Genomic DNA, 57,671 nt, shown 5'->3' on the forward strand with positions numbered 1-57,671 from the left:
TCGACCAGGACCTGATCCTCTACCTCTTCGGCACCCCGGGTCAGGACCGCTTCTGGTTCATGTGGGACGACCTGGTCCGCGGTGCCATCGGCGCGATCGTGCTCGTGGACACCCGGCGCCTGGCCGACTGCTTCCCCGCGGTCGACTACTTCGAGAACTCCGGACTGCCGTTCGTCATCGCCCTCAACGGCTTCGACGGCAACCAGCCCTACGCACCGGACGAGGTGCGCGAGGCACTGCAGATCGGCCCCGACACCCCGATCATCACCACCGACGCCCGCCACCGCGCGGACGCCAAGTCCGCACTGATCACGCTGGTGGAACACGCCCTGATGGCCCGGCTTCGGTAGAGATCCCGCCGGCGACGTCCGCCAGGCAACGCAAACGGCCTCCGCCTCCCTCTTGGGGAGGGGCGGGGGCCGTTGTCGTATCCCGGTGGCATCCGGGAGAGCACCCGAGAAGAACGACCGGGAGAACCCCCACGGCTCCAGGAAGAGAAGGAAGGCTGAGCGGTGTCTCAGGGCGAGGACGAGGTCACATGGAGCGGGTTGAGCCGCAGGGAACGGGTGCTGGTGGCGGTGGGCCTCTCAGGTGTGGGGCTGGTGGCCGCCGGGGCGGTCGGCGTGTTGCTGCTGCTCGCCGTCCTCGGCACGGTGGCCGTGTTCCCGGGTGTCATCGAGATCGACGGGCCGGCGGCCGTCTTCTGGGCCGTGCTCCTGGTCCTCCCCTGCGAGCTGCTCGCCACCGTGGTCGTGTTTCCGATGCGGTACGCGCTGCGCAACGCGGTCGCCGGGAGCCCTGCCGCCGACCGGGTGACCCGACACGGGCTGGGCTGGTTCAGGACCTTCCTCACCGCCGGCCTGGTCCTTGCCTGCACCCCGGGTCTGCACTGCCACTCGCTGTGGCCGGCGCTCTGCGTGGCGACCTTCGACGCGCTGGTGGCGGCGCTGCTGCACCGACGGGCCTGACGACGCGGTCGGCCCCGCCTCCTGCAGGAGACGGGGCCGTGAACCGGTGGCCGGGCCGGCGTGGCTCAGCCGTGCCAGCTGTGCGGAGCGCGGAAGCCGTTCTCGCGTTCCAGGCGGCGCCAGCCGGCCTTGATGCGGCCGCGGTGGGCCGGGGTCGTGTCGGCGGGACGGGCCGCCGCGCGGGCCAGGAGGATGGCCGTGATGGCGGCGACTTCCTCGGGCTCGGCGTGGCCCTTCTCGACGCGGATGTCAGGGATGTCCATGGGTGTCAGTCTCCGGGAGAGAGAGATCCGCGGGATTGCCGCGGTGCGTCCGCTCGGTTACTGCGGGGGGTTGCCGTGCTTGCGGGAGGGCAGGTCGGCGTGCTTGGTGTGCAGCATCGCCAGGGACTTGATCAGCACCTCGCGGGTCTCGGCCGGGTCGATCACGTCGTCGACCAGGCCGCGCTCCGCCGCGTAGTACGGGTGCATCAGCTCGGCCTTGTACTCCTTGACCATCTTCTGCCGCATGGCCTCGGGGTCCTCGGCGTCCGCGATCTGCCGGCGGAAGATGACGTTGGCCGCGCCCTCCGCTCCCATCACGGCGATCTCGTTGGTCGGCCAGGCATAGGTGAGGTCGGCGCCGATGGACTGGCTGTCCATGACGATGTAGGCACCCCCGTACGCCTTCCGCAGGATCAGCGAGATCCTCGGCACGGTCGCGTTGCAGTAGGCGTACAGCAGCTTCGCGCCGTGCCGGATGATCCCGCCGTGCTCCTGGTCGACACCGGGGAGGAACCCCGGAACGTCCAGGAAGGTGACGATCGGAACGTTAAAAGCGTCACACATCTGAACAAAGCGCGCAGCTTTTTCACTCGCCTCGATGTCCAGGACGCCCGCCAGGACTTGGGGCTGGTTGGCGATGATGCCGACCACCTGGCCGTCCAGGCGGCCCAGCGCGCAGATGATGTTCCGCGCCCAGCGCTCGTGGACCTCGAGGTACTCGCCGTCGTCGACGATCTCCTCGATGACCTTCGCCATGTCGTACGGCCGGTTGCCGTCCGCCGGGACCAGGTCCAGCAGCACGTCCGAGCGGCGGTCGGCCGGGTCGCTGCACTCCGCTCGCGGCGGGGTCTCGCGGTTGTTCTGCGGGAGCAGGGAGAGGAGATAGCGCACCTCGGCGATGCAGGTCTCCTCGTCGTCGTAGGCGAAGTGGCACACACCGGAGGTCTCGGCGTGCACGTCGGCGCCGCCCAGGCCGTTCTGCGTGATCTCCTCGCCGGTGACGGCCTTGACCACGTCCGGACCCGTGATGAACATCTGCGAGGTCTCACGGACCATGAAGACGAAGTCGGTCAGGGCCGGGCTGTAGGCCGCACCGCCCGCGCACGGGCCCAGCATGACGCTGATCTGCGGGATGACCCCGGAGGCCTTGGTGTTGCGCTGGAAGATGCCGCCGTAGCCGGCCAGGGCGCTGACGCCCTCCTGGATGCGGGCGCCGGCGCCGTCGTTCAGTGACACCAGCGGCGCACCCGCCGCGATGGCCATGTCCATGATCTTGTGGATCTTCGTGGCGTGGGCCTCGCCCAGCGCGCCGCCGAAGATGCGGAAGTCATGGGCGTAGACGAAGACCGTGCGGCCCTCCACCGTGCCCCAGCCGGTGATGACACCGTCGGTGTACGGCTTCTTGGTCTCCAGGCCGAACCCGGTCGCCCGGTGCCGGCGCAGCTGCTCGACCTCCTGGAAGGACCCGGGGTCCAGGAGCAGTTCGATCCGCTCCCGGGCGGTCAGCTTGCCCTTGGCGTGCTGCGCCGCGGTCGCCTTCTCGCTGGGGCCCGCCACGGCCTGCGCACGGATCTCGTGCAGTTCGGCGACCCGTCCGCGCGCGTCCGTCGGCTCGCCGGTCGGCTCACCCGTCGTCTCTTCCAAAACGGTCATGTAGCGACCTTACGAAGGACACCGAGGAAAGCGAGCCGTCGACTCCGTACAGTCTCCGGCCCGTTTTCCTGGTAGCACTGAACAGAACCTTGGGGACTTGTAGCCCTTCCGACTGCTCAGGGGGCTTCGGCGTTGTGAGGGTCCCACAAAGTCAGAGGGCGAGAGCCACCTCACATTCGTGGGTGGCACATGCCATCCCCGGAGTGACACGCAGAGCCAGACGGGGGTCTGTGGCAAGGACCTCGACCGAGTCGTCCGCCCGCAGCACCCGGCCCACCGGACGGTTCCAGACGATCTCCAGCGGCTCGCCGGTGCGCGGTGGCTCGCTCACGCAGAGAGTAGCCCTCCGGCCGCGGTGGCGGACCAGCACGGCGGCGCCCGCCGACACCGTCAGCGGTCCCACCGTACCGGCTCGCCAGAAAGTGGCGGCGAGCAGGCCGCGCGAGGGAACGGCCACCGCCTGGCAGCCGGGGTCGTTGGCCAGGACCGACATCCAGTGGTGGTCGGCGGCGCGGGCCGCGACCTCGGGGCGGGAGGCGCCGGGCATCAGGACGTAGACGTACCTGGCGTCGGTCGGGTCCGTGCCGTGGTCCAGCCAGAGGGTCTGCCAGCGCCGGGTGCGTTGCTCGGTCGTACTCGTGGAGTTGATGTCGGACCAGGCGCCGGTGCGGTCCTCGCGCAAGGTCTTCAGGTCCTGGCGCAGGGCCTGCCGGGCCCCGCCGGGGACGATCCAGCCGCCGTGTCCGTCCAGGTGCGCCCAGCCCTGGGCCAGTACGAAGGTCTGCGTGCCGCCCTCCCCCAGGTTGCGGTTGTCCACGACCGTCTCGACCGGCACCCCGTCGGCGCAGGTGATCCCGGCGCCGAGGCAGATCACCGCGCCGTCGAGGCAGAACCACGACTTGCGGGCCTCGAGGGTGGAGCCGAGCCCCTTCAGGTGCTGTCCGATCGCCGCGTACTCGCCGTCGGTCGTGCCACCGACCCAGCGCACGTCCGGCCTGGGCTGTCCCCACTCGCCGCCCGCCCGGTCGGGAAGCCGCCGGGTGGAGACGGTGGTGCCGGGCAGCCGGTACCAGTCCACGGTCGGCCAGAACCAGTCCGTGTACTGGTCGGCCGGCCGGCCGGCGGCCCACCACAGGACCATGCCCGCTCCCGTGTGCCAGCCGCGCGGGTTCTCGCCGTTGCCGCACTCGTAGGAGGCGATGCGGTCGCTGGACATGGAGATGTTCACGGTGAAACCGGGACGGCGGTGGACGGCTCGGTCCATGGCGCAGAAGAGGTGGTGGCCGACGGGTTCGGGGGCGGCGGCCACCCCGGAGCCGGTGACGGCGTGCAGCCGCGCCAGCTCGGCCACCCCGAATTGGGGCGCCGTCAGCAGGGGGGTCACGGTGTCCCGCTCGATCCAGCCCTTGACGCGTGCGTACCAGCGCTCGCGCTCCGCCGGGCTCGTGCCGCCCGCGAGCAGCACGATCGCCGCGATCAGCCCCTGGCCGTGGAAGTGGTCGCTGCGCATGACGTGCTGGTCGTCGGCCTTGAGGCAACCCCTGCTGATGGCACGGCCGTTGACGCTGTCCATCACCAGGCCGTCGAGGACGAGCGGGGCGTAGGCGTGCTCCACGCCGTCCAGGACGGTCTGCCGGTTCGGATCGGTCACCTCCCACCGCGACCCGGCCAGCAACGCCAGGAGGCGGCCGAGCCCGTCCAGCATCACCTGGCCGTACGTGCCCGAGTAGGCGACCCAGGTGTGCTGGACGAACGAGCCGTCGGCGTAGAGTCCGTCGCCCTTCGTCACGTACGGGAAGACCGGCGACAGCGCGTCCCGGGCCAGGGCGACCTTGGCGCCGTCCCGGCCCAGGATGCCGCGCAGCGCGACGCTGCGGCACAGGTCGACCCGGTTGGCGCCGGTGGAGGTGCCCGAGTAGTCGAGCAGCACCGTGTCCGGGACGAAGTGGTCGACGGCGGCGCAGGCCGCGGTGATCCGCGGGTCGGTGAGGTGGTCGTACAGGGCCGCCGTGATGTCCATCAGCAGGCGGGGGCTGCCGATCTGCCACTCCCACCAGTTGCCGTGGCGGGTGGTGGAGGGGTTGTAGACGGTGGCGGCGAGGTGGTCGAGGCCGCGCAGGATGTCGGCGAGGAGGCCGGGCTCGCCGGTCGCCCCGGTCCCCGGCTGGACGTACGCCTGGGTCATCGTCCACAGCCGGCCGTAGCTCTGTGTGATGCCGGACGGTGGGTCGAAGGGGCGGTCCGGCCAGAGGGAGTCGGCGGCCGGGGCCATGCTGTCACGGAAGGTGCGGGCCAGGCGGCCGGTCTCGGCGAGCCGGGACGCGTACGGCTCGGCCGCCGGGTCGTAGCCGGTACCGAGGGCGATGGCGAGCCAGCGGTGGCGGAGGGCGTCGTAGGGGTCGTCGTCCGCGACCGGAGTGTCTGTGACGGCCCTGGCCTCGGGTGCGCCGGTGGCGGGCGCCGCGAGCAGGGCGGCCGCCCGGAGGAGGGCGCGGCGTGTCGGGGTGCCGGCGGTGTGGCCCGTGGGTCCCGTGAGGTCGCCGGTGGCGGCCCGTTGCTGACGCTTCGTCATGATTCCTGGCTAGCCGCGGCCGCGGGGCCGGTCAACGGCACGGGACCGTCCGGACGACGGCAGTGCGGCAACCGTCGTCCGGAAGTCCGCGCGGGCGGCCGGTTACGGCTCAGCAACCGCCGCAGTTGCAGTAAAGGACGTCCCAGTGGTTGCCCTGGGCGGTGGCGAGGTCGAGCTGCTCGAAGGACGTACAGGTCGGGTTGTTGCGGTCGGAGCAGTTGCCCGAGGAGGACCAGGTGATCCAGGACCTTCATGGGGACCCTTCCTGCGGATGGCCGTGCTTCCTGTGGAGCGGCTGTGCAGGTGGCGCAGGAGAATGGTGCCGGAGCTCTACGCGCGTCCGCCAGAGGGCCTGACGGTAACCGTGAGCAATCCCCGAAACACGCACCGATGATGTTGAAACTTTAACGGAATAGGTCTACGGTCGTGAGCGTTGAGCTAGTTCAAGATTAAACATCCTCGGTGTCCCTACCCGCGCCGAGCGACCATACGTCCCCAAAGGAGCACCGTCATGGGCATCTTCGGCCGCAAGACCGACACCGCCACCACCCCCGCCCCCGTCGCTGCGGGCCCCGAGCTGGCCGCGCTGACCGGCGAGTACACCATCGACCCGGCCCACTCCACGTTCGGCTTCGTGGCCCGGCACGCCATGGTGACCAACGTCAAGGGCAAGTTCAACGACTTCACCGGCACCCTGCACCTGGACGGCACCGACCCCACCAAGTCCACGGCGTCCATCGACGTCACGATGGACAGCATCGACACCGGTTCGGCGGACCGCGACGGGCACCTGAAGAGCTCGGACTTCTTCAAGACCGACGAGTTTCCGAAGATGACCTTCCGCTCCACCAAGGCCGAGGCCCTGGGCGGCGACGACTACCGCATCACCGGCGACCTGACCATCCTCGGCGTCACCAAGCCGCTCACCATCCACCTCGAGTTCAACGGCGGCGCGAAGGACCCCTTCGGCAACGAGCGCGTCGGTTTCGAGGGCAAGGCCGAGATCCTGCGCTCCGACTGGGGCCTGACCTGGAACGCGGCACTGGAGACGGGCGGCGTCCTGGTCTCCGACAAGATCAAGCTGAACTTCGACATCTCGGCGATCAAGAACGTGTGAGCCCGCGGCGGCAGCACCGGTGAGCCCCGTCCACCGGCCGCCACGACCCGGCCGTACGCACCTGAGCGCGCCCGCCCTCCACTCCCCCGTATCGAGGAGGGCGGGCGCTCGGCGTGTCCGGCCCCCCGCCGGCCGCACCCGCCCGCTTCCGGCCACGGCTCACCGCACGGCCGCCCGGGTCAGTCCGCAGCGGTCGAGCAGTTCATGGAGGCACTCGGCGGACAGGCCGGGGTTGGCCGCGGCCCCTTCCGCGGTGCCGGGGTCCTCCAGAAGCTTCGCGACGAGCTCGCCGGCCAGCAGGGGATTGGCGGCAGCGGCCTGCCGGACCCGGGCCTCCGGGTCGTCGAGCAGCCCGAGGGGCGGCCGGCTCAGTGTCGCGTCCGCCGCGGCCAGGGCCCGTACCTCGGGATCCTCGTGATCGAGGAACCGTTCCAGACCGGTGCGGGGCAGTCCGGGCAGCGTCAGCAGATACGGCCGTTGCCGGGGGGCGGCGATGAACGCTTCGAGGACGGTCCTCGCCGGCGCCAGCGGGTGGTTGCAGGCGAGCAGGTGTCGCACCTGCGGGTCGGGGTCGTCGGCCAGGCGGTCGACCAGCTCCGCGGGGAGCCCCGGACAGGTCGCGGCAACCCGGCGCAGGAGGGGGTGCTCGGATCCGGCGCACCTGCTGTACCAGCCGGTGTCCGGCTCCACCAGCATCTCGGGGACCGGTCCGATGTCCTCGGCGGTGCGGCCCACGACCCGGTCGATGGCATCGCGCTGTGGCGCGGTGCGCGGCAGCGGATGCACCGTGGCCCGAGTCCGCACCGCCTCGTCCGGATCCTCGGCGAGCCGTGCCAGCAGCGCGGGTTCGAGGTCGGCTCGCGCGGCCACGCGTTCGCGCACCCCGGGGTCGCTGTCGCGGGCAAGACGCCCGACCGCCCAAGCGGGCGTGTGCCGGTTGTGCGCCAAGGACCACAGGTCGCGCCCGTCGGCGAGACACGCCTCGGCCACGGCCGACGAGACGGCGTAGTTGACGAGCAGCAGCCCCCGCTGGTGGCAGTCCTCCTCGGGCAGGTCGGCCTCCATGGCCGCGGGGTCCAGGATCCGGCCGTGCCGGTGTGCGGCCTCGCGCACCGCCTGGTCCGGGTCGGCCAGAAGGGCCTGGCGCTCACCGGGCGTCAGCCAGAGCCAGTGGCCGGCTGCCTGAATCCGCAGTTCGGCGTTCTCGTGGACGAGCATCCGCCGGTGGAACGAGGCGGGTGTCTGCTGTGAGAAGACCAGTTCCTGCCTGATCTCGTCCGCCGTGACGAGCCGACCGTGGCCCGGCTCGTCACGCGCTGTCAGCAGTGTCTCCAGAACGTCGTCGGGAAGCGGCTCGACCCTGCCCAGCCGTGGGCGGGGGCCCGAGGCCAGATCCGCCCGCACGAGGCCATCGGGGTCGCCGGCCAGCCGCCCCCGCTGTGCGGGTGCGGCATGGCGGTTGCGGGCGAACCCGCGGCGGACCGCCGGATCCGGGTGCGCGATCACCGCGTCGACGACGACCGGCGGCAGGTCGCGCTCCTCGCACAGGACCTTCCAGGCGGCGCGTGCGGCCGGTTGCAGCAGACGGAGTTGGACGTCGGGCGGGGCGGCCGGATTGGCGGCGACGCCTCGCAGCCACCGTTCCGCGAGATCCGCGAGATCCGCGAGATCCGAAAGATCCGCGAGAGAGGGAGACACCGGGACATCGTGTCACCGAGGGACTTCTCACACAGAACTGTTATTCGACGCGCCTTCAGTGGTCTCCCAGGCATCGGACATCATCGACGGGCGTCAAGGACAGGGAAGTCTTCTTATGGGTACACAGCACACGGTGGAGCCGGCGGCGCTGGTGACAGCTGCCCGCGAGGGCGATCCGGCGGCTCAGGACGCCTTGGTCAGCGCGCACCTTCCGCTGGTGTACAACATCGTGGGCCGGGCCCTGAACGGTTCGGTGGACGTGGACGACGTGGTGCAGGACACCATGCTGCGGGCCCTCGACGGGCTGAGCGGTCTGCGTGCCCCCGAGAGCTTCCGTTCCTGGCTGGTGGCCATCGCGATGAACCGGGTCCGGGCGCACTGGCAGGACCGGCAGGTCGCTCCGGGCGCCGTCGAGGAGGCCGGCGAAGTCGCCGACCCGGGCGCGGACTTCGTGGACCTGACCATGGTGCGGTTGCAGCTGTCCGGGCAGCGCCAGGAGACCGCGCGGGCGACCCGCTGGCTCGAACCCGACGACCGGGGTCTGCTGTCGCTGTGGTGGCTGGAGTGCGCCGGTGAGCTGACCCGGGCGGAGGTCGCGCAGGCACTGAAGCTGTCGCCGCAGCACACGGCGGTCCGGGTGCAGCGGATGAAGGCCCAGCTGGAGACGGCCCGCGTGGTCGTGCGGGCACTCGACGCACAGCCGCCGTGCGCGGAGTTGCGGGATCTGCTGGCGGGTTGGGACGGCCGGCCCTCCGCGCTGTGGCGCAAGCGAATAGCCCGGCATGCTCGGGACTGCGTGCGCTGCTCGGGCCTGTGGAGCGGGCTGATGCCCGCCGAGGGTCTGCTGGCCGGCCTGGCCCTCGTTCCGGTGCCGGTCGCGCTGCTCTCGCAGTTGCGCTCCGGCTTCGACGGGGCGCCGGCCGGGGCGGCGTCCCCGCTCGGCCCGTCGGACCGCCATGACGGGTCGGGCCGGGCGGCGCGGCGCCGCTCGGGCGGTGGACGGGCCGCCTCCCGCGACGCGGCCCGTCGGCGTCGGCGCGCCCGGCGGCAGGCCGCCGCCGGTGTGGTCGCGGCGGCCTGCGTGACCGGCGCCGGTCTGTGGTACTTCGGCACCGGCCCCGCACCGGCCCAGCGCGATGCGGCGGCGCAGAGCCCCGCCCCCGTCACCGACCTCGCGGCACCCGACGCCACCGCCGGGGACTCCGCGTCGGCATCCCCCTCGCCCTCCGCGTCCCCGTCGCCGTCCGCGTCGAAGAGTCCGCGCGCCGCCACGAGCCCCGGTCCGGCCAGGAGCACGTCCGCCCCGAAGCAGCCGGCCCCGCCGAAGCCGCGCACGTCCGCCGCACCGCCCGCGCAGCCGGCTCCGGCCGGCACCGTGGCGCAGGTCGTCGCACTGGTCAACAAGGAGCGGGCGGCCGCCGGTTGTGGCCCCCTCACGCAGGACTCGCAGTTGCAGGCTGCCGCGCAGGGCCACTCCGACGACATGGCCGCCCGCAACTTCTTCGACCACACCAACCCCGATGGTGCGGGCCCGGGCGAGCGCATCACCGCCGCGGGCTACCGCTGGTCCACCTACGGCGAGAACATCGCCGAGGGCCAGCAGACGCCGGAATCGGTGATGAACTCCTGGATGAACAGCCCCGGTCACCGCGCCAACATCCTCAACTGCTCTTTCAAGAACATCGGCGTGGGCGTGCACAAGGGCTCCGGCGGCCCCTGGTGGACACAGGACTTCGGCACCAGGCTGTGACGCTGTGCGCGCCCATGCCGTACGGCGTGGGGCGCGCGCACTTCACCGCGGCCGCCCGGGTACCGGCAGCAGCCACCACGCCGCCGCCACCGACACCGCCGCCCCGATCGCGATCCCGGCCAGGCGGGTCGCTCACCCGTGTGTTCGCGGAGCTGGAGGCGGAGGGACTGATCGTGCGGGAGCCCGGCACCGCCGACCGGCGTCAGTCCGTGCTGCGGCTCACCGGGGCGGGGCGGCGGGCGCTGGAGCGGGACATGGCCGAGCGGGACGTGTGGCTGGCCGGGGCGCTCGCGTCCCTGAGCGAGACGGAACGCGGGGTGCTCGAACTCGCGGCGGCGGTCATGGAGCGGGTGGCGGACGCCGAGACGTCCCCGGCCGGCGAGTGAGCCCGCCGCTCACCGCTGCCTCAGCCCGGCTCGCCCCGGCACGTGCCTGCTCAGAACCCGCCCCCGCCGAAGTCGCCCCCTCCGCCGAAGTCCCCGCCCCCGCCGTCACCGAAGCCGCCGAAGTCGCCGGGGTTGAAGTCCGCGCCCGACAGGTCGCCGCCGCCGTAGCCGTCCTGGGCGCCGAAGTCGCCGTAGCCGGTGCCGTAGTCGGCGGCGTAGGCCGGAGCGGCCATCGCGTGGCCGAGGAGGGTGCCGACCAGCAGGCCGGGCAGGATGCCGCCGCCGAAGTAGCCGCCCGCCCAGGGGCCGTACGCCGGGCCCGCGTCCCAGTACGGGCGGCGGCCCCACTCGCTGTCGACCTCGCGGATCTTCGGTTCGTGGCCCTCGGCCAGGCGGACCTGGTCGGCCGCGCAGACCGGGACCTGGCGGGATGCGCCGCCCGGCGGGGTCCAGGTGGCGTCGGCGACCGAAGGACCGTGACGCGGGTCGAAGAAGCAGGGTGGCCGGCGTTCGGGCAGCGGCCGGCCCTCGCGGCGGGCGGCGAGCTGGGCGAGGGAGAAGCGGCCGTCCTCCAGCGCCTGGGTGACGGCGCGCACGTCCTCGGGTTTCCGCGCCCCGGCCATGCTCTGCTTGGCCTGTTCGTAGGCGTCCAGCGCCCGTTCGTAGTCCGCGCGCATGGCGTCGTCCGCGCCGGCCTCCGCGGGATGGAAGTCCAGGCGGTCCAGTTCCTCGCCGAAGGCGGTGATGTCCTCGTCGACGACCGTCCTCAGCTTCTCCAGCGCGGCGCGCTGCTGCGCTTCCCGCCGGTGCCGGTTGCGCCGGACCAGCGCGTACACGCCCGCGCCTCCGGCCACCAGCAGCACCGCGGCGGTGATCAGCGCGGTGGTGGACACCACACCGCCGTGGCCGGGGACACCCCAGGTCGACGGTGCCGAACCGTTCATGTTGGTGAGCGCGCGGTCGGTGAAGTCGGTGAGCTGGGTCTTGGCGTCCTCGCCCTGGACGCTGGTGACCAGGTTGTTCACCGCCGTGCGCGGCAGGACGGAGGCGTCGGCGCGGGCGTCGAACCGGTTGCCGAGGCGGATGGCGTACAGGCCGGTGATGCCGGTGGCGGTCCGCAGGTCGGTGAACAGGTTCCGCGTCGGGTAGTCCGTGGGCAGGACGGCGATGAAGAGGGGCTTGTCCGCGTCCTTGATCTTCCTGGCCAGGGCGTCGGCGTCGGCGGACGACAACTGCCCGGCGGCGGCCGGGTCGACGTACACGGGGCCCTTGCGAAGTGCTTGGGCGATCGCCGAGACGCTGGTCGCGGCGGTGGCCTGCGGCGGGCCGACCGACAGGACCGTCAGCACGGCGACCGCGAGCGCGACCAGCAGCCGGGGAAGGGCTCTGGTCAGGACGACGGCCTTCATAGGTCGAAGCTACCCGAAGGATCCCAGAACTGGTCATTGATCCCGCTCTGGGACACGGTCGTGGCTGACGCCGCGGCCCGCGCACCTGGACGACGCCGACGGGAGGCGCACCCCGTGCGGTGCGCCTCCCGTCGGGCCGGGGCGTCTCAGGCCGCCCGGTAGGCCGCCGTCAGCTGCTGCACGGCCGCCCCGTACCGTCCGGTCAGCAGCAGGTGGTCAGCGTCGGCGAAGGGTTTCGCGGACGCGGCGGTGATGTTCCGGCCCACCTTCTGCTGGACGATCAGCCGTGCCTCGGCGACGAGCGCGCGCCCGGCCCCGGCCGCGTGGGCGCGCTCGGCCGCGGCCGCGGCCAGGCCCAGCGCCTTCAGCGTCGCCGCCCCGCCCGCGGGCACCTTCGTCAGGGTGGTCAGACCCCAGCCGTACGGGAACTGCGGGTCGTACGCCGTGTCACCGACGTTGATGGGCAGCTGGGCCTCCGACTTCGGCCAGGTCACCGGGAGCCGGCCGGTGAAGGGCCGCCTGCCGTACAGGACGTCGGCCACGCCGTCGCCCTCCGTTCCCGGCAGCCAGGAGGCGACGAGGGCGCCGATCTTCCCCAGCCGGTCGCCGATCAGCTGCGGGCGTCCGGAGACGATCAGCACCGCGCACTTCATGGCCGCGCACACCTTGTCCACGGCGGCCCTGTCGGCGGCGGACAGCTGAAGGTCGTGACCGTTGCCGACGTCGCCGACACCTTCGGCGTACGGGGTCTCACCGACGACGACCACGCCGACGTCGTAGCCGCCCGTCGGGGCGGAGGCGTCCTTGGAATAGGTGACGTCTCCCCCGGCCCGGCGCATCGCCTGCAGGATGGTGGTGCCTTGGGTGTGGGTGCCGGAGGCGCCCTGCCAGGTGACGGTCCAGCCGCCGGTCTGGTTGCCGAGGTCGTCGGCGTTGGACCCGGCGACGTACACCTTCTGGCTCTTTCTGAGCGGCAGCACGCCGCCCGTGTTCTTCAGCAGCACCTGCGACTCGGCCGCCGCCTGCCGGGCCACGGCCCGGTGCGCGGCGGAGCCGATCCGTGCGGCGCCGGCCGTGTCCGCGTACGGATGCTCGAACAGGCCCAGCCGGAACTTCTGCGTCAGGATCCGTGCGACGGCGTCGTCGATCCGCTGCTCGCTGATCCGCCCGGCCTTCACCTCGTCGATCAGCGTGGCGCGGAAGTCCTTGTACGCGTACGGCACCATCATCATGTCGACGCCCGCGTCGACCGACGTGCGGACCTGGGACGCGTGGTCGCCGGGGAGCTGGTCGATGGCGTTCCAGTCGCTGATGACGAAGCCGTCGAAGCCGAGGCGGTCCTTGAGCACGCCGTTGATCATGTCGTTGCGGGCGTGCATCTTCACCGCGCCCTTGCCGTCGCCGAGGATGTCGAGCGACGAGTACGAGGGCATGACCGAGCCGATGCCCCGGTCGACGGCCGTCTCGTAGGGCGCGAGGTGGATCGCCTCGAGCTGCTGCCGGGTGATCCTGGTGACACCCTGGTCGATCTTGTACGTCCCGGTCGTCGAGGAGCCGTACTCGGTGCCGCCGTCGCCGAGGAAGTGCTTGGCGGTGGCCAGCACCTTGTCGTTCCGGCTCAGGTCACGACCGTCCGCGTGCCCCTGGAGGCCCTGGATGACGGTCTCCATGGACTGGACGAGGGCCGGGTCCTCGCCGAAGGACTCGTAGGAGCGGCCCCAGCGTTCGTCGCGGGTGACGCAGAGGCAGGGCGCAAAGTCCCACGGAACGCCGGTGGCGCGCACCTCGGCCGCGGTCACCGCGCCGGCCCGCTCGGCCAGTCGGGGGTCCCTGGTGGCCCCGATGCCGATGTTGTGCGGCATGATCGTGGCGCCGGCCAGGTTGTTGTGGCCGTGCACCGCGTCCACACCGTAGATCAGCGGGATCTGGAAGCGGGTCGCGCGGGCCCTGAGCTGGAAGCCGTCGATCATCCGCGCCCAGGCCTTCGGGGTGTTGGGCGTCGGGGTGGAGCCGCCGCCGGAGAGCAGCGAGCCGAGGGCGTAGCCGGCGATGTCGCCCTGGTCGGTGAGGGCGGCGCGCTCGGCCTGGGTCATCTGCCCGGCCTTCTCCTCCAGGGACATGCGGGAGACGAGATCGGCGACCCGCTTCCCGACCGGCAATCTGCTGTCCAGGTACGGCAGTCCGTGCGCGTCGATGACGACCTGCGGGGTCTCGGCGGGGGCCTTGGCGCCGGTGACCGTGAGCCTGAGCGGGATGGTCTCGGCGGACTCGGCGGCCTTGTCCTTCAGGGTGCGGACCTGGATCGTGCGGGAGGTGCCGGAGGCGGTGCCCGCGGGGAAGGTCAGGGTGCCGGAGACCGGGGTGTAGTCCTTGCCGGGCTCGGCGCTGCCGCCGGTGCCGGCGTACGTCACGGTCACCGGCTCGTCCAGCGGCGCGGAGCCGGTGGTGGCGACGGTGACCCGCACGGCGGCGGCGCCGCCCTCCTTGACCGGGTAGACGGCGGAGTCAGTGGTGACGGAGGCCCGGCTGGACTGGTCGGCCCTGCCGTACAGCTCCACGTCGTCCATGGCGAAGTGTCCCTTGACGCCGACCGGGAGGGTGACGGCGTAGCCCCACATCTCAGTCAGGCCGAGGACGTGGTCGATGCCTCCGACGGGCTGGTAGTCCGTGCGATAGGTGAAGTCGGTGAACGGGATCCGGATCTGTTTCCAGCCGGTGAAGTCGTCGGTGAAGGAGGTCGTCCACAGCTCGGACGCCTCCCCGTTCGCACCGCCGTCCTTGATCTCGAAGGCGATCTTCTTGCCGTTGTTCTGGCCGTCCCACCAGAAGCGGATGCCCTGGTGGGCGGACCAGTCGTGGGCCGGCCGGTCGGCCGCGAAGTCGTGGGTGAAACCGCCGTACCCGCTGATGTCGTAGGCGCCGGCGAGGACCTTGGCCCCCTCGGGCGCGTCCGCGCGGTCGGCGAGCCGCAGGGCGGGCGGGTCGTCGGTGTCGCCGCCCCAGGTGAAGATGCCTTCGGCGGGCGGGCTCGCGAAGGGCACCTCGCCCTCGAAGCGGTCGACGGGAACAGGGGCGGGGTCGTCGGCCGCGCGCGCCGACGTCAGCGGGACGAGAGCGGTGAGCAGGGCGGCGGAGGCGAGCAGGGCGGTTCTTCGCATGAACGGACCTTCCCTCGACTCGTCATGATTCACTCATGACTTAGATCACGCCGTGAGTTAACTGGTGACCCCGAGACCCGTCAAGACTTCACGTCAGAACCGGTACACGGCCAACTGACCGCCGGATCAGAGCCGTTGTCCCTTCGGATGGTGAACGCCCACCCCCTTGACGGGTGTCCGAAGCCGTCATTTACTCACGCCTCGCACGCCACCCAGTCCCCCACCTCAAGAAGGGCGGCGCTCCATGAACAGACCCAGACGCACCCTCCGGCTGCTGCTCGCCGGGCTGCTCACCACCGCCGGACTCACCACCGCAGGACTCGCGGCGGCCACACCCGCGCAGGCCTCCGGCGAGCGGGTCACGGCCTGGCTCACCACGACCGACGACCCCGGCGGGCGGCACGTGGTCCGCGGGCTCGAACCGCAGACCCCGTTCGCCTTCCAGTCCGGCACCGGCGGCGGCGAGAACATCACCGTCGACGAGAACGCCCGGTACCAGACGTTCACCGGCGGCGGCGCGTCCTTCACGGACACCGCCGCCTGGCTGATGAACAGCAGCGGGGCACTGTCGCAGGCCACGCGGGACGCCACCATGCGCAAGCTGTTCTCGCCGACGGACGGGATCGGGCTGTCGTTCCTGCGCAACCCGATGGGCGCCTCGGACCTGGCGCGGTACGGGTACACCTACGACGACGTGCCGGCCGGGCAGAGCGACCCGTCGCTGTCCAGGTTCTCGATCGCGCACGACCTGGCGGACGTGGTGCCACTGACCAGGCAGGCGCTCCAGCTCGACCCGGCGCTGACGGTGATGGCCTCGCCGTGGACGGCACCGGCCTGGATGAAGGACGGCGGGCAGCTCAACGGGGGCTGGCTGAAGGCGGAGGACTACGGGGCGTACGCCGCGTACTTCGTGAAGTACCTCCAGGCGTACCGGGACCAGGGCGTCCCGGTGTCGTACGTGACGGCACAGAACGAGCCGACCTGCTGCTCGGGGTATCCGTCGATGAGCTGGAACGCGAGCGGCCTGGCCTACTTCACCAGGAGCGAGCTGCTGCCGAAGCTGCAGGAGGCGGGGCTGTCCACGAAGGTGCTGGCGCACGACTGGAACTGGGACACCTACGACTCCTACGCCGCCCCGACGGTGGACGACGCGGCGGTCCGCGCGCATCCGAACTTCGGCGGGATCGCCTGGCACGGCTACGGCGGCGACGTCACGAAGCAGACCACGCTGCACAACCGGTATCCGCAGCTGGACGCCTTCGGCACCGAGCACTCGGGCGGGACGTGGATCTCCGACCAGCAGCGCGAGGACATGTCCAACATCATCGACTACACGCGGAACTGGGCGAAGTCGGTGACGAAGTGGTCGCTGGCGGTGGACCAGGACATGGGGCCGCACAACGGAGGCTGCGGGACCTGCACCGGCCTGATCACCGTGCACCACGGGGACGGCCGCTCCGGACAGGTCGACTACACCGTCGAGTACTACGACATGGGGCACCTGACGAAGTTCGTACGGCCGGGGGCCCAGCGGATCGCGTCGACGGCCTCCTCGTCCGTGCCCAACGTGGCGTGGCGGAACCCGGACGGCAGCAAGGCGCTGATCGCGTACAACGACGCGTCGGGCGCGAAGACCGTCACCATCGACTGGGGCACACAGCACGCGGCCTACTCGCTGCCGGGCCGGACGTCGGCGACGTTCACGTGGTCGGGGACGCAGTCCGGCGGCGGAAGCCGGTCGGGGTCGTTCGTGGGTCTGGCCGGCAAGTGCCTCGACGTGGCCGGGGGTTCGCCGGCGAACGGCACGGCGGTACAGCTGTACGACTGCAACGGGTCCGGTGCCCAGCGGTGGACCGTGCAGGCGGACGGGTCGATCCAGGCGCTCGGGAAGTGCCTGGACGTGACGTCGGCGTCCACCGCCGACGGGGCGAAGGCACAGCTGTACGACTGCAACGGAACCGGCGCCCAGCAGTGGTCGTACAACACGTCCACCGGGGACGTGGTGAACCTCGCCGCGGACAAGTGTCTCGACGTCACGGACAACTCGTCGGCGAACGGGGCGCGCGCGCAGATCTGGTCGTGCACGGGAGCGGCCAACCAGAAGTGGCGCTTGCAGTAGGGGCTCAGTAGGGGCCAAGTAGGGGCTGTGCCGATGGCGACGGCGTGGAGCCGGTCCGCGCCCAGGAGGCGGGTCCGCCGGGCGAGCGCTCCAGGTGCGCGGTGCCCCCGCACCGCAGCCGTGGCGGCCGCCGTGCTGCGGATCGGCCTCCCGCACCACATGGTGGTGGTGCGGGGAGACCTCACCGGTACGACGGTCCGTACCGGCGGAAAGCGCCTCCGGCCCCGGCAGGGTGGGGCCGGAGGCCCTCCCCACCGACGTCTCTGACCTGGAGTCCGACATGACCACAGCGCGGGACCTGTTGTTCGTCACCCTGGACGTCCCGTCCAGCCGGCCGGTCGAGCAGGGAGACCTGTCGCTGGCCCTTGCGGGGGCCGAACTGGCCGACCTGATCGCCGACGAGGCCCTCGTCCTGGACGACGACGACCGCATCCTGCCCGGCTTGCGGCCGACCACGGGCGACCGCCTCCTGGACGAGGCTGCGGCGGCACTCGTGAGGCAGGCGCCGTACGAGTCGGTCGAGGACTGGCTCTGGCGCCGGGGGCGCGGCCTGGCCTCGGCCTATGCCACTGACCTGGAGGCGGAGGGGCGGGCCCCCGGGTCCCGCCACCGCTGGATGCCGCTGCGGAGCGAACGGCCCGCCCCGGCCGACTCGCCGGCCCGGCGCCACGCGGCCGACCGCTGGGCGTCCCGCGAGCCCGTCCTCACCGGTCTCGCGGCGGCACTGGGCATCCCCGAGGGCGCGGCGGAGGAGCCTGCGGACCCCGCCGACGACGCGCTGGTGAGCGTCCTGGCCGCCGTCAACCACGCACTGACCGAACTGGAGGCCGTACGGCAACGGCGCCGCATCGAGGACGCGGCCTACGACAACGTCTGGCGAGCCCCCTGACGACAGCGCGTCCCGTGTCCGCAGCCGCCGCGCCCCGCGAAGTCCACACCCCCGCACCGGTACAGCAGCCCGACGCCGGCGACGACCGAGCGACCGGGCGGACACGCCGTCCGTCCGGCCACGGCCCGTCCGGCAGATCATGCCGAAATCGCGGCGCTTGGCACGCCCGTCCACGCGGACGAGGCACCGTGGCTCGGGCCCGCATGATCCGCCGGACGGGTCCTAGTGCCCCGGCAGGCAACGTTCGCCCGTCAAGGAGTGACGTCCGGTGCGTGCTCTCGGCGTGCCGGCCGGAAGTCCTCGTACTGGACGTACTTGGGCTTTCGGCCGGTGCGGCGAGTGGGGGTCCCCCCTGCTCGAAGAGCTTGGGGGAGTGCCGGGCGTCGCGACGGGGCGAACGTTGCCTGCCGGGGCACTAGTGCGCCGGCTCCACGCCCGCCCGCAGCAGGCCGTAGGTGTAGGCGTCCTCCAGGGCCTGCCACGAGGCGGCGATCACGTTCTCGCCGACGCCCACGGTGGACCACTCGGCCCCGCCGTCCGAGGTGGAGATGAGGACGCGGGTCGTGGACTGGGTGCCGTGCTTGCCCTCCAGGATGCGGACCTTGTAGTCGACCAGGTCGAGGGCGGCCAGCTCCGGGTAGATCTTCTCCAGGGCCACCCGCAGGGCCCGGTCGAGGGCGTTGACCGGGCCTTTGCCCTCCGCGGTGGCGACGATGCGCTCGCTCTTGGCCCACAGCTTGACCGTGGCCTCGTTGGCGTGGGTGCCGTCGGGGCGGTCCTCGACGATCGCGCGCCAGGACTCCACCTCGAAGTACTTCAGCGGCTTGCCCTCGGCCTCCGCGCGCAGCAGGAGTTCGAAGCTCGCGTCCGCCGCTTCGTAGGTGTAGCCCTCGAGTTCGCGCTCCTTCACCCGCTCGACCACCCGGCCGACCAGTTCGCGGTCGCCTCCGAGGTCGATGCCGAGCTCCTTGCCCTTGAGCTCGACCGACGCCCGGCCCGCCATGTCGGAGACCAGCATGCGCATGGTGTTGCCGACCCGCTCGGGGTCGATGTGCTGGTACAGGTCCGGGTCGACCTTGATCGCGGACGCGTGCAGCCCCGCCTTGTGGGCGAAGGCCGAAACTCCCACGTACGGCTGATGCGTCGACGGCGTCAGGTTGACGACCTCGGCGATCGCGTGCGAGATGCGGGTCATCTCCCTCAGGCGGCCCTCGGGCAGCACCTGCTTGCCGTATTTCAGTTCCAGGGCCGCCACCACCGGGAACAGGTTCGCGTTGCCGACCCGCTCGCCGTAGCCGTTGGCCGTGCACTGCACGTGGGTCGCGCCCGCGTCGACCGCCGCGAGGGTGTTCGCGACCGCGCACCCCGTGTCGTCCTGGGCGTGGATGCCGATCCGGGCCCCGGTGTCCGCCAGGACCGTCGACACCACCGCCTGGACCTGGGCCGGCAGCATTCCGCCGTTCGTGTCACACAGGACGACCACGTCCGCGCCCGCCTCCGCGGCCGCCCGGACGACCGCCTTGGCGTACTCCGGATTGGCCCGGTAGCCGTCGAAGAAGTGTTCGCAGTCGACGAAGACCCGCCGGCCCTGGGAACGCAGGTGGGAGACCGTGTCCCGGACCATCTCCAGGTTCTCGTCCAGCGTGGTCCGCAGGGCCAGCTCCACGTGCCGGTCGTGGGACTTGGCGACCAGGGTGATCACCTCGGCACCGGACTCCAGAAGTGCCTTGACCTGCGGGTCGTCCGCCGCGTTCCCGCCTGCCCGGCGGGTGGCGCCGAAGGCGACCAGCCGGGCGTGCTGGAAGTCGATCTCCTGCCGGGCGCGGGCGAAGAACTCGGTGTCCCGCGGGTTGGCGCCGGGCCAGCCGCCCTCGATGAAGCCCACTCCGAAGTCGTCCAGGTGCCGAGCGATGGCCAGCTTGTCGGCGACGGTGAGGTTGATGCCCTCACGCTGGGCGCCGTCGCGCAGGGTGGTGTCGAAGACGTGGAACGAATCGTCCGGCTGGCTGGTTTCGGTCATGGTCTCAAGGCTCCTGTTTTGGATGTCGGTCGTACCGTCAATGACCGGCTCCACCGTCCCCCCAATCCTCCCTCGCGCTCCGCTTCCGGCTGCTGGTGGGCCGGAAAACGAAAAACCTCTCGCGGGTGCGAGAGGTCTGCGCGCGGGTCGAGGACGACGGTGGCCGCCCGCACTGGTCGTACGAGGCGGTCACTGCGGACCGGCGCGCCTGCTGCCCATAATCATGGCGAACGAGAGCACGGGGGAAGTTTGGCACAGTCCAGGCCCCGGTTCCCCGGCCGTCTCAGGATGTGGGCGTGAGACGAGACGCCCGAGTGGCCCCCATCCGGGTGAGGTCCAGGTCCTTCGTCTCCCGCATGGTGACGTAGACGACGAGGGAGACGGCCGCGCAGGCCGCCACGTACCAGGAGAAGCCGGACTCGGCTCCCGCGTTCTTGAACCACAGGGCGACGTACTCGGCCGTACCGCCGAAGAGCGCGTTGGCCAGGGCGTACGGCAGGGCCACGCCCAGCGCGCGGACGCCCGTCGGGAACAGCTCCGCCTTCACACAGGCGTTGATCGACGTGTAGCCGGTGACCACGACCAGCGCCGCCAGCGACAGCCCCAGGGCCGGCCAGAAGCTTCCCGCCCGCTTGAGCAGGGTCATGATCGGTACGGTCAGGAAGGTGGAGCCGACCGCGAAGGTGATCAGCAGCGGGCGGCGGCCGATCCTGTCGGACAGGCGGCCTGCGAGCGGCTGGAGGCAGGCGAAGACGGTCAGCGCGGTGAAGGAGACCAGCGTCGCGGTCTGCTTGGGCAGGCCCGCGGAGTTGGTCAGGTACTTCGTGAGGTACGTGGTGTACGTGTAGTACGCGACCGTGCCGCCCATGGTCAGGGCCATCACCAGGAGAGCCTCCCGCCTGTGCAGCCACAGCGCGCGCAGCGTGCCGCGCTCCTCACCGCCGGTCTCCTCGGCCTCGTACACCTCCGTCTCCAGCATGCTGCGGCGCAGGTAGAACACCACCGCCGCGCCGAGGGCGCCGACGACGAACGGGAAGCGCCAGCCGTAGCTGTGCAGCGCGTCGTCCGACATGGTGCGCTGCAGGACGATCTGCAGACCGAGGCCGGCGATCTGACCGGCGGTCATGGACACGTACTGGAAGCTGGAGGCGAAGCCGCGCCGACGAGGGTCGGACGCCTCGGTGAGATAGGTCGCGCTGGCCGCGTACTCGCCGCCCACCGACAGTCCCTGCAGCAGGCGGGCGACGAGCAGCACCAGCGCACCGCCGTACCCGGCGACCGCGTACGTCGGCGCGGCGGCGATGAGGATCGCGGAGGCGGACATCAGCGTCACCGTGAGGGTCAGCGCGGCCTTGCGGCCCCTGCGGTCGCCGACCCGGCCGAGCAGCCAGCCGCCGACCGGGCGCATGAAGAAGCCGACCGCGAAGATGCCCGCGGTGTTCATCAGTTGGGCCGTCGGGTTGCTCCTGGGAAAGAAGGCCCCGGCGAAGTAGGTGGCGAAACTGGCGTAGACGAACCAGTCGTACCACTCCACCATGTTGCCGGCCGAGCCGACCCAGATCCGCTTCCAGTGCTGTCGTCCCATGGGCCGAAACTGCCCCGGTGGCACGGCGGGGACACCCGGCCGCCCGGGTCGGCGCGTGCGTTCCCGCGCGATCCGGACAAGTGGTCAGGCGTCTTTCGGTCCGGCCCGTCCGAGTGACTCGTCGAGGAACTCCCGTACGTGGCCGAGAACCTGTTCCCGGTCCGTGCCGCGCAGACCGATCGCCACGTGGATGGAGAAGCCGTCGAGGAGGGCGCGCAGCCGGGCGGCGAAGCGGTCGGCGTCGACGGGGCGGAACTCGCCGCGTGAGATGCCCTCCGCGACCAGGGCGACGAGGTCGCGGTGCCAGGCGCCCTCGATCGCGGCCTGCCGGTCGCGGGCGGCCGATTCGGCGGCAACGCTCTGCGAGCGGTTCCAGACCTCCAGCCACAGCGTCCAGTGGGGGTCGCGGTGCCCGTCGGGGACGTAGAGGTCGACGTAGGCGTCGAGGCGTTCACGAGGGGGTGCGGTCCGGGTGAGCAGACGGGCGCGCTCGGCGCCGAGCCCCCGCTCGCTCCACTCCAGGGTCTGCAGCAGCAGCTCGTCCTTGGAGCGGAAGTAGTACAGCAGATGGCCGCTGCTCATGCCGACCTCGCGGCCGAGCGCCGCCATGGTGAGCTTCTCCAGACCGCGCTCGGCGATCATCTCCATGGCGGCGGCCAGGACCTCCTCGCGCGGCGGCGCGTTCTTCCGTGCCCGTGCCGCACCGGCCATCCGCGACTCCTCGTGGGTGTTCAGACCTTCGGCTGCTGCTGGGTGATGCAGTGGATGCCCCCACCACCGGAGAAGATCGTACGGGCGTCGGCCAAGGTCACCGTCCGCTCGGGGAAGAGACGGCGGAAGACGCCGGCCGCGAGTTCGTCGCGCGGGTCGTCGAAGCCGCAGAGCACGACGCCGCCGTTGCAGAGGTAGTGGTTGATGTAGGAGTAGTCGGCCCAGTGGCCGTCGGCCTCCAGGACGGTCGGGGCGGGTACCTCCACGACCTCCAGGCGGCGGCCGCGGGCGTCGGTGGCGGACCTCAGGATCCCGATGACCTCCTCGGTCACCTCGTGGTCGGGGTGGGCCGGGTCCGGCTGGTGGTGGGCGACGACGACGCCGGGGCGGGCGAACGCGGCCACGATGTCGACGTGTCCGAGGGTGCCGAAGCCGTGCGGAGGATAGTCGCCGGTCAGTCCGCGCGGCAGCCAGATCGCCTTGCGGGTGCCGAGGTGGGCGTGGATCTCCGCCTCGACCTGTTCCCGGGTCCAGTGCGGGTTGCGCTCGGGGCCGAGCTGCACGGTCTCGGTCAGCAGGACCGTGCCCTCGCCGTCGACGTGGATCGCGCCGCCCTCGTTGACCAGCTGCGAGGCGTACGTCTTCGCGCCCGCGAGGTCCGAGACGTGTGCGGCGATCTTCGCGTCGTGCTCCCAGCGGGCCCAGCCCTGGGCGCCCCAGCCGTTGAACGTCCAGTCGACGGCGGCGAGTTCGCCCCGGCCGTTGGTGAGGAAGGTGGGGCCGATGTCGCGCATCCAGGCGTCGTCCAGCTCGCGCTCGACGGTGTCGACGCCGGGTCCGAGCAGCTTCCGGGCCTCGGCCGACTGGCCGGGGCCGCAGACCACGGTGACCGGCTCGAAGCGCCGGACCGCGCGGGCCACGGACGCCCAGGCGGCGCGGGCGGCGGCGAGCTCGCCTGCGGTGTCGAAGGTGGGGTTGGGGCCGGGCCAGGCCATCCAGGTGCGCTCGTGCGGCGCCCACTCGGCGGGCATGCAAAAGCCGTCGGCGGCTGGGGTGTTCATGTCGGTGGTCCTCACGGGGCTCACAGGAAGTACAGGCGGTTGAGGGAGACCGCCTCGGCGGGCTCGGAGCGGATCGGTTCGCCGTCGAGGGTGACCAGGCCGGTGCGCTGGTCGACGTCGACCGTTCCGGTACGGGAGTTCAGGCACAGGTCGGCGGGGCCGATGCCGCGGGTGCCTCGGACGGCGACCCGGCGCCGCCGGGTGGGCATCGTGTCGTTGCCCTGGTCCAGGGCGGCCCGCGCGACGAACGCGACCGAGATGTCGGCCGGGGTGGCGCCGTGCGCGCCGAACTGCGGTCCGAGGACGAGGGGTTCGCAGGTGTCGGTGGCCGCGTTGGGGTCGCCGACCACGCCGTAGGCCGGGAAGCCCGCCTTGAGCACGAGCTGCGGCTTGGCACCGAAGTACTCCGGGCGCCACAGCACGATGTCGGCCAGCTTGCCGGCCTCGATCGAGCCGACCTCGTGCGCGAGTCCGTGCGCGAGGGCCGGGTTGATGGTCAGCTTGGCCATGTAGCGCAGGACGCGTTCGTTGTCGTGGTCCGCGGGGGCGCCGAACTCGGCCTTCATCTTCCCGGCCATCGCGAAGGTGCGGCGCACGGTCTCGCCCGCGCGGCCCATGCCCTGCGCGTCGGAGGAGGTGATGCCGATCGCGCCCAGGTCGTGCAGTACGTCCTCGGCGCCCATGGTTCCGGCGCGGATGCGGTCGCGGGCCATGGCGGCGTCGCCGGGCAGGTCGGTCTTGAGGTCGTGGACGGAGACGATCATGCCGTAGTGCTCGGCCACGGCGTCCCGGCCGAAGGGCAGGGTGGGGTTGGTGGAGGAGCCGATGACGTTGGGCACTCCGGCCATCTTCAGCACGTTCGGTACGTGACCGCCGCCGCAGCCCTCGATGTGGAAGGCGTGGATCGTACGGCCCTCCAGCACCCGGAGGGTGTCCTCGACGGACAGGCACTCGTTCAGCCCGTCGCTGTGCAGGGCGACCTGGACGTCGTGCTCCTCGGCGACGCGCAGGGCGGTGTCGAGGGCGCGGCTGTGGGCGCCCATGTCCTCGTGCACCTTGAAGCCGGACGCGCCGCCCTCGGCCAGCGCCTCGATGAGGGGGGCGTGGTGGGAGGACGAACCCCGGCCCAGGAAGCCGATGTTGACCGGCCAGGCGTCGAAGGCGTTGAACGTGTGCCGCAGCGCCCAGGGCGAGTTGACGCCGACGCCCCACACCGGCCCGAACTCCTGCCCGATGATCGTGGTCACGCCGGAGGCCAGCGAGGCCTCCATGATCCGCGGCGACAGCAGGTGGACGTGGGTGTCGACGGCCCCGGCGGTGGCGATCAGCCCCTCGCCGGACACGATCGACGTGCCGGTGCCGACGACGACGTCGACCCCGTCGAGGGTGTCGGGGTTCCCGGCCCGCCCGATCGCGCTGATACGGCCCTCGCGGATGCCGATCGACACCTTGCGGATGCCCTGGGCCGCGTCGATCACGACGACGTTGCTGATCACGACGTCGCAGGTGTCACGGACGGCGGCGGCCTTGAGGTGCAGCCCGTCGCGGGCGGTCTTGCCGAACCCGGCGAGGAACTCGTCGCCGTACTGCTGCGCGTCGGACTCGACCCGGATCACCAGCCCGGAGTCGCCGAGACGGATGCGGTCGCCGGCGCGGGGGCCGTGGGTGGCGGCGTACTCGTACGGATTCACCGCTGGACTCCCAGATATCCGCAGGCGGCGGCCCTGCGCAGGGCCTCTTCCCGCGCCCCGGGCGCGTCCAGCGGCCCGTCGACCAGCCCGGCGAAGCCGATCGCGATCCGCTCGCCCCCGATCGGCACCAGCCCGACCTCGACGCTCTCGCCGGGGCCGAAGCGGACCGACGATCCGGCCGCGACGGCCAGGCGCATCCCGTACGCCTTCTCGCGCACGAAGTCCAGGCGCGGGTTGGCCTCGAAGAAGTGGAAGTGGGAGGTGACGGAGACGGGGACGGTCGCGGTGTTGGTGACCGTGAGCCGGACGGCCGGCCTCGGGTCGGCGTGCTGCGGACCCGGCAGCAGCGCGCCCGGCCCCCGGTCGCCCAGCCCGGCCCCGGCGAGCGGGTCGCTGACCACGGCCAGCCGTGAGCCGTCGTCGAAGACGGCCTCGACGTGCACCTCGGTGACGACGTCCGCCACACCCGGCAGCACGTCGTCCGGGCCGAGCACCGTGCGGGCGCGCTCGACGGCCTCGGCGAGCCGGGCGCCGTCGCGGGCGGCCTCGCACACCGTGTCGGCGATCAGGGCGGTGGCCTCCGGCACGTTGAGCCTGAGGCCGCGTGCCCGGCGGGCCCGGGCCAGCTCGGCGGCCGAGAACAGCAGCAGCCGGTCACGTTCCGTGGGCGTCAGTCGCACGCCAGGACCCTCCTTGCCTTCCTTGTTTTAGAGCATCACTCTAAACGCGGGATTCACGCTATGGAAGGTTGGCCAGGGAACTAGGCGCACCTCACATTGAATGTCGCTCAAACAGCGTCCGCGGCCGGGACCCAGGCGTGGCGGTGGAGAACGGGCCCGGCCGCCCGCAAACGACCGGTCCCCGCACGTCTGCGGGCGACGTGCGGGGACCGGTCGGGGCGACTCGCCCACTCGCGCTCAGCCCAGGCGGTGCATCCAGCCGTGCTTGTCCTCGGTGATACCGCGCTGGATGTCGAGGAGGGCCTGGCGCAGCTTCAGCGTGACCTCGCCGGGCTCACCGCCCGACTGCTGCCACTCGGCGCCGGAGCGCTTGACGGTTCCCACGGGAGTGATGACGGCGGCGGTGCCGCAGGCGAAGACCTCCGTCAGCGTGCCGTTCTCGGAGTCGCGCTGCCACTGGTCGATGGAGACACGGGCCTCTTCGGACTCGTAGCCGAGGTCGCGGGCGACCGTCAGCAGCGAGTCACGCGTGACGCCCTCCAGGATCGAGCCGCTCAGGCTCGGGGTGACGATCTTGTTGCCGTAGACGAAGTAGAGGTTCATGCCGCCGAGCTCCTCGACCCACCGGTGCTCCACGGCGTCGAGGTAGCAGACCTGGTCGCAGCCCTTGGCGGCGGCCTCGGCCTGGGCGAGCAGGGAGGCCGCGTAGTTGCCGCCCGTCTTCGCGTCGCCCATGCCGCCCGGGACGGCGCGGACGCGGTCCTCGGACGCCCAGATGGAGACGGGCTTGACGCCGCCCGGGAAGTAGGCGCCGGCCGGGGAGGCGATGACCAGGAAGAGGTACTCGTTGGCGGGCTTGACGCCCAGCCCGACCTCGGTGGCGATCATGAACGGACGCAGGTAGAGGGACTCCTCGCCACCGTGGGCCGGCACCCACGCCTTGTCCTGCTGGACGAGGGCGTCACAGGCCTCGATGAACGTCTCGACGGGCAGCTCGGGCATGGCCAGGCGGCGGGAGGAGGCCTGGAAGCGCTGGGCGTTCTTCTCGGGACGGAAGGTGGCGACCGAGCCGTCGGGCTGGCGGTAGGCCTTCAGGCCCTCGAAGATCTCCTGGGCGTAGTGCAGGACATGGGTGGCCGGGTCGAGAGAGATCGGCGCGTACGGGACGAGCTGACCGTCGTGCCAGCCCCGGCCCTCCGTCCACCTGATCGTCACCATGTGATCGGTGAAGTGGCGGCCGAAGCCGGGGTTGGCCAGGATCGCCTCCCGCTCGGCGTCGGAGAGCGGGTTGGCCGAAGGCTTGAGCTCGATCGTGGGCGTCGTCATCAGTGGTTTGTCCTTCACCGGTTGTCGTGACGGGCCGCGCTCACGCCCGTACGGCCAGTGGCCGGTGCTAGGACGTCCGGACATTCCCTCATACCGCGGCTCCGTGTCCGATTATCGCGCGGGGCCGGCAGTGGAAGAAAACGGCGTGAATGCGGTCCAGGGGTTGATGGTGGCACCCGGCGCCGCATACGGAAAGCCGCCGGGTGCGGAATGCGACCCGACGGCTTCGAATGGGGGTCCCCTGCCCGCTTGGGGCCGGAGGAGTTTCGAGTGGCGCGGCGGGTCAGCCGGCTACTCGTACGCGGAGCGCGTCACCGATTTCGGCGGTGCTGCGCGCGGGCAGCGCGGCGCGCTCCGCGAGGTCGGCGGAGACGGCGTCCTCGATCCGGGTCGCCTCGGCGTCGTAGCCGAGGTGGCGCAGCAGCAGGGCGACGGACAGGACCGTGGCGGTGGGGTCGGCCTTGCCCTGGCCGGCGATGTCCGGGGCCGAGCCGTGGACCGGCTCGAACATGGACGGGAACTCGCCGCCGGGGTTGATGTTGCCGGAGGCGGCGACGCCGATGCCGCCGGAGACGGCCGCGGCGAGGTCGGTGATGATGTCGCCGAAGAGGTTGTCGGTGACGATGACGTCGAAGCGCTCGGGCTGGGTGACGAGGTAGATCGTCGCCGCGTCGACGTGGATGTACTCGGTGGTGACCTCGGGGTACTCCGCGGCCACCTGGTTGAAGATGTTCGTCCACAGGTGACCCGCGAAGGTCAGCACGTTGTTCTTGTGGACCAGCGTGAGCTTCTTGCGCGGGCGGGCCTGGGCGCGGGCGAAGGCGTCCCGGACCACGCGCTCGACACCGAAGGCCGTGTTCACGGAGACCTCGGTGGCGACCTCGTGCGGGGTGCCCTTGCGGATGGTGCCGCCGTTGCCGGTGTACGGGCCCTCGGTGCCCTCGCGGACGACGACGAAGTCGATCCGCGGGTCGCCCGCGAGCGGGGTCGCGACGCCCGGCAGCAGCTTCGACGGGCGCAGGTTGACGTGGTGGTCGAAGGCGAAGCGGAGCTTGAGCAGGAAGCCGCGCTCCAGGACGCCGGAGGGCACCGACGGGTCGCCGATCGCGCCGAGCAGGATGGCGTCGTGCTGCCTGAGCTGCTCCAGGTCGGCGTCGGTGAGGGTCTCACCGGTGGCGTGGTAGCGCCGGGCGCCGAAGTCGTAGTCCTTGGTCTCCAGCTTCACGTCCTGCGGAAGGACGGCGGTCAGGACCTTCAGGCCCTCGGCCACGACCTCCTGGCCGATGCCGTCACCGGGGATCACTGCGAGATTGATGCTGCGAGACATGTCGGCACCCTACTCCTCATCCCATGGGATGACACACGCCGTCCGCGATACGGACACCTGGACGGCGGACGGCGTCACCTCGTCGGCCTGCGTCCACCCAGGGTCCGAGCGGGTGTTGGAGCATGGCAGGAGCTTCGCCGGAGCGCGCCGACGTGCGGCTCAGTGCCCCGTCTCGCCGCCGTTGTCGCGGCGGTCGAGAGCGCGCTGGAGGGCGGCCGCGGCGTTCTTGCGGTCGGACTCGCTCATACGGGAGACGTGACGGACTCGGCGGCGGACGGTCGTCTCGGCCATGGGGAATCGACTCCTTCGAGGAACGGGAGTGCGGAAGGGGGTTACGAGACGCCGGAGGGCGGGGAGCGGTGCCGCAGGGGTGACCTGCGCGGGGCCCGGCTCACGACCGCCATTCGCTGGATCGAGCGAGACGTTCGGCTTCTACAAAGCTAAGCGAGGAGCGGGCGTCTGTCTCCACAATTACTCGGACTTCCTACTATCTGAGACGGCGCGTCGGCCCACCCGGCCCGGACCTGCGGTTTCGCCGTCCGTGGGGCAGGGGGCCCGCAGCTCCCGGACCGGCGTCCGGGTGATCGCCGCACCCGCCCGCCGCCGGCCTTCGACGCCGGCGCCGGACAGGACGTCAAAGGACGTCGCCGTCACGCCAGTCGAAGGTCAGCTCCTGTGCGGGGTCGAGGGGGCCGGCGAGCGCCGGACGCACGTAGGTGCTGCCCTCCTCGTCCGGCAGGTGGACGACTCCGTCCGGGGACAGGGCGCAGATCCTGCCGGTCCACGGCCGCCAGCCGCGGGCGCCGTACAGACGGGCGCCGTCGTCACTGGCGGACAGCGCACCGAGGTCGTAGGCACGGTCGACGATCCGCTCCAGGGCACCCATGACCCGGCTGCCCAGACCGGTACGGCGCACATCGGGCCGTACGCCGACGCCCTCGACGTACCCGACCCGCAGCCAGCGCCCGCGGTGCCGCAGCCGGCGCATGACGACCGAGCCGTGGGCGGCGAGTCCCGCGTCGTCGTGGACCAGGGCGTGCATGCCGCCGAGGCCGTGCTCGAAGTCCGCGTCGTCGAAGTCGCCGTCGAAGGCGGCGTCCAGGAGGGCGCGGACGGCTCGCAGGTCGGCGGGCGTGAGATCGGCGGTGTGGGCGGTACGGAGGCGGTTGGTCACCGCCTCAGTATCGGGCTCCGGCGCCGCACCGCCGGCTGGCACCGGGCAGACGGCGAGCGCAGGATGGGAAGGACCGTTCCCCGGGGGAGGCGGCGCTCGGGAGGGAGACCCGATGACGACGGCACATCCGCGCACCCAGGTGATCACCCAGCACCGGTTCGGCGGTCCGGAGGTCCTCCAGGTCGAGGAGCGGCCGCGGCCCGAACCCGCCGGGGAGGAGATTCTGCTGCGGGTGCGGGCGGCGGGCGTCAACCCGGTGGACCGGCTGGTGCGTTCGGGCGCGCTGCCGCTGTACGGAAAGCCGCCGTTCACGCTGGGGCGCGACGTGTCCGGCGTGGTGGAGGCGGTCGGCGCGCACGTGACCGGCCTCCGGCCCGGCGACGAGGTGTTCGCCCAGCTCGACGGGGGCGGCTACGCCACCCACGTCACCGCCCCCGCCGCGCACTTCGCCGTCCGGCCCGCCGCGCTGGACCACGTCCACGCGGCCGCCGCGCCGACGGCCGCGCTCACCGCCTGGCGGGCGCTGCTCGACCTCGCGCACGTGGCGCCCGGTACCCGCGTGCTGATCCACGCGGCGGCCGGTGGCGTCGGGCACGCGGCGGTGCAGCTGGCCAAGGCGGAGGGCGCCCACGTCGTGGGCACCGCCCGCGCCGACCGGCACGCCTTCCTGCGCGGCCTGGGTGCCGACGAGGTGATCGACTACACCACCACGGACTTCGCCACCGCCGTGCACGACGTGGACGTCGCCCTGGACCTGGTCGGGGGCGACTACGGTCCCCGCACGCTCAACACGCTGCGCCCCAACGGCCTGCTGATCTGCGCGGTCCCCGGCAACCCGGGCCTGGCACCGGAGGACGTGGAGGCGCGCGGAATGCGCTTCGCGGTCGTCGAGACCCACCCGTCGGGCGAGCGTCTCGCCAAGATCGGCGTCCTGCTCACCGACGGCCGGCTGCGCATCCACGTCGAGGCGGCACTCCCGTTCACGGAGGTGGCCCGGGCCCATGAGCTGATCGACACCGGGCACACCAAGGGCAAGGTGGTCCTGGTGATGCCCGAGTGACGTTTCGGCCGGGCAACTCGACCGTCACAGCGCCGACGCCACCGCCGCACGGAAACCCGTCGGGTCCTCGGCCCACGGCATGTGCCCGGCCCCCGGCAGCACCACACGGCGCACCCGGGGCAGGGCCCGCTCCAGGGAGTCGACGGCGGTGCGCGGGCGGATGTCGCGGTCACCGTCGATGATCAGGACGGGAGGGCCGAGGGCCCGGCAGGCCTCGGTCAGGGCGGGCGTGCCCAAGGTACGTGTCCGGTCCTCGTCGAGGGCGCGGGCGCACTCGGTGTTGATCGGGAACCATGGCTCGGCCATCCGCCCGGCCTGCTCCAGGGCCCGGCTCCGGTCCTCGAATTCGGCCGACCACTGCAGGACCGCCCGTTCCCGGTCCTCGCGCTCGGTGCGGTCCGGCCGCTCGGTCAACTCCTGCCACCGTACGAGGCGTTCGGGCACCTCGCCGAGCCGGGCGAGGAGGTTGTCCACGAACGGCGGGCGCCAGTCGGTGTCCGGGCCGATGCCCGCGCCCGAGACGTACACCAGGGCGCTCACCCGCTCCGGATGCGCCGGCGCGTAGCTCAACGCCGGCTGCGCACCCCAGGAGTGACCGAGCAGCGCCATCCGGTCGAGCCCGAAGTGCCTTCGTACGGCGTCCAGATCGGCGACGAACCGCTCGCTCGTCCAGGGCCCCGGGCAGCGCTGCGACCGCCCGCAGCCCCGCTGGTCCCAGCGGACGACCGGCGTGACGTCCGCCAGCAGCTCCGCCAGGTCCGCGAACATGTCCCACAGACCCGGCCCGCCGTGGCACAGGACCAGCGGCGCACCGCCCGCGCCGAGACGGGCCGCCCACAGGCGAGCGCCGTCATCCGTCCGTACCGTCTCGCTCTGCGTCCACGTCATGGGCGGAGTCTGCCGCAAGGACATGGCAGCGGGCCGGGAGGCCTGCTCGGGGGTCAGGCTTCCCGGCCCGGTTCGGGGAGGGCTGGTCAGCCCATGTGCGGGTACGTGTAGTCGGTCGGCGGGACCAGCGTCTCCTTGATGGCGCGGGTCAGGGTCCAGCGCAGCAGGTTCTGCGGGGCGCCGGCCTTGTCGTTGGTGCCGGAGGCGCGGCCGCCGCCGAAGGGCTGCTGGCCGACCACGGCGCCGGTCGACTTGTCGTTGATGTAGAAGTTGCCGGCCGCGTAGCGCAGCTTCTCCATCGTGTACGCCGCGGCGGCACGGTCGTTGGCGATCACCGAGCCCGTCAGCGCGTAGTCCGACACCGACTCCATCTGGGTCAGCATCTCGTCGTACTGGTCGTCCTCGTAGACGTGCACGGCGAGGATCGGACCGAAGTACTCGGTGCGGAACACCTCGTTCTCCGGGTCGGTGCACTCGATGACGGTCGGACGGACGAAGTAGCCCACCGAGTCGTCGTAGCTGCCGCCCGCGACGATCGTGCAGGCCGGGTCCGCCTTGGCCCGGTCGATCGCGGCCTTGTTCTTGGCGAACGAGCGCTCGTCGATGACCGCGCCGACGAAGTTCGACAGGTCGGTGACGTCACCCATGGTCAGGTAGTCCACCTCGGCCGCGAACTCCTCCTTGAAGCCGGAGTTCCAGATCGAGGCCGGGATGTACGCCCGGGAGGTGGCGGAGCACTTCTGGCCCTGGTACTCGAAGGCGCCGCGGGTCAGGGCGGTCTTCAGCACCGCACGGTCGGCCGACGGGTGCGCCACCAGGAAGTCCTTGCCGCCGGTCTCGCCGACCAGGCGCGGGTAGGAGCGGTACTTCTCGATGTTGTTGCCGACCGTCTTCCACAGGTACTGGAAGGTCCTGGTCGAACCGGTGAAGTGGATGCCCGCGAGGTCACGGTGCTCCAGGGCGACCTTGGAGACCTCGATGCCGTCGCCGGTCAGCAGGTTGATGACGCCCTTGGGCAGGCCCGCCTCCTCCAGCAGCCGCATGAGCAGCACCGCGGCGTGGGTCTGGGTCGGGGACGGCTTCCAGATCACGACGTTGCCCATCAGCGCGGGCGCGGTCGGCAGGTTGGCCGCGATCGCCGAGAAGTTGAACGGCGTGATCGCGTAGACGAAGCCCTCCAGCGGGCGGTGGTCGAGGCGGTTCCACACACCCGGGGAGTTGGCCGGCGGCTGCTCGGCCAGGATCTGACGGGCGTAGTGGACGTTGAAGCGCCAGAAGTCGACCAGCTCGCACGGGCTGTCGATCTCCGCCTGCTGGGCCGTCTTCGACTGGCCGAGCATGGTGGAGGCCGCGATGGTCTCGCGCCAGGGACCGGCCAGCAGCTCGGCGGCGCGCAGGATGATCGCCGCGCGGTCGTCGAAGGACATCGCGCGCCAGGCCGGCGCGGCGGCCAGGGCGGCGTCGATGGCGTCCTGCGCGTCCTGCTGGGTGGCGTTGCGGTAGGCGCCGAGGACGGCCTTGTGGTTGTGCGGCTGGACGACCTCGAAGGACTCGCCGCCGCCCATGCGCTTCTCGCCGCCGATGGTGCAGGGCAGGTCGATCGGGTTCTCGGCCAGCTCCTTGAGCTTGGCCTCCAGACGGGCGCGCTCGGGCGAGCCGGGGGCGTAGCCGTGCACCGGCTCGTTGACGGGGGTGGGGACCTGGGTCACAGCGTCCATGGGTTCCGTAACTCCTTGACTTGAGCGGTGTTGCGAGCGGGGTGCGGGGCTCAGCCCTTGCTGACCATCGAGCGTGCGAAGAAGCGCAGGTTGGCCGGCTTCTCCGCGAGACGGCGCATGAAGTAGCCGTACCAGTCGGTGCCGTAGGCGGTGTAGACGCGCATGCGGTGGCCCTCGGCGGCGAGCCGCATGTGCTCGTCGCTGCGGATGCCGTAGAGCATCTGGAACTCGTACTCGTCCAGCTTGCGCCCGGCACGCCGTGCGAGCCCCTGCCCGATGCTGATGAGCCGCGGGTCGTGGGACCCGATCATCGGGTACCCGTCGCCCTCCATCAGGGTGCGCAGGATCCGGACGTACGCCTTGTCGATCTCGTGCTTGTTCTGGTACGCGACCTCGGCGGGCTCCTTGTAGGCGCCCTTGACCAGGCGCACCCGGCTGCCGCTCGCGGCGAGGCGGCGGGCGTCGGCCTCGGTGCGGAAGAGGTAGGCCTGGATGACGCAGCCGGTCTGCGGGAAGTCCTTCCGCAGCTCCTCGTGGATGGCGAACATCGAGTCGAGGGTGGTGTGGTCCTCCGCGTCGAGCGTGACCGTCGTACCGATGGCGGCGGCGGCCTCGACGACCGGGCGGACGTTGGCGAGGGCCAGTTCGTGGCCGTTGTCCAGCGCCTGGCCGAACATCGACAGCTTGACCGACATCTCGACCCTCGGGCCGAGCTCCAGGTCCTTGATGCGGTCGATGAGCTGCAGGTACGCGTCCCGGGCGGCGGTGGCCTGCTCGGGCGTGGTGATGTCCTCGCCGACCACGTCCATGGTCAGCTCCAGACCCTTGCCGGTCAGGTCCTTGATGATCGGGACGATGTCGCCGACGGTCTCGCCGGGGATGAAGCGGTCGACGACCTGCTTGGTCACCGGGGCCGCCGAGATCAGGCGTCGCATCCGGTCGCTGCGAGACGCGGCGAGAATCACGGGACCCAGCACGGGGCACCTCCACAAACAAGCACCAGAAGGCCGAAACCCAACCATTGGGGGACGGCACGGAGAACCACCGTGAAAGTAAAGGGTTGTCCAGATCATTGCCATCGACAGCTGTCACGCATCCGCGCACCGGATCTCAGACAGTTGTATGAGGCCCCGCGGAAATGCGGGAGAATGCCCGGGTGGCGGCGGATTACAAGGGTGAGTACCAGGAGCTGGTCGACGAGATCTCGGAGCTGTTGGACGCGCCGGCGACCCTGGAGAACCGGAACTTCGAGCTGATCGCCTTCGGGACCTACGACAGCGAGGGCGACCTGGACCCGTCCGCCCTCGACCCCGTGCGTACCCGCTCGATCCTCACCCGCCGCTCCACCTCTGCGGTCCGCCGCTGGTTCGAGGGCTTCGGCATCACCCGTGCGACCGGTCCGGTGCGCATTCCGCCGACCCCGGACGCCGGGGTGTACCGGGGCCGGATCTGCCTGCCGGTACGCCATCGGGGTGTCGTCCTCGGGTACGTCTGGCTGCTGGACGACGACCCCGGGCCCACCGAGCGGCAGCTCGCGGCCGCCATGGAGGTGACCGGGAGGATCGGCGCGCTGCTGGCGGACGAGGCGCAGCACGGGGCCGACCTCACCCGGGAGCTGCGGGCGGTGCTGACCGCCGAGCGCGGCTGGCCGCAGGACATGGCGGTGGCCGAGCTGCGTACGGCCCTGGGCACCCGCGCGGACGCTCCCCACACGCTCGTGTGCCTCGCCCCCTGGCCCTCGGCCGACCCGGACGACGCGCCCTCGGTGCGCACCCTGCCGGGCGCGACGGCCCTGTGCACGGTGCCCTGGGGGACCACCGCCCGGTGTCTCGCCGTCCTGGTCCGGCTGCGTTCGACGGACACCCTGACCCCGGCGGTGTCGGCGGCGGCGCGCCTGCTGGAACAGGCCGGCGGGACCGGACCCCGGGTGGGGGCGGGAGCCGCAGGGGGAACCGGCACCGGGGCCGGGGCCGGGGCCGCGGCCGCGGCCGGCATCGCCGGCGCGCGGGCCGGGCTCGCGGATCTGGGCGCCGCCTGGGCCGAGGCGTCGGCGGCCGCGCAGGCGGCGCTGGTGGAACCGCGGCTGGGGCCGGTCGCCGAGTGGGCGGCGATCGGAGCGTTCCGCCTGCTCACGGCGCTGCCCCCGGAGGCCGCCCAGGACCCGGCCCTGCGCGCCCTGCTCCTGCCCGCCCACCATGAACTCGCCCGGACCGCCGAGGCCTTCCTCGACTGTGCGGGCCAGGCCGGCCGCACCGCCGCCGAGCTGGGCGTCCACCGCCAGACCCTCTACTACCGCCTGTCCCGGGTGGAGCAGCTGACGGGCCTCGACCTGGACGACGGGGAGGACCGCCTGCTGCTCCACATGGCCCTGAAGGCGGCACGCCTGCAGGGCGCCGGCGCTAGCGCCCCCGCGCCTGCTCCACTGCGGCGATCACCCGGCGCAGCCCCTCGGTGAGCTGGTCGGCGTCGGTGGCCGTGCCGGGGTCGAAGAGCCACTGGACCATGAGCCCCTGCAGGAGTGTCTGGTAGAGGCGGCCTTCGGTGTCGACGGTCTCCGCGTCGAGGTCGGCCTCCGGAACGTCGGTGAACAGGGGCACGATCCCCGAGCGCCCCTCCTCCTGGGTCGCCGCCAGCAGCTTGCGCACCTCCGGTACCCGGTCCCCCTGGAGGATGAGCTCGAAGCTCAGCAGCCAGATCGCCCGCGACTCGGGCACCGAGCGGATGATGTTCGACCACACCTCCCTGAAGCGCTCCAGCGACCCCGCCGGGGCCTGCGTCGCTCCGCCCGCCCCCCAGCCGGGCCCGTAGTGGTCGCCCACCTCCTGCACCAGTGAGACGTAGGCCTCCACCAGCAGCGCGTCCTTCGACCCGTAGTGGTAGCCGATCGAGGCGAGGTTGGTCCCCGACTCCTTGACGATGTCGCGCGCCGTGGTGCGCACGAATCCCTTCTCCAGCAGGCAGCGCTTGGCGCCGTCGAGCAGATCCTCACGGTGTCCCATGCGTGCACCCTACCCGCGATCCATACAAGCGTCCTAGACAACTGACTTATACAAACGTCCTATACAAGCGTTTAAGACGCCCGTACAGTCCTTGCCATGACGAACTCGACGAGCACCACCACGCCCCGGGCCACGGCGGGGCGCCGCGAATGGACCGCCCTGTGCGTGCTGATGCTTCCGCTGCTGCTGGTCTCCATGGACGTCTCCGTCCTGTACTTCGCCATCCCGGCGATCAGCGCGGACCTGGAGCCGAGCGGGACCCAGCAGCTGTGGATCTTCGACATCTACGCCTTCGTCCTGGCCGGTCTGCTGATGACGATGGGCTCGCTGGGCGACCGCATCGGCCGCCGCCGGCTGCTGCTGATCGGCGCGGCCGCCTTCGGCGCCGCCTCACTGGTGGCGGCGTACGCCGACAGTGCCGGGACCCTGATCGCGGCCCGCGCGGTCCTCGGCATCGGCGGCGCGACCCTGATGCCGTCGACGATGGCGCTGGTGCGCACGATGTTCACCGACCCCGCCCAGCGGGCGAAGGCGATCGGCATCTGGTCCGGCGTGATGACCGGCGGGATCGCGCTCGGTTCCGTGCTGAGCGGCGTCCTGGTCCAGTACTTCTGGTGGGGCTCGGTCTTCCTGGTCAACCTGCCCGCGATGGCGCTGCTGCTGGTCCTCGGCCCGTTCCTGCTCCCCGAGTCCCGCAGCCCGGAGCCCGGCCGCTTCGACTTCGTCAGCGTTCCGCTGTCGATGGCCGCGGTGCTCCCCGTGGTCTACGGCCTGAAGGAGATCCCGTCCGAGGGCTGGCACGCGGGTTACGTCGTCTCGATCGCCGTCGGCCTGCTCTTCGCGGCCCTCTTCGTCCACCGCCAGCGCACGGTGGCCTCGCCGATGATCTCGCCGGCCCTGTTCCGCGGCCGGGGCTTCGCCCCCGCGGTCGGACTCAACCTCGTCTGCTCGTTCGGGATGATGGGCTCGGCGTTCTTCACCACCCAGTACCTGCAGTCGGTACTCGGCAAGAGCGCGATGGAGGCGGCCCTGTGGGCGCTGCTGCCGTCGGTGCCCATCGGCATGGCGGCCCCGATCGCGACCACCCTGGTGCAAAAGGGCGTCAACCGCCCCTCCGTGGTCACCGCGGGCTTCGCGATCGCCGCGGCCGGGTACGGCATGCTGGCCCTGGCCGGCACGGACTCGCTCTGGCTGGTCCTGGCCGCCTGCGGTGTCCTCGCCTCCGGGATCGTGGTGGTGATGTCCCAGATGACCGACCTGGCGATGAGCGCGGCCCCGGTGGAGAAGGCGGGCTCGGCCTCGTCACTGCTGGAGACCGGCCAGGAGTTCGGCGGCGCGCTGGGCATGGCGGTCCTCGGCTCCGTCGGCACCGCGCTCTACCGCCACGACATCCCGGCCTCGGCCCCGGCCGCGGCCCACGAGACCCTGGGCGGCGCGCTGGCCGTCGCCCGGCAGCTGCCGGGGCGCGCGGGGGACGCTCTGGCGGCCTCGGCACGCGAGGCCTTCACCAGCGGGATGCAGGGGGCCGCGATCGCGGGGGCGGTGGTGCTGGCGCTCGCGGCCGTCGGGGCGGCGACGACTCTGCGCCGGATCCACGTGCGGGCCACGCCGGTCGCCGAGGCCGAGACCGAGGCGGCGGCAGCCTGAGGCCCCGTGCGGCGCAGAAAACGCCGGACGGGCCGGCTCATCGCCGGCCCGTCCGGCGTTTGCGAACGAGCCCGTTCAGCGCGAACGGGGGTCCGGGGCAGCACCCCGGGGACGGCGACCTCGACCGGCGGTCGCCTCAAGCGAACGGCAGTCTCAGACGAGGTTCACCGAACGGGCCGAGGTAGCTCCGATCTCCGCCGCGACCTCGGCCAGCACCCCGGCGGGCACGGTGTCGTCAACGGTCAGCACCGCCACCGCTTCCCCACCGGCCGCCGCGCGGGACACCTGCATACCGGCGATGTTGATGCCGGCCTCGCCGATGATGCGGCCGACCGTGCCGACGACGCCCGGGCGGTCCTCGTAGCGCAGGACGACCATGTGGTCGGCGAGCGCGAGGTCCACGTCGTAGTCGCCGACCGCGACGATCTTCTGGAGGTGCTTGGGACCGGCCAGGGTGCCGGAGACCGACACCTCCTCGCCGTCCGCCAGGGTGCCGCGCACGGTGACGACGTTGCGGTGGTCGGTCGCCTCGGAGCTGGTGGTCAGGCGCACCTCGACACCGCGCTCCTGGGCGAACAGCGGCGCGTTGACGTACGACACCGTCTCGTCGACGACGTCCTCGAAGACGCCCTTGAGCGCGGACAGCTCCAGCACCTTCACGTCGTGCTGGGTGATCTCGCCGTACACCTCGACGTCGAGCCGGACCGCGACCTCGCCCGCGAGCGCGGTGAAGATGCGGCCGAGGCGCTCGGCGAGCGGCAGACCCGGCTTGACGTCCTCGGCGATGACACCGCCCTGGACGTTCACCGCGTCCGGCACCAGCTCACCGGCGAGCGCCAGGCGCACCGACTTGGCGACGGCGATACCGGCCTTCTCCTGCGCCTCGTCGGTCGACGCGCCGAGGTGCGGGGTGGCCACGACCTGGTCGAACTCGAACAGCGGCGAGTCCGTGCACGGCTCCTTGGCGTACACGTCCAGGCCGGCGCCCGCGACCCGGCCCTCCTTGAGCGCCGAGTACAGCGCCTCCTCGTCGACGATGCCACCGCGCGCGGCGTTGACGATGCGCACGCTCGGCTTGACCTTGCGCAGCGCCTCCTCGCCGATCAGGCCGAGCGTCTCCGGGGTCTTCGGAAGGTGCACGGTGATGAAGTCGGAGACCTCGAGCAGCTCGTCCAGGGTCAGCACCTTGACGCCCATCTGCGCGGCCCGTGCGGGCTGGACGTAGGGGTCGTAGGCGACGACCTTCATGCCGAAGGCCGACATGCGCTGGGCGACCAGGGCGCCGATCCGGCCGAGGCCGACCACGCCCAGGGTCTTCTCGGCGAGCTCGACGCCCGTGTACTTGCTGCGCTTCCACTCGCCGTTCTTCAGCGCGGCGTTGGCCTGCGGGATGTTCCGGGCGGAAGAGAGGATCAGGCCGCACGCCAGCTCGGCGGCGGTCACGATGTTGGAGGTCGGGGCGTTGACGACCATCACGCCGGCCTTGGTGGCGGCGGAGACGTCGACGTTGTCCAGACCGACGCCGGCGCGCGCGACGACCTTCAGCCTGCGCGCGGCGGCGATCGCCTCGGCGTCGACCTTGGTGGCCGAGCGGATCAGGATCGCGTCCACCTCGGCGATGGCGGGCAGCAGTTCGGCTCGGTCGGCGCCGTTGCAGTGCCGGATCTCGAAGTCCGGGCCGAGTGCGTCGACGGTCGCGGGCGACAGCTCTTCAGCGATGAGTACGACAGGTTTCGAGCTCACGTGAGGTCCTCACAAGTCCAAAGCATGCGGACGGCCGTCCCGACGGCCGCAGGCGGAGGAGGGGGGCTAGCCGCGGAAGACGCACGACGCTGTGGGCCTGACGCGTTGTTGTGCAGAAGTGTAGTGGCGCGACCGACGTCGTCTTGCGCCTCTGCGGAAGGATCACCCGTCCGGGGCTGGACGAGGTGGACAACGCCGTGAAACCACTGTGGTAACGACGTTACCCCGGGATCGCCGAGGGGGCCGGAGCGAATCGCTCCGGCCCCCTGGCCGTGAGGCCTACGCCTCCTCGTTCACCCAGCTCATCAGCTTGCGCAGCTGCTTGCCGGTGGTCTCCAGCAGGTGCTCGGAGTCCTGCTGCTTGTACTCGTTGTACTTCTTCAGACCGCCGTGGTACTCGTCCATCCAGTTCCGCGCGAAGGAGCCGTCCTGGATCTCGGCGAGAACCTTCTTCATCTCGGCCTTGGTGGCGTCGGTGATGATGCGCGGGCCGGTGACGTAGTCGCCCCACTCGGCGGTCTCGGAGATCGACCAGCGCATCTTCTCCAGGCCGCCCTCGTACATGAGGTCGACGATCAGCTTCAGCTCGTGCAGGCACTCGAAGTAGGCGATCTCCGGCTGGTAGCCGGCCTCGGTCAGCGTCTCGAAGCCCGCCTTGACCAGAGCCGCGGTGCCACCGCACAGCACCGCCTGCTCGCCGAAGAGGTCGGTCTCGGTCTCCTCGGTGAAGGTCGTCTTGATGACGCCGGCGCGGGTGCCGCCGATGCCCTTGGCGTACGACAGGGCCAGCGCGAAGGCGTTGCCCGAGGCGTCCTGCTCCACGGCCACGATGCAGGGAACGCCGCGGCCCTCCTCGTACTGGCGGCGCACCAGGTGGCCCGGGCCCTTCGGGGCGACCATGCAGACGTCCACGCCGGCCGGGGGCTTGATGAAGCCGAAGCGGATGTTGAAGCCATGGCCGAAGAACAGCGCGTCGCCGTCCTTCAGGTTCGGGGCGATCGACTCCTCGTAGACCTGCGCCTGGATCGGGTCCGGCACCAGGATCATGATCACATCGGCCTCGGCGGCCGCCTCCGCCGGGGTGACCACGCGCAGGCCCTGCTCCTCGGCCTTGGCCTTCGACCTGGAGCCCTCGTGCAGGCCGACCCGGACGTCGACACCCGAGTCACGCAGCGACAGCGCGTGGGCGTGGCCCTGGCTGCCGTAGCCGATGACCGCGACCTTGCGGCCCTGGATGATGGACAGGTCGGCGTCAGCGTCGTAGAACAGCTCGGCCACTTTGGGTTCTCTCCTTGGTGTGCAGGTTGTGCGTCCCACCGTATGCCGGTGAGGGGAAGGGAAGTCTCGGGATCTCGCCATCCGGGCGGCCGGTCTGCCCCGGCCGCCCGAACGTGTCGTTACGCCGAACGGTCCAGGGCGCGCAGCGACCTGTCCGTGATGGAACGGGCACCGCGTCCGATCGCGATGGTGCCCGACTGGACCAGTTCCTTGATGCCGAACGGCTCCAGCATCTTGAGCATGGCCGAGAGCTTGTCGCTGGACCCGGTGGCCTCGATCGTCACGGCCTCCGGGGCGACGTCGACGGTCTTGGCGCGGAACAGCTGGACGATCTCGACGATCTGGGAGCGCGTCTCGTTGTCGGCGCGCACCTTCACCAGAACGAGTTCGCGCTGCACGGCCTGCGACGGCTCCAGCTCGACGATCTTCAGCACGTTGACGAGCTTGTTGAGCTGCTTGGTGACCTGCTCCAGCGGCAGGTCCTCCACGTTCACCACGATGGTGATGCGGGAGATGTCGGGGTGCTCGGTGACGCCGACCGCGAGCGAGTCGATGTTGAAGCCGCGGCGGGAGAACAGGGCGGCGATCCGGGCGAGGATGCCGGGCGTGTTCTCGACGAGGACCGAGAGGGTGTGCTTGGACATGGTTCTCACTCAGCTCTCTCAGTCGTCTTCGTTGTCGCCGAAGTCGGGGCGGACGTCCCGGGCGGCCATGATCTCGTCGTTGGACGTGCCTGCGGCGACCATCGGCCACACCATCGCGTCCTCGTGGACGATGAAGTCGATGACGACCGGACGGTCGTTGATGGAGTTCGCCTCCTCGATGACCTTGTCGAGGTCCTCCGGGGACTCGCAGCGGATGGCGTAGCAGCCCATGGCCTCCGACAGCTTCACGAAGTCGGGGACGCGGGTGCCGGCACTCGGCTGCTTGCCGTCCGCCCCGGGACCGGAGTGCAGGACGGTGTTGGAGTACCGCTGGTTGTAGAAGAGGGTCTGCCACTGGCGGACCATCCCGAGGGCGCCGTTGTTGATGATGGCGACCTTGATCGGGATGTTGTTCAGGGCGCAGGTGGTCAGTTCCTGGTTCGTCATCTGGAAGCAGCCGTCGCCGTCGATCGCCCAGACCGTCCGGTCCGGCCGGCCCGCCTTGGCACCCATGGCGGCCGGGACCGCGTACCCCATGGTTCCGGCGCCCCCGGAGTTCAGCCAGGTGGCCGGGCTTTCGTACTGGATGAAGTGGGCGGCCCACATCTGGTGCTGGCCGACGCCCGCCGCGAAGATCGTGCCCTCGGGCGCCAGCCGGCCGATGCGCTCGATGACCTGCTGGGGGGACAGCGAGCCGTCCTCGGGCTGGTCGTAGCCGAGCGGGTAGGTGTCGCGCCAGCGGCTGAGGTCCTTCCACCAGGCGGTGTAGTCGCCCTGGTGCCCCTCGCTGTGCTCCTTCTGCACGGCCTGGATCAGGTCGGCGATCACCTCGCGGGCGTCACCCACGATCGGCACGTCGGCGGCGCGGTTCTTGCCGATCTCGGCCGGGTCGATGTCGGCGTGGACGATCTTGGCGAACGGGGCGAAGCTGTCCAGCTTGCCGGTGACGCGGTCGTCGAAGCGGGCTCCGAGGGCGACGATCAGGTCGGCCTTCTGCAGCGCGGTGACGGCGGTGACCGCACCGTGCATGCCCGGCATTCCCACGTGCAGCGGGTGGCTGTCGGGGAATGCGCCGAGCGCCATCAGGGTGGTGGTGACGGGCGCTCCGGTGAGTTCGGCGAGGACCTTCAGCTCGGCGGTGGCCCTGGCCTTGAGGACGCCGCCGCCGACGTACAGGACGGGCCGCTTCGCCGAGGTGATCAGCTTGGCCGCCTCGCGGATCTGCTTGGCGTGCGGCTTGGTCACCGGGCGGTAGCCGGGCAGGTCGGTGACCGGCGGCCAGGAGAACGTGGTCTGCGCCTGCAGGGCGTCCTTGGCGATGTCGACGAGGACCGGGCCCGGACGGCCGGTGGAGGCGATGTGGAAGGCCTCCGCGATGGTCCGGGGGATGTCCTCGGCCTTGGTGACCAGGAAGTTGTGCTTGGTGACCGGCATGGTGATGCCGACGATGTCCGCCTCCTGGAAGGCGTCCGTGCCGATCGCCTTCGAGGCCACCTGACCGGTGATCGCGACCAGCGGCACCGAGTCCATGTGGGCGTCGGCGATCGGGGTGACCAGGTTGGTGGCGCCCGGGCCGGAGGTGGCCATGCAGACGCCGACCTTGCCGGTGGCCTGCGCGTAGCCGGTGGCCGCGTGGCCGGCGCCCTGCTCGTGCCGGACCAGGACGTGACGCACCCGGGTGGAGTCCATCAGCGGGTCGTAGGCGGGAAGGATCGCACCGCCGGGAATGCCGAATACCGTCTCAGCGCCGACCTCCTCGAGGGAGCGGATGAGGGACTGCGCACCCGTGACGTGCTCGGGCGCGGACTGGTGTCCTCCGGATCGGGGCCGCGGCTGCGGGTGATGGGCCCCGGTGGCCTGCTCGGTCATCGGCATTCTCTTCTCGATGCTGAGGGTTTTGACGAGATTTGAGCGGAATTCAACTGCCGCACGACTGGTGCTCGTGCAACAAAAAACCCCTCGTGCCGCAAGGCAAGCGAGGGGAGCGCGCCGGTGAGGTCGCTGGGGTTCCGGATCGTCCTCCGGTGGGTCCCAGCTCAGCCGACGCGCTGTCCAAGTACGAGAATTCGGGTGCGCATGGCACTGACCCTCCCCCCGGCACGCACCCACTGTCAAGTGGGTGGGACGGGAGTCTCATTATGTGAGCGAAAGGCCGTCCCGCCTCCGAAAACGACCGGAACACCACTGGTGTACACCCCCGCGCCACCACCGGCGAACACCGGCTCGGCCGGGCCGTGCGGCACCGGATAACGGCCGGAACTGAGCGCCCTGCGCAGCCGGTACTCGTCCAGCGGACCCGAGAAGGCCATGCCCTGCCCGTGGGTGCAGCCCATCGCGCGCAGGGCGACGACCTGCTCGGGCAGGTCCACGCCGTCCGCCACAGACTGCAGCCCGAGGTCGGTGGCGATGCGCAGCAGCCCGTTGGTGATCTTGTGCAGGCGGGCGGACTCGACGACGCCCTCGACCAGGCCGCGGTCCAGCTTGAGGATGTCGACGGGGAGCCTTCTGAGGGCCGTGACGGCCGCGTACCCGCCGCCGAAGCCGTCGAGGGCGATCCGTACGCCGAGCCGTGCCAGGGCGCTCAGGCGCCGCTCCAGTTCGTCCAGCGAGACGCCTGGGGCGAGGTCGGACAGCTCGATCACCAGGGACCCGGAGGGCAGCGCGTGCCGGGCCAGCAGGGCCTCGAAGGAGCCGATCGGCAGCAAGCGGTCCAGCAGGCGGCGCGCACCCATCCGGACCACCACGGGAACGGACAGGCCGGTCGCGGCCCGTTCGGCGGCCTGCTCCACGGCCTCCTCCAGCATCCAGCGGCCCAGTTCCGCCGTCCTGTCGCTGTCCTCGGCCACCCGCAGGAACTCGGCGGGGGTGAAGAGCACCCCCTGGGAGGAGCGCCAGCGGGCCTGGGCGGCGACCGATGTGATCCGGCCGTCCTCGAGGCACACGACGGGCTGGTGCAGCAGCGCGAACTCGCCGTCGTGCAGGGCGGCCCGCAGCCGCGTGGCCAGTTCCGCCTTGCGGACGACGTCCTGCTGCATCTGCGGCTTGTACAGCTCGACGCGCCCCTTGCCGGCCGCCTTGGCCCGGTACATCGCGAGGTCGGCGTTGCGCAGCAGCTCCCCCGCGCCGAGGCCCGTCTCGGCGAAGGCCACGCCGATGGACGCGGCGACACGGACATCGTTGCCGTCGATGAGGTACGGCTGCGACAGCGTCACCCTGAGGCGGTCGGCGAGGTCCAGGATGTGCCCTTCGCGGGCGGTGCGGTCGCGGGTGCCGTCCCCGACGATGAGGGCCGCGAACTCGTCGCCGCCCAGCCGGGAGGCGGTGTCCCCGTACCGGACCGCCTCCTGGAGTCTGCGGGCCGCCTGGACCAGCAGCTCGTCGCCGGCCTGGTGCCCGATCGTGTCGTTGACGGCCTTGAAGCCGTCGAGGTCGATGAACAGCACGGCCGTACCGCGGTCGGAGGAGCGGCGGCCGGACAGTGCCTGCTGCACGCGCTGGGTGAACAGCGCGCGGTTGGGCAGGTCGGTGAGCGGGTCGTGCTCGGCGTTGTGCTGGAGCTGCGCCTGCAGGCGCACCCGTTCGGTCACGTCCCGGCTGTTGAAGATGAGGCCGCCGTGGTGACGGTTGATGGTCGACTCCACGTTGAGCCAGCCGCCGTCGCCGGAGCGGAAGCGGCACTCGATCCGGGTGGTCGGTTCCTGCGACGGGCTGGCGGCGAGGAAGCGGCGCACCTCGTGCACCACACAGCCCAGGTCCTCGGGGTGGATGAGCCCGGCCAGTTCGGTGCCCACCAGCTCCTCCGCGGACCGTCCGTACACCCCCGCGGCGGCCGGGGAGACGTACCGCAGGACGCCGCTGGGCGCGGCGATCATGATGACGTCGCTGGAGCCCTGCACCAGGGAGCGGAAGTGGTTCTCCTTCTGCGCCAGTTCCTGGGCGAGCTTGAGGTTGTCGAGCAGCATGATGCCCTGGCGCATGACGAGGGCCAGTACGACGGCCCCGGCGGTGATCAGCACGACGTGGTCGACGCTGTGGCCGTTGAGCACGTTGAAGAGGATCCCCAGGGTGCACACGGCGGCCGCGAGGTACGGCGTGAGGGCGGCGAGGGAGCCGGCGATGGGCCGGCTGACCGGGTACCGGTCGTGGTCGCCGCCCGGCGCGGGCGGCTGGACGTAGAGGCTGCGGCTCCGCCCGCGCTGTCCGGGCACGTGCTCGTGCACCACGCGCGTGTGCTGCCCGTCGGCCACGCGCGCGTGCCCGTCCGTCTCGCGGCGGCCCGCCTCCGGCTGCGCGGACCGGGGCGCCGCCCAGGGGGCGTACGCCAGGAGCAGCGAACCGGCGAACCAGCCGGCGTCCAGCAGCTGACCGGAGTGGTAGCTGTTGTGCAGCAGCGGTGAGGTGAAGAGGGCGTCGCACACCACGGTCAGCGCGAGCGCACCGATCGCGGTGTTCACCGCGGTGCGGTTGACCGACGAGCGCCGGAAGTGCAGCGCGAGCACCATGCTGACCAGGACGATGTCCAGCAGCGGGTACGCCAGTGACAGCGCGGTGTGGGCGACGCTCGGCCCGTCGAACTTGGCCGCCTGGGCGAGTGCGAGGCTCCACGACAGCGTGAGCAGCGAGCCGCCGATCAGCCAGGCGTCCAGCGCCAGGCACACCCAACCCGCCTTGCCCACCGGCCGCTTGGCGAGCACGAGCAGACCGACGATCGCGGGCGGTGCGAAGCACAGGAAGAACAGGTCGGCGTAGCTGGGGCTGGGTACGGGCTCGTCCAGGACGACCTCGTACCACCCCCAGATCGCGTTGCCCAGGGCCGCCATCGCCGAGGAGAGGGCGAACAGCAGCCACGCGGGGCGGAAGCGGACCCCCGGGCTGCGGGCGTACAGCAGGCAGGACACGGCGGCGGTGCCGGCCGCGGCGCTCAGCCCGAAGTCACCCATGATCAGCGCCACTACAGTCGAACCCCAGTCGAACGCGGAACCGACGGCGTATCCCGCGCACACGAAAGCCAGGGCAAGTTGGTGGATCAGTCTGGAACCGCCGCCGGAGGCCGACGGACGGGGCAGGAGCGCCCCCGGCGAGCGCTGCGGTCGCAGCGCTCCGTCGAGCGTGGTCGCCGCGGGCGGGGGCGGGCTCACCGGATGCTCCTTGCCCGCACGGCCGGGTCCCGCGGGTCCCGGTGCGCTGGGTGCGCGTGCCTCTTGCGGCCGCTGGGCCTGTGATGGTGGTGATGGCTTCCGTGGTGGCCGCGTCTGCGCGCGGCGGTGGGCCAGGTTCGCCGGTGGCGGCCCCGCCGCGTCGGATCGTTCGCCCATAGGCCGTGCATCGCCCGTCGCCCCCCTCACAGTCTGAAATGTCCATCCCCAGCGCCGAACGTGCACGGCGCAGCCCCTGTCGGGGACGATACACCAGTCTCGTCACTCAGGGACATAGCTTCTCTACGCTGCGTGACGAACGGCGAGAATGCGGGTACCGTCCGCGCCCGAGGGGTTGCGGAAAGTACCCGAAGCGGATTATGCGCCTGTCGCGCCCGTCGTCAGGATCACGTTGGCGAGCGGCTCCCGGTTCACGAAGCGGCGCAACTGGTCCACCAGCAGCCGCTTCGCGCGGGGCAGGAAGGCGGACGTGGGGCCGCCGGCATGAGGGGTGATCAGGACGCCGGGCGCGTGCCACAAAGGGTGGCCCGGTGGCAGCGGCTCGGGGTCGGTGACGTCGAGGGCCGCTGTGATGCGCCCGGTCTCCAGCTCGGCCAGCAGCGCCATGGTGTCGACGACGGGGCCGCGCGCCACGTTCACCAGCAGTGATCCGTCCTTCATCCGCGCGAGGAACTCGGCGCCCACCAGGCCGTGCGTGCCCTCTGTCAAGGGCGTGGCCAGGACGACGACATCGGCTTCCGGAAGCAGGGAGGGCAGATCGGTGAGCGGATGCACCGGACCGCGCGCCGTGGTGCGAGGGGAGCGCGCCACGCGCGCCACCCGCGCAACCTCGAAGGGCGCGAGCCGGTCCTCGATGGCTGCGCCGATCGAGCCGTACCCCACGATGAGGACCGTCCTGTCGGCCAGGGCCGGGCGGAAACCGTCGTGCCACTCTCCGCGGTCCTGGGCCCGGACGAAGTCGGGGATGCCGCGCAGGGAGGCGAGGATCAGGGCCAGGGTGAGCTCGGCCGTGCTCGCCTCGTGCACCCCGCGCGCGTTGCACAGCAGCACCCCGTCGGGCAGGTGCTTCAGCCCCGGCTGCACGTGGTCGATGCCGGCGGACAGCGTCTGCACGACCCGGACCGAGCGCATGAGAGGCAGCGGGCGGATCCCGAGGTCGCCGGGTTTCATGTACGGCACGACGTAGAAGGAACAGTCGGCGGGGTCGGCCGGGAACTCCTCGGCGCCGTCCCAGAAGCGGTAGACGGGCCCCTCGGGAAGTCCGTCGATCTCCTCCGGCGCAATCGGCAGCCACACCTCAGCAGTCATGTCAGGAGGCTATGTCAAGGGTGCGCGAACGCAGAGGTTAGGTTGGTGGGCCCTAGCAGAGGGAGGGTTACGGCCAGGTGGAGCGCAGGACGATCGGCGCGGCGGCACTCGTGGCGGGGGCGGTGGGACTCGGGTGCATGCCGATGAGCTGGGCGTACAGCGGGTCGCGGCAGCGGGGGGACGAGTCGCTCAGAGCCGTGCACCGAGCGCTGGACCTGGGCTCGTCACTCCTGGACACGGCCGACATGTACGGCCCGTTCACCAATGAGCTGCTGGTGGGGCGGGCGTTGAAGGAGCGGCGACCGGACGCCTTCGTGTCGACCAAGGTCGGTCTGCTCGTGGGTGAGCAGCACATCGTGGCAAACGGCCACCCCGGCTACGTGAAGCGGGCCTGCGACGCGTCGCTGCGGCGTCTGCAGACGGACGTGATCGACCTGTACCAGCTGCACCGTGCCGACCCCGAGGTACCGGTCGAGGAGACGTGGGGGGCGATGGCCGAGCTGGTCCGGGCCGGGAAGGTGCGGGCGCTGGGGCTGTGCGCGGTGGGAGCCCGGGGCGGGCGCCGGTCCGGGGGGCGGCTGCATGACGGAACGATCCGCCAGCTGGAGCGGGTGCAGCAGGTCTTCCCGGTGAGCGCGGTGCAGGCGGAGCTGTCGGTGTGGTCGCCGGAGGCGCTGGAGACGCTGCTGCCGTGGTGCGAGGCCCGCGGAGTGGGCTTCCTCGCCGCGATGCCGCTCGGCAATGGCTTCCTGACCGGCACGCTGACGCCCGGCGAGGGCTTCGAACCGGACGACGTGCGCGCCCGCCACCCGCGCTTCACCGCGGAGATGATGGCCGCGAACCAGCCGATCGTCGCGGGTCTGCGGCGGGTGGCCCGGCGCCACGGCGAGGACGTGACACCGGCCCAGGTGGCGCTGGCGTGGGTTCTCGCCCAGGGGCGCCATGTGATACCCGTCCCGGGCACCAAGCAGGAACGCTGGGCGGATCAGAACGCGAGGGCGGCCGGCCTGCGCCTGACAGCACGGGACCTCGCGGAGGTGGGGCGGCTGCCCGCGGCACAGGGGTCCTGGGACTGAGGGGCGGGCCCGCGCGGCTGCGCCGCATCGCGTCGCGCTGATCGGGAACTTGGGGGCGCGGGCGGGTAGGGCTGGGCGGCGCGGGCGGGTAGGGCTGGGCGGCGCGGGCCGGGCAGGACTGGGTGGCGCGGACCGGGCAAGACCGGGAAGCGCGGACCGGGCAAGACCGGGAAGCGCGGACCGGGCAAGACCAGGAAGCGCGGACCGGGCAAGACCAGGAAGCGCGGACCGGGCAGGACCGGGAAGCGCGGGCGGGGTAGGACAAGGAGAACCCGCCGCGTCGAAGGGACATGATCGGCATGATCGTGCAACGTCGAGCCGTGACGGCCGTGTTGGCCGCGGCCGCGCTCCTGTGGACGGCCGGCTGCTCCTCCGGCGGTGAAGCGGGACCACCGGGCGGCCCGGACCGCACCGCGCCGAGTCGTACGACCGCGGGAGCCTCGCCCTCCGAAGGGGCGGCCGGTGAGAGCGCGGCGCCCGCCAAGGGCTCGGTGAAGGTGCTGCGCACGGTCGCGCAGGGCCTGAACACGCCGTGGGGTCTGGCGCCCCTGCCCGACGGCGGCCTGCTCGTCGCCTCCCGCGACCAGGGCACGATCACGCGGGTCGACGAGAAGACGGGCCGCGAGACGGAGCTCGGCAAGGTGTCCGGCGTGTCACCGGCCGGCGAGGGCGGCCTCCTCGGCATCGCGCTCTCCCCCGACTACGCCTCCGACCACATGATCTACGCGTACTTCACCTCGGTCTCCGACAACCGCGTCGTCCGCATGCTGTACGACGGGAAGAAGCCCGCCGGGGAGCAGTTGGGCGCTCCCGACACGATCTTCAAGGGCATCCCCAAGGGCATCATCCACAACGGCGGCCGGATCGCCTTCGGCCCCGACGGGATGCTCTACGCGGGCACGGGCGAGAGCGGTCGGCGGGGCCTGGCCCAGGACCGGAAGTCGCCGGGCGGCAAAATCCTGCGCCTGACCCCGGACGGCGGACCGGCTCCGGGGAACCCCTTCCCGGGCTCGCCGGTGTACTCGTACGGCCATCGCAATGTGCAGGGTCTGGCCTGGGACGACAAGCAGCGCCTGTTCGCCTCGGAGTTCGGCCAGGACACCTGGGACGAGCTGAACGCGATCAGGCCCGGTGACAACTACGGCTGGCCGGACGCCGAGGGCAGGTCCGGCAATCCGAAGTACCACGACCCCATTGCCCAGTGGCACACGGACGACGCCTCGCCCAGCGGCATCGCCTACGCCGGGGGCGCCATCTGGATGGCGGGCCTGAAGGGGCAGCGTCTGTGGCGCATCCCCCTGCGGGGCACCCAGGCCTCGGCGGCACCGCAGGCGTTCCTCACCGGCGCCTACGGCCGTCTGCGGACGGTGGTCTCCGCGGGCGGCGACAGGCTGTGGCTGACCACCAGCAACACCGACGGCCGGGGCACCCCCAGGCAGGGTGACGACCGGATCCTGGAGGTGCGGGTCCAGTAGCCCCTGCGCTCAGTGGTCCGCCGGTTCCGCGTCGTCGGAGGGCGGCCCGGGCCGGCGTACGACGACCTTTCCCGAGGCGAGATCGATCGGCCCCCGTGCGGGATCGCTGTCCCCCACGTCCTCCCGGGTCAGCTCCAGCCGGTTCTGTTCGTCCCGGGTGTGCTTGCGGCCGGGCGCGAACAGTTCCTCGAAGACGTTGAACACGGCCCCTCCCCCTCGCCGGTTTCCTCCAGCGTACGTTCACCCCACGGCCGGGGCGGCGATCGTGTCGGGCGGGAACAGGCCCAGCCGGTGCGCCACCGCCGCCGCCTCGCCGCGTCCCGAGACGCCCAGCTTGCCCAGGATGTTCGACACATGGACGCTGGCCGTCTTCGGGGAGATGAACAGTTCCTCGGCTATCTGGCGGTTGGTGCGGCCGACGGAGACCAGGCGCAGTACGTCCCGTTCCCGGCTGGTGAGGCCGAGGGACCGGGCGGGGTCGTCGGGGGCCGCCTGCTCGTCGCTCTTCCGCGGGACGCCGGTCGGGGTGAGGCGGGCTCGCTGGGCGAGCAGGGCGACGGAGTCGGCGAGCGGGCGGGCGCCCAGGTGCTCGGCTACGGCGCCGGCCAGACGGAGCAGCTCCGTGGCGGGTTCGCGGTCGTCCTCGCCGCCGGACGTAAGCAGGGCCTCGGCCAGGCGGTAGCGGACGCGGGCGAGGTCGTAGGGGCGTTCGAGTGCCTCGAAGGCGGCGACGATCTCGGCCCAGTCCCGCGGGCAGCCGCAGCCCTCGGCGCGCAGCAGCTCGGCGCGCAGCCAGCGCTCGTACGCCTGCCACAGGGGCGCATGGCCGGCCAGCGACTTGGCCGCCCGCCGAATGCGGTCGAGGACCTCGCCCCGCCCCGGGTCGGCGGCGGGCAGGCCGACGGCGCGGGCCTCCACGGTGGCGGCGGTGAGCAGCAGAGGCCATCCGTAGCGCTGGGTTCCCGGGGGGAAGCCGGTGTCCAGCACACGGCCGAGTTCCGCGCGGGCGTCCAGCAGCCGGCCCTCACCGGCGGCGACGGCGATCGCTATGCGGGTCAGGGGCAGGGCGTGCTGCGGCGCGTGGTCGTACTTGCCGAAGTTGTCCCGGGCGACGGCCAGTTGGCGGGCCGCCTCGGCCAGGTCGCCGCGGGCGAGGGCCAGTTCGGCCCGGTTCTTGGCGTGGAAGGCACGCGGTTTGGCGCTCTGGCCGACGCGCTCGGACCGGGTCGCCGCCTCGACGGCCTCGTCCCAGCGGCCGAGGCTGTACAGGGTCTCGGCGAAGTTGCCCCACACCCAGGCCTCGAGATCCAGCAGTCCATGGTTCCGGGTGAAGGCGAGCCCCTGCTCGAGCAGCGGTACGGCCTCGCGGGAGCGCCCGACGGCCTCCAGCTCGGACGGCAGGTTCACATAGGAGCGGCCCGCCACGGCGGAGATCCCGTCCTCCACCGTGCTCCTGTTAACCTCGTACATCTCCGCGAGCCCGGCCTCCACGTCCCCGGCGTCGACCATGAGCCCGCCGAGGGTGAGGCGCGCGTTCATCTCGATCTCGCGGGCGCCGACCATGCGCGCGTACTCCACGGCCCGTTCGGCGGCCGAGAAGGCCTCGGGGCCGGGCACATGGACCATGGACCAGTTGGCGACATGCGCCAGCACCTCGGCGTGCACTTCCGACGGCGGCAGCCCGCGCACCAGTTCCTGGGCGGTGGCCAGCTCCCGCCAGCCGTCGCCGTGGGACCGCAGCTGGACCAGCCGGGAGCGCTGGACCCAGAACCAGGCGGCTCGCAGCGGGTCGTGTTCGTCCTCCAGCAGGCGCAGCGCCCGTTTGGTGATCTTCAGGGCGCGTTCCCGCTCCCCGCAGAAGCGGCCCGCGACGGCGGCTTCGGCCATCAGGTCGAGGTAGCGCAGGGGCGTGGTCGCCGGGTCGCAGCCGCAGGGAGGGTAGACCTCGGTGTAGTCGACGGGCCGCAGCCGGGCCCGCACCTCCTCGGGGGCGTCGTCCCACAGCTCCATCGCCCGCTCCAGCAGGCGCAGCTGTTCGCTGTAGGCGTGCCGGGCGCGGGCCACGACGGAGGCGTCCAGGGCGGCGGGCAGCGCCTTGGCCGGGTCGTGGGCGTGGTACCAGTAGGCGGCCAGCCGGGCCACGCGTTCGTCGGCGGGGACCAGCGTGGGGTCGTCCTCCAGGGCCTCGGCGTAGCGGCGGTTGAGGCGGGAGCGTTCGCCGGGCAGCAGGTCGTCGCTGACGGCCTCGCGCATCAGGGAGTGCCGGAAGCGGTAGCCGTCGCCGGTGGGCGCGGCGATGAGGATGTTGGCGTTCACGGCGGCGCGCAACGCCTCGATCAGGTCGTCCTCGGCGAGCCGGGTGACGGCGGCGAGCAGCCGGTACTCGATGGTGGAGCCGCCTTCGGCGGCGATCCGCACCACCCGCTGGGCGGGCTCGGGGAGGGCCTCGACGCGCACCAGCAGCAGGTCGCGCAGGGAGTCGCTGATGCCGGTGGGGCAGCCCTCGGTGGCGCAGACGGCGAGTTCCTCGATGAAGAAGGCGTTGCCGTCGGAACGTTCGAAGATCTCGTCGACCTGGGCGGGGTCCGGCTCGGTGGCGAGGATGCCGGCGATCTGGCGGCCCGCTTCCTGGCGGCTGAAGCGGGCGAGTTCGACGCGGCGGACCGTACGCAGCCGGTCGAGTTCGGCGAGCAGGGGCCTGAGCGGGTGGCGGCGGTGGATGTCGTCGGAGCGGTAGGTGGCCAGGACGACCAGGCGGCCGGTGCGCAGGGTGCGCAAGAGGTAGGCCAGCAGGTGGCGGGTGGAGGCGTCGGCCCAGTGCAGGTCCTCCAGGGCGACGACGACCGTGCGGTCGGCGGCCACGCGCTCCAGCAGGCGCACGGTGAGTTCGAACAGGCGGGCCATGCCCTCCTCGTCGTGCCGGCCGGCGCCGCGTGCACCGGCCGGTTCGCCGAGTTCGGGCAGCAGCCGGGCCAGTTCGTCCTCCTGGCCGACGGCCGCGGCGGACAGTGCGTCGGGCAGTTCGCGCCGCAGGGCGCGCAGCGCGGTGGAGAACGGGGCGAACGGCAGTCCGTCGGCGCCGATCTCCACACAGCCGCCGAGCGCGACGACGGCGCCCCGGCGGCAGGCGGCGGTGGCGAACTCCTCGATCAGGCGGGTCTTGCCGACGCCGGCCTCGCCGCCGATCAGCAGCGCCTGCGGCTCCCCCGCGTCCGCGCGGGCGAGCGCGTCGTGCAACGTGTCCAACTCGTCGGCGCGACCGACGAACACCGGGCTGACGGACCTGTTCTCCACAGTCCCGAGCATCGCACGCGGGTCTGACAGTCCGGCACTTGTTTTCGCGTGGCCGTCCCCGTGAAGGAGCGGCACGCCCACGGCCAGGGCCGGCGTCGCGGGACCGGGCGGCAGGTGCCGGCCCACCCCCGTGGGGCCGGCCTCCCGCGCCCCCGCGCTCATGCGGCCCGGGTGAATCGGTGCCTGCGTCGGCGCTCGGTATGGGCCTCGGCCTCCGGGGTCTCGTGGGGGGCCGGGCGGCGGGCGGCGCGGTGGTCCTGCCGCGCCTGACGGACCAGTCGCTCGTGGTCGGCCCGGCGGCGCAGTTCCGCGGCCCGCAGCTCGTACAGCTCGTACTCGAACATGGTGTCTCCCTGGTGAGAGGTGGTTGTCGCAGTCGCTTTCCTGCGACGCCACCACCTTCGTCTCCCAGGGGGGCCGACCACATCGGGAGAGTTCCGCATCTTCGCCGGTGCGGCGGGGGCCTTAGAGAGACGGGAGGGGCCTCAGATGCGCCGTACGGCTCGTACGGCGGCTCTAAGACCCCTCAGGTTCTGTCTGGTGTCAGGCCGACGGCAGGCCCAGCAGGACGTCGGTGTACTTCAGGACGGCCAGCAGCAGGCCGACGACACCGAGCGAGACTCCCGCCCAGGCGACCGACTTGATCCAGGAGGCCTGCGGCCTGCCCGGAGCGCCGAACGCGGGACGGGCGAGGACCACGACGCCGACGATCAGCGCGCACAGCGCGAACAGGCCGCCCCACAGTGCGGTGGTCTGCCAGGCGTCGCCGTAGACCGCCTTGATCTGCTTGGCGACGGTCGCGGAGGACGAGGTCTGCAGCTGGCCGATGAGCTGCTCGCGCGCCCCGGCCACCGTGCCGAGCCAGCTGCCGCTGAGGGAGATCAGGCCGAGCGCGGCGGAGACCACGGCACCGGCGCCCTGGCCGACGCCGGAGGGCTCCTCCTCAGTCTCGGCGGCCTCGGGCCGCTCGCCGCCGTCGACGGTCTCGGTCTCGCTCTCGGCGTCGGTCGTCGCCGCCGGGTCCGCGGGGCCGGACTCCGTGGTGTTCGCCTCGTCGGGCCGGTCGGACTTGGTCACGTCCACCGTCTCCTGGTCGTGCTTGGCCTCGGCCCCGGTCGTGGCCCCGGCCTCGTCTGCAGTCTTGGTTCCCATGCCTCGCACCGTACGGACGCTGTCTGAGAGCTTGCTTAATGATCGCTGTGAGCGGTACGCGCGCGTGCCGCACGCCACTCGGGAGCGAGCACGGACCAGATCTCCGTGCTCGTGCGCGTGCCCCGGTAGAGGTAGTTCTCCCGGAGCACGCCCTCCCGGGTCATGCCCAGCCGCCGCGCCACGTTGATGCTCGGCTGGTTCGCGGTCGACACATGCCACTCCACACGGTGCATGCCGCGCTCGTCAAACGCCCAGTCCAGCAGCGCCCGGACACCGCGCGTGACGAGTCCGCGACCGGCCACGGCGGGCTCCAGCCAGCAGCCGGCCTCACAGGTGCCGCCGGCGGTGTCCCACACCCGGAACAGCAGTCCGCCGACCAGCTTCCCGTCCAGCCACACACCGTGCAGGCTGCCTGCGTCCGCGGCCCGCTTGTCGGCGTACGACTGCAGGTAGGAGCGGGCGGACGCCAGGTCCGTCACCACGTCGGGGAGGCCGACGTGGCGGCCGATGAAGTCACGGCCGCGGTCGATGTTGGCGAGCAGGTCCTCGGCGTGCCAGGGCTCCAGGGGGCGCAGTTCGGCCCCGTCGTCACCCAGGGGTATCGCGTACATCGTGCTGCTCCTTCGCCAACGCGTCCACGACGTCCGTGAGCTTCTCATGCGCGGCGCGGCACTCGGGCGGTTCGATGCTGATCCGGGGCAGCACGCGGTCCAGCCCGCGGGGCAGCCACCAGTTGGCGCTGCCCAGCAGGTGCATCAGAGCGGGCACGAGCAGGGTGCGCAGTACGAAGGCGTCGAGGGCGACGGCGGCGGCCAGCGCGATGCCGAACATGGCGATCACGCGGTCGCCGCTGAGCACGAAGGCGAGGAAGACGGAGATCATGATGACGGCCGCGGAGTTGATCACCCGGCTGGTCTCGGCGAGGCCGACGCGGACGGCGCGCCGGTTGTCGCCGGTCTCCAGCCATTCCTCGTACATCCTGCTGACCAGGAAGACCTGGTAGTCCATGGACAGCCCGAACAGCACCGAGACCATGATCACGGGCAGGAAGGGCTCGATCGGGCCCGCGCGGCCCAGGCCGAGCAGTTCGCTGCCCCAGCCCCACTGGAAGACCGCGACGACGACGCCGAAGGCGGCGGCGACCGCGGCGATGTTCATCGCGGCGGCCTTCAGCGGGATGCCGAGGGACCGGAAGGCGAGCAGCAGCAGGACGCAGCCGAGGCCGATGACCACGCCGACGAACAGCGGCAGCCGGCCGACGATGACCCCGGCGAAGTCGTCGTATCCGGCGGTGACGCCGCCGACGTGCAGGTCGAGCGAGGTGCCGGTCTCGGCCCGCGGCAGCACCTCGGTGCGCAGCCGGTCGACGAGGTCGCTGGTGCGCTGGGACTGCGGCGCGAACTCGGGGACGACGGTCAGGTACGCGGTGTCGCCGTCGGCGTTGTAGGTGGCCGGGGTCACCGCGGCGACGCCCTCGGTGGAGCGCAGGGTGGTGTCCAGGTTGTCCAGGGCGAGCCTGTCGTCGGCGCCGTCCACCCGCGTCACGAGCGTCAGCGGCCCGTTGACGCCGGGCCCGAAGCCCTCGGCGACCATGTCGTACGCCCGCCGGGTGGTCGCCGAGCGGGGGTCGTTGCCCTGGTCGGAGGTACCGAGGTGGAGGGAGAGCGTGGGCAGGGCGAGGACGGTGATGACGGCCAGGCCGAGGGCGCCGAGCAGCTTGGGGTGGCGCTCCACGAAGGCGGACCAGCGGGCGGCGAACCCGGTGGGCAGTTCCGGCTCGGGTCCGTGCTCGGCGAGCCTGCGGCGCTCCCGCCGGCTCAGGGCGCGCGGACCGATGAACGACAGCAGGGCGGGCAGCAGGGTCACCGAGGCCGCGACGGTGAGGAGCACGGTCATGGAGGCGGCGACCGCCACCCCGTTGAGGAAGCCGAGGCGCAGGATCAGCATCCCGAGCAGGGCGATGCAAACGGTGGCACCCGCGAACACGACGGCGCGTCCGGTGGTGGCGACGGCGTTGGTCACCGCCTCGCCGGTGCTGAGCCCGCGTTTCAGCCCGCGCCGGTGGCGGGTGACGATGAACAGCGCGTAGTCGATGCCGACGCCGAGTCCGATCAGCAGTCCGAGCATGGGCGCGAAGGCGGCCACCGTCATGGCGTGGCCGAGGAGCTGGATGGCGGCGTACGCGGTGCCGACGCTCACCAGCGCGGAGGCGATGGGCAGCAGCGACGCGGCGAGCGAGCCGAAGGCGAGGAACAGCACCCCGGCGGCCACGGCCACGCCGACGATTTCGGCGAGGTGCCCGCCGGAGGACTCGGTGAGCCCGACCGCGCTGCCGCCCAGCTCCACCTGGAGTCCGTCGGCCTGGGCGGCCTTGGCGGCCGTGACCAGCGCCTGCGCCTCGGGCTTGGTGATGTCCTGGGCCGGGCGGCCGAAGCTGACGGTCGCGTACGCCGTGTGTCCGTCGCGGCTGATCTGGTCCGCGCCCTGGCCCTTGTACGGGCTGGTCACGGACGCCACCCCGGGCAGGGCCGCGATCCGGTCCAGGGTGTGGGTCATGGTCTGCTCGACGTCGAGGGCGCGCACGGTGCCGGACGTGGTGTGCCACACGACCGTGTCGCTGTCACCGCCCAGCCCCGGGAAGCTCTCCCGCAGCAGCTGGGTGGCGCGGCCCGACTG

Annotated in this window: 44 protein-coding genes (1 of these 44 running past the window's edge); 12 read left to right on the plus strand and 32 right to left on the minus strand. The window is 71.8% G+C overall.

Going from position 1 to position 57,671, the window contains the following annotated elements; all coding sequences use genetic code 11:
* Together AB0A61_RS28415 and AB0A61_RS28420 are read left to right on the plus strand one after the other, a co-directional pair.
* The coding region (locus AB0A61_RS28415; protein WP_361298117.1) for an ATP/GTP-binding protein at window positions 1-350 on the plus strand (350 nt) is incomplete at its 5' end.
* Window positions 351-512: 162 nt separating this feature from the next.
* Complete coding sequence (locus AB0A61_RS28420) at window positions 513-968, plus strand: hypothetical protein (protein ID WP_361298120.1); 456 nt, start codon at window positions 513-515, stop codon at window positions 966-968.
* A gap of 65 nt (window positions 969-1,033) precedes the next feature.
* Here AB0A61_RS28420 and AB0A61_RS28425 read toward each other — a convergent pair whose 3' ends face one another.
* The 3 genes from AB0A61_RS28425 to AB0A61_RS28435 all read right to left on the minus strand — a co-directional run bounded on the left by AB0A61_RS28425 (window position 1,034) and on the right by AB0A61_RS28435 (window position 5,456).
* Window positions 1,034-1,231 carry an acyl-CoA carboxylase subunit epsilon gene (locus AB0A61_RS28425; RefSeq protein ID WP_361298123.1) on the minus strand — a complete coding sequence of 66 codons (198 nt, stop codon included), beginning with the start codon at window positions 1,229-1,231 and terminating at the stop codon, window positions 1,034-1,036.
* 57 nt (window positions 1,232-1,288) lie between these two features.
* Window positions 1,289-2,884: an acyl-CoA carboxylase subunit beta gene (locus AB0A61_RS28430; protein ID WP_361298126.1), complete on the minus strand. Its 1,596-nt coding sequence runs from the start codon at window positions 2,882-2,884 to the stop codon at window positions 1,289-1,291.
* A gap of 151 nt (window positions 2,885-3,035) precedes the next feature.
* Window positions 3,036-5,456, minus strand: a complete 2,421-nt coding sequence (locus tag AB0A61_RS28435) for a polysaccharide lyase 8 family protein (RefSeq protein WP_361298129.1) — start codon at window positions 5,454-5,456, stop codon at window positions 3,036-3,038.
* Window positions 5,457-5,967: 511 nt separating this feature from the next.
* Here AB0A61_RS28435 and AB0A61_RS28440 point away from each other — a divergent pair.
* Entirely contained in the window at window positions 5,968-6,573 is a 606-nt protein-coding gene (locus AB0A61_RS28440) for a YceI family protein (RefSeq protein WP_361298132.1), read from the plus strand.
* Between the two features lie 159 nt (window positions 6,574-6,732).
* On the opposite strand, the gene AB0A61_RS28445 is transcribed toward AB0A61_RS28440, so the two are convergent.
* Window positions 6,733-8,271 (minus strand): hypothetical protein, encoded by a 1,539-nt coding sequence (locus AB0A61_RS28445; RefSeq protein WP_361298135.1) that lies wholly within the window; start codon window positions 8,269-8,271, stop codon window positions 6,733-6,735.
* 115 nt (window positions 8,272-8,386) lie between these two features.
* Here AB0A61_RS28445 and AB0A61_RS28450 point away from each other — a divergent pair, with 115 nt between their 5' ends.
* The gene (locus AB0A61_RS28450) at window positions 8,387-10,021 is read left to right on the plus strand and encodes a sigma-70 family RNA polymerase sigma factor (protein ID WP_361298138.1); all 1,635 of its coding nucleotides are present in this window, start codon (window positions 8,387-8,389) and stop codon (window positions 10,019-10,021) included.
* 140 nt (window positions 10,022-10,161) lie between these two features.
* Window positions 10,162-10,407, plus strand: a complete 246-nt coding sequence (locus AB0A61_RS28455; RefSeq protein ID WP_361298141.1) for a hypothetical protein — start codon at window positions 10,162-10,164, stop codon at window positions 10,405-10,407.
* 50 nt (window positions 10,408-10,457) lie between these two features.
* Here AB0A61_RS28455 and AB0A61_RS28460 read toward each other — a convergent pair whose 3' ends face one another.
* Window positions 10,458-11,816 carry a hypothetical protein gene (locus AB0A61_RS28460; protein WP_361298144.1) on the minus strand — a complete coding sequence of 453 codons (1,359 nt, stop codon included), beginning with the start codon at window positions 11,814-11,816 and terminating at the stop codon, window positions 10,458-10,460.
* Window positions 11,817-11,962: 146 nt separating this feature from the next.
* The gene (locus tag AB0A61_RS28465; RefSeq protein ID WP_361298147.1) at window positions 11,963-14,974 is read right to left on the minus strand and encodes a glycoside hydrolase family 3 N-terminal domain-containing protein; all 3,012 of its coding nucleotides are present in this window, start codon (window positions 14,972-14,974) and stop codon (window positions 11,963-11,965) included.
* A 244-nt stretch (window positions 14,975-15,218) separates the two neighbouring features.
* Here AB0A61_RS28465 and AB0A61_RS28470 point away from each other — a divergent pair, with 244 nt between their 5' ends.
* On the plus strand, window positions 15,219-17,093 hold the full coding sequence (locus AB0A61_RS28470; RefSeq protein ID WP_361298150.1) for a ricin-type beta-trefoil lectin domain protein: 1,875 nt from the start codon (window positions 15,219-15,221) through the stop codon (window positions 17,091-17,093).
* Window positions 17,094-17,373: 280 nt separating this feature from the next.
* On the plus strand, window positions 17,374-17,982 hold the full coding sequence (locus AB0A61_RS28475) for a GPP34 family phosphoprotein (RefSeq protein WP_361298153.1): 609 nt from the start codon (window positions 17,374-17,376) through the stop codon (window positions 17,980-17,982).
* A gap of 415 nt (window positions 17,983-18,397) precedes the next feature.
* Here the strand turns inward: AB0A61_RS28475 and cimA are convergent, their stop codons facing one another.
* The 10 genes from cimA to AB0A61_RS28525 form a co-directional block, all read right to left on the minus strand.
* Window positions 18,398-20,002, minus strand: a complete 1,605-nt coding sequence (cimA, locus tag AB0A61_RS28480) for a citramalate synthase (RefSeq protein WP_361298155.1) — start codon at window positions 20,000-20,002, stop codon at window positions 18,398-18,400.
* Window positions 20,003-20,285: 283 nt separating this feature from the next.
* Complete coding sequence (locus AB0A61_RS28485; RefSeq protein ID WP_361298158.1) at window positions 20,286-21,587, minus strand: MFS transporter; 1,302 nt, start codon at window positions 21,585-21,587, stop codon at window positions 20,286-20,288.
* Between the two features lie 84 nt (window positions 21,588-21,671).
* Window positions 21,672-22,298: a TetR/AcrR family transcriptional regulator gene (locus tag AB0A61_RS28490; protein WP_361298161.1), complete on the minus strand. Its 627-nt coding sequence runs from the start codon at window positions 22,296-22,298 to the stop codon at window positions 21,672-21,674.
* A gap of 20 nt (window positions 22,299-22,318) precedes the next feature.
* The gene (locus AB0A61_RS28495; RefSeq protein ID WP_361298163.1) at window positions 22,319-23,359 is read right to left on the minus strand and encodes an agmatine deiminase family protein; all 1,041 of its coding nucleotides are present in this window, start codon (window positions 23,357-23,359) and stop codon (window positions 22,319-22,321) included.
* 20 nt (window positions 23,360-23,379) lie between these two features.
* Complete coding sequence (locus AB0A61_RS28500; RefSeq protein ID WP_361298166.1) at window positions 23,380-25,050, minus strand: urease subunit alpha; 1,671 nt, start codon at window positions 25,048-25,050, stop codon at window positions 23,380-23,382.
* Complete coding sequence (gene ureA, locus AB0A61_RS28505) at window positions 25,047-25,730, minus strand: urease subunit gamma (RefSeq protein ID WP_361298169.1); 684 nt, start codon at window positions 25,728-25,730, stop codon at window positions 25,047-25,049. The genes AB0A61_RS28500 and ureA overlap by 4 nt, the downstream gene beginning before the upstream one ends.
* A gap of 237 nt (window positions 25,731-25,967) precedes the next feature.
* Complete coding sequence (locus AB0A61_RS28510) at window positions 25,968-27,056, minus strand: branched-chain amino acid aminotransferase (protein ID WP_361298172.1); 1,089 nt, start codon at window positions 27,054-27,056, stop codon at window positions 25,968-25,970.
* Window positions 27,057-27,339: 283 nt separating this feature from the next.
* On the minus strand, window positions 27,340-28,383 hold the full coding sequence (locus AB0A61_RS28515) for a 3-isopropylmalate dehydrogenase (RefSeq protein WP_361298175.1): 1,044 nt from the start codon (window positions 28,381-28,383) through the stop codon (window positions 27,340-27,342).
* A gap of 159 nt (window positions 28,384-28,542) precedes the next feature.
* The gene (locus AB0A61_RS28520; protein ID WP_327318063.1) at window positions 28,543-28,674 is read right to left on the minus strand and encodes a hypothetical protein; all 132 of its coding nucleotides are present in this window, start codon (window positions 28,672-28,674) and stop codon (window positions 28,543-28,545) included.
* A 343-nt stretch (window positions 28,675-29,017) separates the two neighbouring features.
* Window positions 29,018-29,557, minus strand: a complete 540-nt coding sequence (locus AB0A61_RS28525; RefSeq protein WP_361298178.1) for a GNAT family N-acetyltransferase — start codon at window positions 29,555-29,557, stop codon at window positions 29,018-29,020.
* 112 nt (window positions 29,558-29,669) lie between these two features.
* Between AB0A61_RS28525 and AB0A61_RS28530 the strand changes: the two genes are divergently transcribed.
* Window positions 29,670-30,617, plus strand: coding sequence for an NADP-dependent oxidoreductase (locus AB0A61_RS28530; protein ID WP_361298181.1), 948 nt, complete (start codon window positions 29,670-29,672; stop codon window positions 30,615-30,617).
* A gap of 24 nt (window positions 30,618-30,641) precedes the next feature.
* On the opposite strand, the gene AB0A61_RS28535 is transcribed toward AB0A61_RS28530, so the two are convergent.
* The 3 genes from AB0A61_RS28535 to AB0A61_RS28545 form a co-directional block, all read right to left on the minus strand.
* On the minus strand, window positions 30,642-31,505 hold the full coding sequence (locus AB0A61_RS28535; protein ID WP_361298184.1) for an alpha/beta hydrolase: 864 nt from the start codon (window positions 31,503-31,505) through the stop codon (window positions 30,642-30,644).
* 86 nt (window positions 31,506-31,591) lie between these two features.
* On the minus strand, window positions 31,592-33,223 hold the full coding sequence (gene pruA / locus AB0A61_RS28540; RefSeq protein WP_361298187.1) for an L-glutamate gamma-semialdehyde dehydrogenase: 1,632 nt from the start codon (window positions 33,221-33,223) through the stop codon (window positions 31,592-31,594).
* Between the two features lie 50 nt (window positions 33,224-33,273).
* Complete coding sequence (locus tag AB0A61_RS28545; protein ID WP_361298190.1) at window positions 33,274-34,200, minus strand: proline dehydrogenase family protein; 927 nt, start codon at window positions 34,198-34,200, stop codon at window positions 33,274-33,276.
* A gap of 161 nt (window positions 34,201-34,361) precedes the next feature.
* On the opposite strand from AB0A61_RS28545, the gene AB0A61_RS28550 reads away from it, so the two are divergent.
* Complete coding sequence (locus AB0A61_RS28550) at window positions 34,362-35,678, plus strand: helix-turn-helix domain-containing protein (RefSeq protein WP_361298193.1); 1,317 nt, start codon at window positions 34,362-34,364, stop codon at window positions 35,676-35,678.
* Here the strand turns inward: AB0A61_RS28550 and AB0A61_RS28555 are convergent.
* Window positions 35,623-36,222 (minus strand): TetR/AcrR family transcriptional regulator, encoded by a 600-nt coding sequence (locus AB0A61_RS28555; protein WP_361298196.1) that lies wholly within the window; start codon window positions 36,220-36,222, stop codon window positions 35,623-35,625. The genes AB0A61_RS28550 and AB0A61_RS28555 overlap by 56 nt on opposite strands.
* Before the next feature lie 96 nt (window positions 36,223-36,318).
* Between AB0A61_RS28555 and AB0A61_RS28560 the strand changes: the two genes are divergently transcribed.
* Window positions 36,319-37,869 carry an MFS transporter gene (locus AB0A61_RS28560; RefSeq protein WP_361298199.1) on the plus strand — a complete coding sequence of 517 codons (1,551 nt, stop codon included), beginning with the start codon at window positions 36,319-36,321 and terminating at the stop codon, window positions 37,867-37,869.
* 153 nt (window positions 37,870-38,022) lie between these two features.
* On the opposite strand, the gene serA is transcribed toward AB0A61_RS28560, so the two are convergent.
* The 6 genes from serA to AB0A61_RS28590 form a co-directional block, all read right to left on the minus strand.
* Window positions 38,023-39,612, minus strand: a complete 1,590-nt coding sequence (gene serA / locus AB0A61_RS28565; protein ID WP_361298202.1) for a phosphoglycerate dehydrogenase — start codon at window positions 39,610-39,612, stop codon at window positions 38,023-38,025.
* Window positions 39,613-39,891: 279 nt separating this feature from the next.
* Window positions 39,892-40,890, minus strand: a complete 999-nt coding sequence (ilvC, locus tag AB0A61_RS28570; protein ID WP_361298205.1) for a ketol-acid reductoisomerase — start codon at window positions 40,888-40,890, stop codon at window positions 39,892-39,894.
* A gap of 119 nt (window positions 40,891-41,009) precedes the next feature.
* On the minus strand, window positions 41,010-41,534 hold the full coding sequence (gene ilvN / locus AB0A61_RS28575) for an acetolactate synthase small subunit (RefSeq protein WP_361298208.1): 525 nt from the start codon (window positions 41,532-41,534) through the stop codon (window positions 41,010-41,012).
* Between the two features lie 18 nt (window positions 41,535-41,552).
* Window positions 41,553-43,409 carry an acetolactate synthase large subunit gene (locus AB0A61_RS28580; protein ID WP_361298211.1) on the minus strand — a complete coding sequence of 619 codons (1,857 nt, stop codon included), beginning with the start codon at window positions 43,407-43,409 and terminating at the stop codon, window positions 41,553-41,555.
* A 236-nt stretch (window positions 43,410-43,645) separates the two neighbouring features.
* Window positions 43,646-46,672 carry an EAL domain-containing protein gene (locus AB0A61_RS28585; RefSeq protein WP_361298214.1) on the minus strand — a complete coding sequence of 1,009 codons (3,027 nt, stop codon included), beginning with the start codon at window positions 46,670-46,672 and terminating at the stop codon, window positions 43,646-43,648.
* Between the two features lie 375 nt (window positions 46,673-47,047).
* Complete coding sequence (locus AB0A61_RS28590) at window positions 47,048-47,998, minus strand: 2-hydroxyacid dehydrogenase (protein WP_361298217.1); 951 nt, start codon at window positions 47,996-47,998, stop codon at window positions 47,048-47,050.
* Window positions 47,999-48,075: 77 nt separating this feature from the next.
* On the opposite strand from AB0A61_RS28590, the gene AB0A61_RS28595 reads away from it, so the two are divergent.
* Window positions 48,076-49,074 (plus strand): aldo/keto reductase, encoded by a 999-nt coding sequence (locus tag AB0A61_RS28595; RefSeq protein WP_361298220.1) that lies wholly within the window; start codon window positions 48,076-48,078, stop codon window positions 49,072-49,074.
* 320 nt (window positions 49,075-49,394) lie between these two features.
* Window positions 49,395-50,549, plus strand: a complete 1,155-nt coding sequence (locus AB0A61_RS28600) for a PQQ-dependent sugar dehydrogenase (RefSeq protein WP_361298223.1) — start codon at window positions 49,395-49,397, stop codon at window positions 50,547-50,549.
* 9 nt (window positions 50,550-50,558) lie between these two features.
* Here the strand turns inward: AB0A61_RS28600 and AB0A61_RS28605 are convergent, their stop codons facing one another.
* The 6 genes from AB0A61_RS28605 to AB0A61_RS28630 form a co-directional block, all read right to left on the minus strand.
* On the minus strand, window positions 50,559-50,753 hold the full coding sequence (locus AB0A61_RS28605) for a DUF6191 domain-containing protein (protein ID WP_361298226.1): 195 nt from the start codon (window positions 50,751-50,753) through the stop codon (window positions 50,559-50,561).
* Between the two features lie 36 nt (window positions 50,754-50,789).
* A complete protein-coding gene (locus AB0A61_RS28610; RefSeq protein WP_361298229.1) occupies window positions 50,790-53,855 on the minus strand; it encodes an AAA family ATPase in 3,066 nt (1,021 codons plus the stop codon).
* Between the two features lie 146 nt (window positions 53,856-54,001).
* Entirely contained in the window at window positions 54,002-54,187 is a 186-nt protein-coding gene (locus AB0A61_RS28615) for a hypothetical protein (protein WP_361298232.1), read from the minus strand.
* A gap of 199 nt (window positions 54,188-54,386) precedes the next feature.
* Entirely contained in the window at window positions 54,387-54,995 is a 609-nt protein-coding gene (locus tag AB0A61_RS28620; RefSeq protein WP_361298235.1) for a hypothetical protein, read from the minus strand.
* A gap of 35 nt (window positions 54,996-55,030) precedes the next feature.
* The gene (locus AB0A61_RS28625; protein ID WP_361298238.1) at window positions 55,031-55,606 is read right to left on the minus strand and encodes a GNAT family protein; all 576 of its coding nucleotides are present in this window, start codon (window positions 55,604-55,606) and stop codon (window positions 55,031-55,033) included.
* A protein-coding gene (locus tag AB0A61_RS28630; RefSeq protein WP_361298240.1) for an MMPL family transporter crosses the window boundary here: on the minus strand, window positions 55,584-57,671 show its 3' portion. Its footprint extends 138 nt past the window's final position; only the last 2,088 of its 2,226 coding nucleotides appear in the window; its start codon lies off the right edge, out of view; its stop codon occupies window positions 55,584-55,586. Before AB0A61_RS28630 ends, AB0A61_RS28625 begins: the two co-directional genes overlap by 23 nt.

It is taken from the genome of Streptomyces sp. NPDC046197 (genome assembly GCF_040646295.1).
Lineage (GTDB): Bacteria > Actinomycetota > Actinomycetes > Streptomycetales > Streptomycetaceae > Streptomyces.

What these genes read in the sequence shown, in the direction of transcription:
- AB0A61_RS28425 (WP_361298123.1), bottom strand. Translation starts at nt 1,231, where the DNA reads ATGGACATCCCTGACATCCGCGTCGAGAAGGGCCACGCCGAGCCCGAG.
- AB0A61_RS28430 (WP_361298126.1), bottom strand. Translation starts at nt 2,884, where the DNA reads ATGACCGTTTTGGAAGAGACGACGGGTGAGCCGACCGGCGAGCCGACG.
- AB0A61_RS28435 (WP_361298129.1), bottom strand. Translation starts at nt 5,456, where the DNA reads ATGACGAAGCGTCAGCAACGGGCCGCCACCGGCGACCTCACGGGACCC.
- AB0A61_RS28440 (WP_361298132.1), top strand. Translation starts at nt 5,968, where the DNA reads ATGGGCATCTTCGGCCGCAAGACCGACACCGCCACCACCCCCGCCCCC.
- AB0A61_RS28450 (WP_361298138.1), top strand. Translation starts at nt 8,387, where the DNA reads ATGGGTACACAGCACACGGTGGAGCCGGCGGCGCTGGTGACAGCTGCC.
- AB0A61_RS28460 (WP_361298144.1), bottom strand. Translation starts at nt 11,816, where the DNA reads ATGAAGGCCGTCGTCCTGACCAGAGCCCTTCCCCGGCTGCTGGTCGCG.
- AB0A61_RS28465 (WP_361298147.1), bottom strand. Translation starts at nt 14,974, where the DNA reads ATGCGAAGAACCGCCCTGCTCGCCTCCGCCGCCCTGCTCACCGCTCTC.
- AB0A61_RS28470 (WP_361298150.1), top strand. Translation starts at nt 15,219, where the DNA reads ATGAACAGACCCAGACGCACCCTCCGGCTGCTGCTCGCCGGGCTGCTC.
- AB0A61_RS28475 (WP_361298153.1), top strand. Translation starts at nt 17,374, where the DNA reads ATGACCACAGCGCGGGACCTGTTGTTCGTCACCCTGGACGTCCCGTCC.
- cimA (WP_361298155.1), bottom strand. Translation starts at nt 20,002, where the DNA reads ATGACCGAAACCAGCCAGCCGGACGATTCGTTCCACGTCTTCGACACC.
- AB0A61_RS28485 (WP_361298158.1), bottom strand. Translation starts at nt 21,587, where the DNA reads ATGGGACGACAGCACTGGAAGCGGATCTGGGTCGGCTCGGCCGGCAAC.
- AB0A61_RS28490 (WP_361298161.1), bottom strand. Translation starts at nt 22,298, where the DNA reads ATGGCCGGTGCGGCACGGGCACGGAAGAACGCGCCGCCGCGCGAGGAG.
- AB0A61_RS28495 (WP_361298163.1), bottom strand. Translation starts at nt 23,359, where the DNA reads ATGAACACCCCAGCCGCCGACGGCTTTTGCATGCCCGCCGAGTGGGCG.
- AB0A61_RS28510 (WP_361298172.1), bottom strand. Translation starts at nt 27,056, where the DNA reads ATGACGACGCCCACGATCGAGCTCAAGCCTTCGGCCAACCCGCTCTCC.
- AB0A61_RS28515 (WP_361298175.1), bottom strand. Translation starts at nt 28,383, where the DNA reads ATGTCTCGCAGCATCAATCTCGCAGTGATCCCCGGTGACGGCATCGGC.
- AB0A61_RS28520 (WP_327318063.1), bottom strand. Translation starts at nt 28,674, where the DNA reads ATGGCCGAGACGACCGTCCGCCGCCGAGTCCGTCACGTCTCCCGTATG.
- AB0A61_RS28530 (WP_361298181.1), top strand. Translation starts at nt 29,670, where the DNA reads ATGACGACGGCACATCCGCGCACCCAGGTGATCACCCAGCACCGGTTC.
- AB0A61_RS28535 (WP_361298184.1), bottom strand. Translation starts at nt 31,505, where the DNA reads ATGACGTGGACGCAGAGCGAGACGGTACGGACGGATGACGGCGCTCGC.
- pruA (WP_361298187.1), bottom strand. Translation starts at nt 33,223, where the DNA reads ATGGACGCTGTGACCCAGGTCCCCACCCCCGTCAACGAGCCGGTGCAC.
- AB0A61_RS28550 (WP_361298193.1), top strand. Translation starts at nt 34,362, where the DNA reads ATGCGGGAGAATGCCCGGGTGGCGGCGGATTACAAGGGTGAGTACCAG.
- AB0A61_RS28555 (WP_361298196.1), bottom strand. Translation starts at nt 36,222, where the DNA reads ATGGGACACCGTGAGGATCTGCTCGACGGCGCCAAGCGCTGCCTGCTG.
- AB0A61_RS28560 (WP_361298199.1), top strand. Translation starts at nt 36,319, where the DNA reads ATGACGAACTCGACGAGCACCACCACGCCCCGGGCCACGGCGGGGCGC.
- ilvN (WP_361298208.1), bottom strand. Translation starts at nt 41,534, where the DNA reads ATGTCCAAGCACACCCTCTCGGTCCTCGTCGAGAACACGCCCGGCATC.
- AB0A61_RS28580 (WP_361298211.1), bottom strand. Translation starts at nt 43,409, where the DNA reads ATGCCGATGACCGAGCAGGCCACCGGGGCCCATCACCCGCAGCCGCGG.
- AB0A61_RS28590 (WP_361298217.1), bottom strand. Translation starts at nt 47,998, where the DNA reads ATGACTGCTGAGGTGTGGCTGCCGATTGCGCCGGAGGAGATCGACGGA.
- AB0A61_RS28610 (WP_361298229.1), bottom strand. Translation starts at nt 53,855, where the DNA reads ATGCTCGGGACTGTGGAGAACAGGTCCGTCAGCCCGGTGTTCGTCGGT.
- AB0A61_RS28615 (WP_361298232.1), bottom strand. Translation starts at nt 54,187, where the DNA reads ATGTTCGAGTACGAGCTGTACGAGCTGCGGGCCGCGGAACTGCGCCGC.
- AB0A61_RS28620 (WP_361298235.1), bottom strand. Translation starts at nt 54,995, where the DNA reads ATGGGAACCAAGACTGCAGACGAGGCCGGGGCCACGACCGGGGCCGAG.
- AB0A61_RS28625 (WP_361298238.1), bottom strand. Translation starts at nt 55,606, where the DNA reads ATGTACGCGATACCCCTGGGTGACGACGGGGCCGAACTGCGCCCCCTG.